At 69.2% G+C, this 56305-nt stretch carries 55 protein-coding genes and 1 riboswitch (1 of these 56 only partly in view); of the genes, 23 read left to right on the top strand and 32 right to left on the bottom strand.

Annotated features, from left to right (window positions below):
* Window positions 1-248: 248 nt before the first annotated feature.
* The 3 genes from QE397_RS21715 to QE397_RS21705 are packed head-to-tail and all read left to right on the top strand — an operon-like array spanning window position 249 to window position 2604.
* The gene (locus QE397_RS21715) at window positions 249-845 is read left to right on the top strand and encodes a peptide deformylase (RefSeq protein WP_027506240.1); all 597 of its coding nucleotides are present in this window, start codon (window positions 249-251) and stop codon (window positions 843-845) included.
* On the top strand, window positions 842-1759 hold the full coding sequence (locus QE397_RS21710) for a GNAT family N-acetyltransferase (RefSeq protein WP_307097291.1): 918 nt from the start codon (window positions 842-844) through the stop codon (window positions 1757-1759). The genes QE397_RS21715 and QE397_RS21710 overlap by 4 nt, the downstream gene beginning before the upstream one ends.
* Before the next feature lie 11 nt (window positions 1760-1770).
* Complete coding sequence (locus QE397_RS21705; protein ID WP_307097289.1) at window positions 1771-2604, top strand: exodeoxyribonuclease III; 834 nt, start codon at window positions 1771-1773, stop codon at window positions 2602-2604.
* Here the strand turns inward: QE397_RS21705 and QE397_RS21700 are convergent.
* Together QE397_RS21700 and QE397_RS21695 are read right to left on the bottom strand one after the other, a co-directional pair.
* Complete coding sequence (locus QE397_RS21700) at window positions 2511-2891, bottom strand: GNAT family N-acetyltransferase (RefSeq protein ID WP_051613451.1); 381 nt, start codon at window positions 2889-2891, stop codon at window positions 2511-2513. The two genes, QE397_RS21705 and QE397_RS21700, sit on opposite strands and share 94 nt — an antisense overlap.
* A gap of 87 nt (window positions 2892-2978) precedes the next feature.
* Window positions 2979-3305, bottom strand: a complete 327-nt coding sequence (locus QE397_RS21695; protein ID WP_056442260.1) for a GNAT family N-acetyltransferase — start codon at window positions 3303-3305, stop codon at window positions 2979-2981.
* A 210-nt stretch (window positions 3306-3515) separates the two neighbouring features.
* Between QE397_RS21695 and thiD the strand changes: the two genes are divergently transcribed.
* Entirely contained in the window at window positions 3516-4370 is an 855-nt protein-coding gene (gene thiD / locus QE397_RS21690) for a bifunctional hydroxymethylpyrimidine kinase/phosphomethylpyrimidine kinase (RefSeq protein ID WP_307097287.1), read from the top strand.
* Here thiD and QE397_RS21685 read toward each other — a convergent pair.
* The 7 genes from QE397_RS21685 to thiO form a co-directional block, all read right to left on the bottom strand.
* The gene (locus tag QE397_RS21685) at window positions 4332-5150 is read right to left on the bottom strand and encodes an adenylate/guanylate cyclase domain-containing protein (RefSeq protein ID WP_307097284.1); all 819 of its coding nucleotides are present in this window, start codon (window positions 5148-5150) and stop codon (window positions 4332-4334) included. The two genes, thiD and QE397_RS21685, sit on opposite strands and share 39 nt — an antisense overlap.
* A 42-nt stretch (window positions 5151-5192) precedes the next feature.
* Complete coding sequence (locus QE397_RS21680; RefSeq protein ID WP_307097282.1) at window positions 5193-6677, bottom strand: M28 family peptidase; 1485 nt, start codon at window positions 6675-6677, stop codon at window positions 5193-5195.
* A 25-nt stretch (window positions 6678-6702) separates the two neighbouring features.
* Window positions 6703-7497 (bottom strand): ABC transporter permease, encoded by a 795-nt coding sequence (locus tag QE397_RS21675; protein WP_307097280.1) that lies wholly within the window; start codon window positions 7495-7497, stop codon window positions 6703-6705.
* Window positions 7494-8483 (bottom strand): ABC transporter ATP-binding protein, encoded by a 990-nt coding sequence (locus tag QE397_RS21670; RefSeq protein ID WP_037186208.1) that lies wholly within the window; start codon window positions 8481-8483, stop codon window positions 7494-7496. Before QE397_RS21670 ends, QE397_RS21675 begins: the two co-directional genes overlap by 4 nt.
* 102 nt (window positions 8484-8585) lie before the next feature.
* Window positions 8586-9344 carry a thiazole synthase gene (locus QE397_RS21665; RefSeq protein WP_027506233.1) on the bottom strand — a complete coding sequence of 253 codons (759 nt, stop codon included), beginning with the start codon at window positions 9342-9344 and terminating at the stop codon, window positions 8586-8588.
* A complete protein-coding gene (gene thiS, locus QE397_RS21660) occupies window positions 9337-9543 on the bottom strand; it encodes a sulfur carrier protein ThiS (protein ID WP_307097276.1) in 207 nt (68 codons plus the stop codon). Before thiS ends, QE397_RS21665 begins: the two co-directional genes overlap by 8 nt.
* A gap of 9 nt (window positions 9544-9552) precedes the next feature.
* Window positions 9553-10647, bottom strand: coding sequence for a glycine oxidase ThiO (thiO, locus tag QE397_RS21655; protein ID WP_307097274.1), 1095 nt, complete (start codon window positions 10645-10647; stop codon window positions 9553-9555).
* Window positions 10640-10747, bottom strand: a riboswitch (TPP riboswitch). Its footprint overlaps the gene before it by 8 nt.
* A 105-nt stretch (window positions 10748-10852) precedes the next feature.
* Here thiO and thiE point away from each other — a divergent pair.
* The gene (gene thiE / locus QE397_RS21650; protein WP_056442251.1) at window positions 10853-11536 is read left to right on the top strand and encodes a thiamine phosphate synthase; all 684 of its coding nucleotides are present in this window, start codon (window positions 10853-10855) and stop codon (window positions 11534-11536) included.
* A gap of 3 nt (window positions 11537-11539) precedes the next feature.
* On the opposite strand, the gene QE397_RS21645 is transcribed toward thiE, so the two are convergent.
* A complete protein-coding gene (locus QE397_RS21645) occupies window positions 11540-12232 on the bottom strand; it encodes an NUDIX hydrolase (protein WP_056441389.1) in 693 nt (230 codons plus the stop codon).
* A 118-nt stretch (window positions 12233-12350) separates the two neighbouring features.
* Between QE397_RS21645 and QE397_RS21640 the strand changes: the two genes are divergently transcribed.
* Genes QE397_RS21640 through QE397_RS21630 form a run of 3 tightly spaced genes read left to right on the top strand, consistent with a single transcriptional unit; the run spans window position 12351 to window position 16956 of the window.
* Window positions 12351-13661: a hypothetical protein gene (locus QE397_RS21640; protein WP_051613449.1), complete on the top strand. Its 1311-nt coding sequence runs from the start codon at window positions 12351-12353 to the stop codon at window positions 13659-13661.
* Entirely contained in the window at window positions 13661-14632 is a 972-nt protein-coding gene (locus QE397_RS21635) for a glutamate ABC transporter substrate-binding protein (protein ID WP_307097272.1), read from the top strand. The genes QE397_RS21640 and QE397_RS21635 overlap by 1 nt, the downstream gene beginning before the upstream one ends.
* 2 nt (window positions 14633-14634) lie before the next feature.
* The gene (locus QE397_RS21630) at window positions 14635-16956 is read left to right on the top strand and encodes a serine/threonine-protein kinase (RefSeq protein WP_307097270.1); all 2322 of its coding nucleotides are present in this window, start codon (window positions 14635-14637) and stop codon (window positions 16954-16956) included.
* Here the strand turns inward: QE397_RS21630 and QE397_RS21625 are convergent, their stop codons facing one another.
* A complete protein-coding gene (locus QE397_RS21625; RefSeq protein ID WP_307097268.1) occupies window positions 16957-18144 on the bottom strand; it encodes an acetate kinase in 1188 nt (395 codons plus the stop codon).
* A complete protein-coding gene (gene pta / locus QE397_RS21620) occupies window positions 18141-20258 on the bottom strand; it encodes a phosphate acetyltransferase (RefSeq protein WP_307097266.1) in 2118 nt (705 codons plus the stop codon). Before pta ends, QE397_RS21625 begins: the two co-directional genes overlap by 4 nt.
* Window positions 20259-20417: 159 nt before the next feature.
* Here pta and QE397_RS21615 point away from each other — a divergent pair, with 159 nt between their 5' ends.
* Both QE397_RS21615 and QE397_RS21610 read left to right on the top strand, forming a co-directional pair.
* Entirely contained in the window at window positions 20418-21824 is a 1407-nt protein-coding gene (locus QE397_RS21615; RefSeq protein WP_307097683.1) for a DHA2 family efflux MFS transporter permease subunit, read from the top strand.
* Between the two features lie 37 nt (window positions 21825-21861).
* Window positions 21862-22287 carry a MarR family winged helix-turn-helix transcriptional regulator gene (locus tag QE397_RS21610; RefSeq protein WP_307097264.1) on the top strand — a complete coding sequence of 142 codons (426 nt, stop codon included), beginning with the start codon at window positions 21862-21864 and terminating at the stop codon, window positions 22285-22287.
* Here QE397_RS21610 and fgd read toward each other — a convergent pair.
* On the bottom strand, window positions 22247-23260 hold the full coding sequence (gene fgd / locus QE397_RS21605; RefSeq protein WP_307097262.1) for a glucose-6-phosphate dehydrogenase (coenzyme-F420): 1014 nt from the start codon (window positions 23258-23260) through the stop codon (window positions 22247-22249). The two genes, QE397_RS21610 and fgd, sit on opposite strands and share 41 nt — an antisense overlap.
* Before the next feature lie 160 nt (window positions 23261-23420).
* Here fgd and QE397_RS21600 point away from each other — a divergent pair, with 160 nt between their 5' ends.
* A complete protein-coding gene (locus QE397_RS21600; RefSeq protein WP_307097260.1) occupies window positions 23421-24530 on the top strand; it encodes an LLM class flavin-dependent oxidoreductase in 1110 nt (369 codons plus the stop codon).
* Window positions 24527-26347, top strand: coding sequence for an FAD/NAD(P)-binding domain-containing protein (locus QE397_RS21595; RefSeq protein ID WP_307097258.1), 1821 nt, complete (start codon window positions 24527-24529; stop codon window positions 26345-26347). Before QE397_RS21600 ends, QE397_RS21595 begins: the two co-directional genes overlap by 4 nt.
* On the opposite strand, the gene QE397_RS21590 is transcribed toward QE397_RS21595, so the two are convergent.
* Window positions 26329-27675, bottom strand: a complete 1347-nt coding sequence (locus tag QE397_RS21590; RefSeq protein ID WP_307097257.1) for an HNH endonuclease signature motif containing protein — start codon at window positions 27673-27675, stop codon at window positions 26329-26331. The genes QE397_RS21595 and QE397_RS21590 overlap by 19 nt on opposite strands.
* A gap of 80 nt (window positions 27676-27755) precedes the next feature.
* Here QE397_RS21590 and QE397_RS21585 point away from each other — a divergent pair, with 80 nt between their 5' ends.
* Both QE397_RS21585 and QE397_RS21580 read left to right on the top strand, forming a co-directional pair.
* Complete coding sequence (locus QE397_RS21585; protein ID WP_051613446.1) at window positions 27756-28415, top strand: DUF998 domain-containing protein; 660 nt, start codon at window positions 27756-27758, stop codon at window positions 28413-28415.
* Entirely contained in the window at window positions 28412-29182 is a 771-nt protein-coding gene (locus tag QE397_RS21580; RefSeq protein ID WP_307097255.1) for a 2-phosphosulfolactate phosphatase, read from the top strand. Before QE397_RS21585 ends, QE397_RS21580 begins: the two co-directional genes overlap by 4 nt.
* Here the strand turns inward: QE397_RS21580 and QE397_RS21575 are convergent.
* The 7 genes from QE397_RS21575 to QE397_RS21545 all read right to left on the bottom strand — a co-directional run bounded on the left by QE397_RS21575 (window position 29172) and on the right by QE397_RS21545 (window position 36286).
* A complete protein-coding gene (locus QE397_RS21575) occupies window positions 29172-30143 on the bottom strand; it encodes an isopenicillin N synthase family oxygenase (RefSeq protein WP_307097253.1) in 972 nt (323 codons plus the stop codon). The two genes, QE397_RS21580 and QE397_RS21575, sit on opposite strands and share 11 nt — an antisense overlap.
* Window positions 30140-30934: a DUF1684 domain-containing protein gene (locus QE397_RS21570; protein ID WP_307097252.1), complete on the bottom strand. Its 795-nt coding sequence runs from the start codon at window positions 30932-30934 to the stop codon at window positions 30140-30142. The genes QE397_RS21575 and QE397_RS21570 overlap by 4 nt, the downstream gene beginning before the upstream one ends.
* On the bottom strand, window positions 30931-32058 hold the full coding sequence (locus tag QE397_RS21565; protein ID WP_307097250.1) for an LLM class flavin-dependent oxidoreductase: 1128 nt from the start codon (window positions 32056-32058) through the stop codon (window positions 30931-30933). Before QE397_RS21565 ends, QE397_RS21570 begins: the two co-directional genes overlap by 4 nt.
* Window positions 32055-33365, bottom strand: a complete 1311-nt coding sequence (locus QE397_RS21560) for an LLM class flavin-dependent oxidoreductase (protein WP_307097248.1) — start codon at window positions 33363-33365, stop codon at window positions 32055-32057. Before QE397_RS21560 ends, QE397_RS21565 begins: the two co-directional genes overlap by 4 nt.
* Window positions 33362-34273: an LLM class flavin-dependent oxidoreductase gene (locus QE397_RS21555; RefSeq protein WP_307097246.1), complete on the bottom strand. Its 912-nt coding sequence runs from the start codon at window positions 34271-34273 to the stop codon at window positions 33362-33364. Before QE397_RS21555 ends, QE397_RS21560 begins: the two co-directional genes overlap by 4 nt.
* 97 nt (window positions 34274-34370) lie before the next feature.
* Window positions 34371-35570 (bottom strand): GNAT family N-acetyltransferase, encoded by a 1200-nt coding sequence (locus tag QE397_RS21550; protein ID WP_307097245.1) that lies wholly within the window; start codon window positions 35568-35570, stop codon window positions 34371-34373.
* Entirely contained in the window at window positions 35570-36286 is a 717-nt protein-coding gene (locus tag QE397_RS21545; RefSeq protein ID WP_235578869.1) for a GNAT family N-acetyltransferase, read from the bottom strand. The genes QE397_RS21550 and QE397_RS21545 overlap by 1 nt, the downstream gene beginning before the upstream one ends.
* Before the next feature lie 163 nt (window positions 36287-36449).
* Between QE397_RS21545 and QE397_RS21540 the strand changes: the two genes are divergently transcribed.
* On the top strand, window positions 36450-37211 hold the full coding sequence (locus QE397_RS21540) for an HAD-IIA family hydrolase (protein WP_037186095.1): 762 nt from the start codon (window positions 36450-36452) through the stop codon (window positions 37209-37211).
* The gene (locus QE397_RS21535; protein WP_285186878.1) at window positions 37208-38293 is read left to right on the top strand and encodes an isochorismate synthase MenF; all 1086 of its coding nucleotides are present in this window, start codon (window positions 37208-37210) and stop codon (window positions 38291-38293) included. Before QE397_RS21540 ends, QE397_RS21535 begins: the two co-directional genes overlap by 4 nt.
* A gap of 72 nt (window positions 38294-38365) precedes the next feature.
* Here QE397_RS21535 and QE397_RS21530 read toward each other — a convergent pair whose 3' ends face one another.
* Window positions 38366-39571 (bottom strand): O-succinylhomoserine sulfhydrylase, encoded by a 1206-nt coding sequence (locus tag QE397_RS21530; protein WP_027506211.1) that lies wholly within the window; start codon window positions 39569-39571, stop codon window positions 38366-38368.
* Window positions 39571-39981: a rhodanese-like domain-containing protein gene (locus tag QE397_RS21525; protein WP_222646315.1), complete on the bottom strand. Its 411-nt coding sequence runs from the start codon at window positions 39979-39981 to the stop codon at window positions 39571-39573. Before QE397_RS21525 ends, QE397_RS21530 begins: the two co-directional genes overlap by 1 nt.
* Window positions 39982-40063: 82 nt before the next feature.
* Here QE397_RS21525 and QE397_RS21520 point away from each other — a divergent pair, with 82 nt between their 5' ends.
* The gene (locus QE397_RS21520) at window positions 40064-41779 is read left to right on the top strand and encodes an MDR family MFS transporter (protein ID WP_307097242.1); all 1716 of its coding nucleotides are present in this window, start codon (window positions 40064-40066) and stop codon (window positions 41777-41779) included.
* 6 nt (window positions 41780-41785) lie between these two features.
* Here QE397_RS21520 and QE397_RS21515 read toward each other — a convergent pair whose 3' ends face one another.
* The gene (locus QE397_RS21515; protein ID WP_307097240.1) at window positions 41786-42187 is read right to left on the bottom strand and encodes a hypothetical protein; all 402 of its coding nucleotides are present in this window, start codon (window positions 42185-42187) and stop codon (window positions 41786-41788) included.
* Between the two features lie 27 nt (window positions 42188-42214).
* Complete coding sequence (locus QE397_RS21510) at window positions 42215-43294, bottom strand: alkene reductase (protein WP_268788549.1); 1080 nt, start codon at window positions 43292-43294, stop codon at window positions 42215-42217.
* Between the two features lie 267 nt (window positions 43295-43561).
* Here QE397_RS21510 and QE397_RS21505 point away from each other — a divergent pair, with 267 nt between their 5' ends.
* Window positions 43562-44941, top strand: a complete 1380-nt coding sequence (locus QE397_RS21505) for an FAD-dependent oxidoreductase (protein WP_027506208.1) — start codon at window positions 43562-43564, stop codon at window positions 44939-44941.
* A 54-nt stretch (window positions 44942-44995) separates the two neighbouring features.
* On the opposite strand, the gene QE397_RS21500 is transcribed toward QE397_RS21505, so the two are convergent.
* Window positions 44996-45865 (bottom strand): SMP-30/gluconolactonase/LRE family protein, encoded by an 870-nt coding sequence (locus QE397_RS21500; RefSeq protein ID WP_027506207.1) that lies wholly within the window; start codon window positions 45863-45865, stop codon window positions 44996-44998.
* Window positions 45866-45942: 77 nt separating this feature from the next.
* Here QE397_RS21500 and QE397_RS21495 point away from each other — a divergent pair, with 77 nt between their 5' ends.
* Window positions 45943-46677: an amidohydrolase family protein gene (locus QE397_RS21495; protein WP_222632134.1), complete on the top strand. Its 735-nt coding sequence runs from the start codon at window positions 45943-45945 to the stop codon at window positions 46675-46677.
* On the opposite strand, the gene QE397_RS21490 is transcribed toward QE397_RS21495, so the two are convergent.
* Together QE397_RS21490 and purT are read right to left on the bottom strand one after the other, a co-directional pair.
* Window positions 46674-47156, bottom strand: coding sequence for a DUF456 domain-containing protein (locus tag QE397_RS21490; RefSeq protein WP_307097235.1), 483 nt, complete (start codon window positions 47154-47156; stop codon window positions 46674-46676). The two genes, QE397_RS21495 and QE397_RS21490, sit on opposite strands and share 4 nt — an antisense overlap.
* The gene (gene purT / locus QE397_RS21485; protein ID WP_027506204.1) at window positions 47153-48382 is read right to left on the bottom strand and encodes a formate-dependent phosphoribosylglycinamide formyltransferase; all 1230 of its coding nucleotides are present in this window, start codon (window positions 48380-48382) and stop codon (window positions 47153-47155) included. Before purT ends, QE397_RS21490 begins: the two co-directional genes overlap by 4 nt.
* On the opposite strand from purT, the gene QE397_RS21480 reads away from it, so the two are divergent.
* The 4 genes from QE397_RS21480 (at window position 48381) to QE397_RS21465 (ending at window position 52668) form a co-directional block, all read left to right on the top strand.
* A complete protein-coding gene (locus QE397_RS21480) occupies window positions 48381-48953 on the top strand; it encodes a DinB family protein (RefSeq protein WP_200933792.1) in 573 nt (190 codons plus the stop codon). The genes purT and QE397_RS21480 overlap by 2 nt on opposite strands.
* 62 nt (window positions 48954-49015) lie before the next feature.
* Window positions 49016-50104 (top strand): CaiB/BaiF CoA-transferase family protein, encoded by a 1089-nt coding sequence (locus QE397_RS21475; RefSeq protein WP_027506202.1) that lies wholly within the window; start codon window positions 49016-49018, stop codon window positions 50102-50104.
* Complete coding sequence (locus QE397_RS21470; protein ID WP_307097232.1) at window positions 50105-50707, top strand: bifunctional 2-polyprenyl-6-hydroxyphenol methylase/3-demethylubiquinol 3-O-methyltransferase UbiG; 603 nt, start codon at window positions 50105-50107, stop codon at window positions 50705-50707.
* A 125-nt stretch (window positions 50708-50832) separates the two neighbouring features.
* On the top strand, window positions 50833-52668 hold the full coding sequence (locus tag QE397_RS21465) for an acyl-CoA dehydrogenase (RefSeq protein ID WP_027506200.1): 1836 nt from the start codon (window positions 50833-50835) through the stop codon (window positions 52666-52668).
* A 144-nt stretch (window positions 52669-52812) separates the two neighbouring features.
* On the opposite strand, the gene QE397_RS21460 is transcribed toward QE397_RS21465, so the two are convergent.
* The 4 genes from QE397_RS21460 to QE397_RS21445 all read right to left on the bottom strand — a co-directional run.
* Complete coding sequence (locus tag QE397_RS21460; RefSeq protein ID WP_307097229.1) at window positions 52813-53688, bottom strand: hypothetical protein; 876 nt, start codon at window positions 53686-53688, stop codon at window positions 52813-52815.
* Between the two features lie 212 nt (window positions 53689-53900).
* Entirely contained in the window at window positions 53901-54677 is a 777-nt protein-coding gene (locus QE397_RS21455; RefSeq protein WP_307097679.1) for a CoA ester lyase, read from the bottom strand.
* A 20-nt stretch (window positions 54678-54697) separates the two neighbouring features.
* On the bottom strand, window positions 54698-55177 hold the full coding sequence (locus tag QE397_RS21450) for a MaoC family dehydratase (RefSeq protein WP_373425269.1): 480 nt from the start codon (window positions 55175-55177) through the stop codon (window positions 54698-54700).
* A protein-coding gene (locus QE397_RS21445; RefSeq protein ID WP_027506197.1) for an acyl-CoA dehydrogenase family protein crosses the window boundary here: on the bottom strand, window positions 55174-56305 show its 3' portion. Its footprint extends 38 nt past the window's final position; the window shows 1132 of its 1170 coding nt (coding positions 39-1170); the start codon falls outside the window, past its right edge; it ends in the stop codon at window positions 55174-55176. The genes QE397_RS21450 and QE397_RS21445 overlap by 4 nt, the downstream gene beginning before the upstream one ends.

Raw genomic sequence — 56305 nt, 5'->3', positions numbered from 1 at the left:
CCTCGGCATCGCGTCTCGCGAGCTCTGCCGTCGACCTCGGGCTGTGCCGTGTGAACCCGGCCGTGACCGTGTTCTCGCGCGTCCCCCGGACCCGAAGAGGTCCGCGCACGGCGGTGAATCACATCCGTGTCGTTCGCCGCCAATCTAACCACGGACCGGGCTCCGGGATGCGGCGACACCGCGGCGCGTCTCGGCCCGGCCGACCGGACCAGAAATCGTCCACCGGGCGGGCAGTATCCTTCTGGACCATGGCAATTCTCCCCATCCGTATCGTCGGTGACCCGGTGCTGCACACCCCCACCCAGCAGGTCACGGCGTCGCCCGCGGAACTCGAGACGTTGATCGCGGACATGTACGACACGCTCGAGGCCGCCAAGGGTGTCGGACTGGCCGCCAACCAGGTGGGTGAACCGCTCCGACTGTTCATCTACGACTGCCCCGACCACAGCGAGGACGGCACGGTGACGCGCCGCCGCGGCGAGGTGATCAACCCGGTTCTCGAGACGTCGGAGATTCCCGAGACGATGCCCGATCCGGACGACGACGACGAGGGGTGCCTCTCGGTTCCCGGCGAGCAGCACCCGACGGGTCGGGCCGAGTGGGCGCGTGTCACCGGAACCGATGCGAAGGGTGAGCCCGTCGACATCGAGGGGCACGGTTTCTTCGCGCGCATGCTGCAGCACGAGGTGGGCCACCTCGACGGTTTCCTCTACGTCGACGTGCTGGTCGGACGCAACGCGCGGGCGGCGAAGAAGGCCATCAAGAAGAACGGGTGGGGCGTACCCGGGCTGAGCTGGATCCCCGGTACCGTCGCGGATCCGTTCGGCCACGACGACGACGAGTGACTCCGGACGCCCCGGTTCCGGGCTCGCGGGTGGTGCTGCGGTACCGCCTGCCGGACGGGTCGACCCCGCCGTTCACCGACGTGATCGGCGTCCTCGCGGCGTCCGGCACCGCGGTGACCGTGCAGCCGGAGTCCGGTGACCCGGTGACCGTGCCGGCCGAGCGCATCGTCGCGCTCAAGGCGTTGGCACCTCGGCCCGTCCGCAATTCGGAGATCCGCGGTCTCGAGAGTGCGGCGGCCGATGCGTGGCCGGGCCTCGAGCAGGAGTGGATCGGTGGATGGCTGCTCCGCGCCGGCGCCGGCGTGACCCGACGAGGCAATTCGGCGAGCCCCCTGCGTCCCGACGCGTCCGCCGTCGACCTGCCGGCCGTCGCCGCCTGGTACCGCGACCGGGACCTGCAACCCTCGCTGTCGTTGCCGGACCGACTTCTCCGGGCGCCGGCGGGATGGAGCCTGTCGGCCGAGGCACTGGTGCTGACGCTGCCGATCCCGTCGTCGACCGGGCCGTACACGGACACCGAGCGCATCGCCGCGCCCGACGACCGATGGCTGGCGCACCATCCCCGCTACCGGGATCGTCCGGACCTCCTCACCGCGGTCCACGACGGTGTCGTGATCTTTCTCCGACGAGGCGACACGTCGGTCGCCCGCGCTGCCGTCACCGCATCGCCGACCGGACGACGCTGGGTCGGCATCACCTCGGTGGCCACTCGACCCGACGAGCGTCGGCGCGGTCACGGGTCCGCGGTGTGTTCCGAAGCGATGCGGTGGGGAGCCGACCACGGCGCGACGCACGCCTACGTCCAGGTCGAGGTGGACAACGACGAGGCGCGATCGCTGTACGAGCGCCTCGGCTTCACGGAGCATCATCGCTACCGCTACGCGAGCCCGGAGGGTGTCACCGCCCCGGGCTAGGGTCGCTCACCGTGCGCCTGGCTACCTGGAACGTGAATTCCGTCCGCTCGCGAGTCGACCGCATCGTCGACTGGCTCGAGCGCTCCGACATCGACGTTCTCGCGATTCAAGAGACGAAGTGCAAGGACGAGCAGTTCCCGTACCAGCGCTTCACCGACATCGGGTACCAGGTCGCGCACGTGGGCACGAGTCAGTGGAACGGTGTCGCCATCGCGTCACGCGTCGGGCTCGACGACGTGCAGATCGGGTTCGAGAACCAGCCGGGGTTCAGCAAGGACCCGGAGGTCCCGCCCGCCGACGAGGCCCGGGCCATCGGCGCGACCTGCGGGGGCGTGCGCGTCTGGAGCCTGTACGTCCCCAACGGACGGTCCCTCGAGGACCCGCACTACCGCTACAAGCTGGACTGGCTCGCGACCCTGCGCGACGACGCCCGGTCGTGGCTCGCCGCCGATCCGCAGGCACGCATCGCGTTGGTCGGTGACTGGAACGTGGCCCCCACCGACGACGACGTCTGGGACCCGGCGCTGTTCGAGGGCCGCACGCACACCTCGGGACCGGAGCGCGACGCGTTCCGAGCCATCGTCGACGAAGGATTCGCGGACGTGGTGCGACCGTTCACCCCCGGCCCCGGTGTCTACACCTACTGGGACTACACGCAGCTGCGTTTCCCGCGCCGCGAAGGGCTCCGCATCGACTTCGTGCTGGCCTCACCCGCACTCGCGGCGCAGGTCACCGACGCCTCGATCGATCGTCAGGAGCGCAAGGGGAAGGGCGCCAGCGACCACGCGCCGGTCGTCGTCGAGCTGGGTGGGGACGCCGCGGTGACCGAGCCGGCCGGGGCCTGATCGGCCACCATGTCGAGGTACTCGATGTTCGCGCCGATGAATCGCCGCACGTAGGAACACTGGGGCCAGATCGACAGGTCACCGATACGCAGGATGTCGAGGGCGCCGCGCACGAGGACCGCTGCCCACCCGTGGTCGCCGAACTCCTCCTTGACGACGGTGTGCTGGAGCACGACCGTGTCGCTGTCGGGTGCGACCTCGTACGCGAGGATGCCGACGAGCGCATCGCCGACGGTCAGGACGAAGCGCGAGTTGCTCGGATCGTCCGACACGAGACTGGTGTCCATGACAACAGTTCATCACCGATGTTGTGACGGATGGTGTTCCTGTGACTGTTGATGCGCAATCGCGACGAAGTCGTCACGGTGTCGAGATCAGTCGGCGGTCACCATGTCGCGGTACTCGGGGTTCTCGGCGACGAAGCGCTGCACGTAGGTGCAGACCGGCTTCACCTTCCAGCCGTAGCCGCGAGCAGCGTCGAGGGAGTTGCGGACCATGATGGCGGCGAGGCCGCGATGCCCGAAGTCCTCGGTGATGACGGCGTGCATGAAGCTGACGACGGGCTGACGACGCGCACCGCGTCCGACGGAGTCGACGGGGAAGTACCCGACGATCCCGACGAGGTCACCGTTGAGCCGGAGCTCGAACCGGTTCTGGTGCGGGTTGTCTGTCACATCGGTGACGGGCGCATCCGACAGCATCATTCTTCTCCTGGCGGCCGTGGGGCTCACCCGGTTCCTGTGCGAACCCGGGCGCGGGGCGGGACACGAGCAGCCTCGTCGCCGCGGTCGTGTGCATCACATGGGTGCATGTGACGTAGACCACTATTGCACAGGATTCGCGTCTTCGCCGGGGAGCGGGTGAATATGTGGCGAACTCACGGGAAAAAGCGCTCGAGTACAGTTCGGCGTGTGACAACGCTGCCTCTGGCACCTTCCGGGACGACGCCACTGCGCGTCCTCACCATCGCCGGCACCGACTCCGGCGGCGGCGCCGGAATCCAGGCCGACTCGCGCACCATCGCTCTGTGCGGACTGCATGCCTGCGTCGCGGTCGCCGCCGTGACGGTGCAGAACACGGTGGGAGTCAGCGGTTTTCACGAGATCCCACCCGCCGTGGTGGCCGACCAGGTGCGAACGGTGGTGTCGGACATCGGCATCGGCGCGGCCAAGACCGGCATGCTGGCGTCCACCGCCATCATCGAGGCCGTCACCGACGTGTGCACCGAGGTCGGGATCGGCCGCGGTGGCTCGGTACCGCTCGTCGTGGACCCGGTCTCGGCGTCGATGCACGGCGATTCCCTCCTGCACGCCGATGCTCTGGATGCGCTGCGCACCAGACTCATTCCCCTCGCCACGATCATCACGCCCAACCTCGACGAGGTCCGACTGCTCACCGGCATCGACGTCGAGGACGAGGTGACGGCGCGACGGGCCGCCGAGGCACTGCACGCTCTCGGCGCCCAGTGGGCCGTCGTCAAGGGTGGGCACCTGCGGACCTCGTCGTCGAGCACCGATCTGCTCTTCGACGGTGAGCGGATGCTCGAGTTCACGAACCCTCGTATCGACACGGGCAACGATCACGGCGGCGGCGACACCCTCGCCGCAGCGCTGGCGTGCGCCCTCGCCCACGGTTACGCGGTGCCGGACGCGTTCGAGTTCGCGAAGGAGTGGGTCACGAAGTCGCTCGAGGCCGCGTACGACCTCGGCCACGGGCACGGCCCGGTCTCACCGCTCTGGCGACTGCATCAGTCGGCTGATGCGTAGATCCTCCGGAACACCGGTCAGCTTCGGCGAGAACAACCCGCGCCGGTAGGGCTTGGTGGCCAGCCCGACGGTGTCCAGTACCTCGGGTGACACCAGATCCAGCGCGGCGTTCGAGATCATGACGTTGCCGTCGGCACCGGTCTGCATGACGCGCGCGGCCACGGTGACGTCGACGCCGAGCCAGTCCGACCCGACGGCGCGCGGGCAGCCGGTGTGGATGCCGACGCGCATCCGCGGGGTGTAGCCGTTCACATCGACACGGGCCAGAGCGGCCTGTGCCTCGAAGACGGCCCGCACCGCGTTGTCTGCGCTGGGGAAGACGGCCATCAGCCCGTCTCCCAGGCGTTTGACGATGTGACCGCCGCGATCGAGCATGGGCCGCTCGACCGCACGGGCCACCTGCTTGAGCAGCACCAGCGTGGTGGCGTCACCGGCGGACAGCGACCACGTGGAGAAGCCGACGAGATCGGTGAAGACGATGGTGACCTCGCGTTCGCCCCGCCCGCGGCCCGCGCGTTCGAGCACCGCCTGCCACACCTGCAGCGCACCCAGCGAGAGTTCCTTCGAGGCGCCGGGAGCGTCGCCCTGCAGCCGGTCGGTGACCCGCGCGACCATGCGCGCGGCTCCGGGTCCGGCCGTCGAGAGCGGATCGCCGAACGACGGATCACCGGGCAGCACTCCGCGTACGCGGCGGACCAGTTCGACCACCCGCGGCGTCCGGTTGACGGTGCGGGCAGCGTCGGCGGCCCGACGGGCGGCGTCACCTGCGCTGATCTTCACCGCTCGACCTTATCTTGTCGTTACTCCGAGTGACAGTAAACGTCACTCGGCCTGACGGGCAGCGTCTCGATCGGCACCTACGGGGACGCCGTTCGGGCCCGTCACCGACTCGGCGTACGTGCCGATGCCGTAGGCGACGGCCTTCGAGTTGATGCCGAGAGCCTCCCGGTCGACGTTCTCGAGCGTGTCCTCGGCGGTGTGGTAATTCGGGTCGAAGGGCTCGTTCGCCGTCCCGCCCCAGCGCGCGGCCTGCTCCTCGGTCTTCACGTCGTCGGCGCCGCTGAAGACACCGCCCGAGGGGATGCCGACCTCGATGAAGGGGCCGTAGTCCGAGCGCCCGTCGAAGTCGGTGCCGTCGGCGTCCTGCGTCGTGAGCTGCTCCTCGAAGACTCGCTCGATCGCGTCCGAGCCGGTGGGGCCGGCGGGCTCGCCGACCTGATCCGAGTCGTCTCCGTCGTAGACGAGGTAGCCGGCGTTGTTCGACCCGACCATGTCGAAGTTCAGGTAGAGCGCGATCGCGGCCTTGTCCTCGTCGGACAGTCCCTCGACGTACTTCGTGGATCCGACCAGACCGAGTTCTTCCGCGCCCCAGAACCCGAACCGCACGGCGTTGGTCACGTCCGGCGAGCCACCCATCTGCAGAGCAGACTCGAGCACGGCGGCGGTACCGGTGCCGTTGTCGTTGATGCCCGGGCCCTCGGGGACCGAGTCGAGATGCGCTCCCGCCATGACGACGTTCTCGGTGGATCCCGTCGTGGTCTGCGCGAGAATGTTGCGGCTGGTCGTGGTCTCGGTCTCCGCGGCGAGCGTGATCTGCGCGGTGGTCGGGGCCGCGGCCAGAGCGGCACCGTCCTCACGGCTGACACCCACCGACGGGATGCGGGCATCCTCCTTCGCGCCGAGCGTGCCGGCGTCGAGCGGACCGTCCTCGTTGTTGGACACGATGATCGCGGCGGCGCCGCGCTCTGCGGCGATCTGCCCCTTCTGCGCGAAAGAGCACACCCCGCGCGGGACCAGGGCGACCGCGCCGGTCAGCGTGAGGCCGTCGTAGTCGGTGGACTCGCAGCCGGGTGAGTCGTCGGCAGGTGCTGCCACGATCGGACCGGAGACCCCACCGGCGGGCGTGGCCGGTGAGTACGTGAACGCGCTCACCGGCACGTCGCGGTCGGCAGCGCGCAGCGCCACCGAGTCGAGGGTGTAGCTGTCGAACGAGAACTCGGGCGTCTCGACGTCGAAGCCCGCGTCCCGCAGTGTGCCGGCCACGTAGTCGACGCTGGCGTCGTATCCGGCGGTGCCGGCGGCGCGATTCCCGTCGTGCGCGTCGGCGATGTCGGAGAGCTCCTGCAGGTGGCTCACCACCGCGTCGAGGGTGACGGCCTCGGACAGCGAGGAACCCGTGACCGGTGCGGCCACGGGTTCCTCGGATGGGGTGGCTTCCTCACCGGACGAGCCGGAGGAGCAGGACGACAGCGCGAGCACTCCCGCCGCACAGATCGCGATGGACAGGGTCGATCGTGTCGTCCGCATGAACGTCACCCTAACGAAAGAGCGGTCACGCGTCTCGCTTGTTCACCACCACCACTGCGGCGCCGAAGACGACGGCGACGAAGGCCGCGAAGTAGGCCAGGCTGCCCCACGGTCCCCAGTGGTACTCCACTCCGCCGGGCGAGCCGAGGAAGTTGTTCGCGTTCATGAACGGGAGGAAGGGCATGATGTCGCGCCCGATGCTGCCGAACAGGTTGAACAGCGACTCGATCAACAGCGGCCACAGGAGCAGCAGTGCGATCGCGGCGGCCGACTGTCGCAGCAGCGCACCGACTCCCACGGCGAGGACGACGCACAGGAAGGCGTAGATCGGGACACCGTAGATGGCACGCCACGCGTCCGAACCCTCGAGCACGAGTGCGGCGCCCGCATCGGGACCGGCCGCGGCCTTCGCGATGTAGAACGCGCCCAGCGTGAGCACCAGGGACAACACCGCACCGAAGACGCCGATGAGCAGTGCCTTCACGCCGAGTACCGAGGCGCGGCTGGGGATGGCCTGGAACGTGGTCCGGATGATGCCGAAGCGATACTCGCTGGTGATCGACAGCGCCGCGAGAATCATGAGCACGAGAACGCCGAACCCGCTGACGCCGGCGACGGCGTCCGCGAGGGTCGGCAGGTACGGCTCGAAGCCGGGGTCGTTTCCGGCGGCGATGTCGTTCTGCACGGTGGTGACCGTCGACTTGGCCGTGATGCCGATGACGGCACCGATGCCCAGCCCGAGCGCCACGATGATGACGGTGCACCACCACGGCGACTTCGTCGAGGTGAGTTTGATTCGTTCCGCTGCAAGCACACTCATCGCAGTGCCCCTCCCATTGAATCCGACCGGCCTCCGGCCTGCCCGCTCACGTCATTGTCGGTACCGGTACCGGCGCCGTGGTACTGCACGTCGTCACCGGTGAGTTTCATGAACGCGTCCTCGAGCGAACCGTGCTGGGACGCCAGCTCGTGCAGAACGATGTTGTGGCGCGCGGCGATCTCGCCGATCGCCTCCGTGGTGGACTCGGCCACCACGAGGGTCGGATGCACCTGATCGAGGCTGCTGGGCTCCTTGACCGTCAGACCTGCCGACGTGAGCGCGCTGCGCAGGGCGTCGAGCTGGGGGCTGCGGACGCGGACCGACGCCTCCGAGGCGCGGTCGACGAACTCCTGCACGGACGAGTCCGAGATGAGCCGACCGCGGCCGATGACGATCAGTTGTTCTGCGGTGAGCGCCATCTCGGAGAGCAGGTGCGAGGACACCAGCACGGTCCGCCCCTCGGCGGCGAGTCGCTGCATGAACTTGCGGATCCAGACGATGCCCTCGGGATCGAGTCCGTTGACCGGCTCGTCGAACATCAGGACCTTCGGGTCACCGAGCAACGCACCGGCCAGACCGAGTCGCTGCGACATGCCGAGGGAGAATCCGCCGGCCTTCTGCTTGGCCACCTCGGACAGACCGACGAGGCGGAGCACTTCGTCGACGCGGGACGAGGCGATGCCGTTGGAGGCCGCCATCCACTGCAGGTGAGCACGCGCGGATCTGTTGGGATGCACCCACTTCGCGTCGAGCAGAGCGCCGACGGTACGAATGGGATTCTTCAGCTCACGGTAGGGCCGACCCTCGATGAGTGCCGTGCCGGACGTGGGCTGATCGAGCCCGAGGATCATCCGCATCGTGGTGGACTTGCCGGCACCGTTGGGGCCGAGGAAGCCCGTCACGATACCCGGGCGCACCGTGAAGGAGAGATCGTCCACGGCTTTCTTCGCGCCGAACTGTTTGGTCAAACCTGTCACTTCGATCATGTGCATCAGGATGCCCGAGCTGGACCACCGACCACATCGCTCCCGGGTCTCGACCCGGGTCATCCGAAGGGATGACGCGACCCTGAGCCGCCCCCGGGGTGGTCAGTCGACGTCGGGCGAGGACGCCTGCGCCCAGAACCGTTTCGGGATCCGGCCCGCCAGCGCCGCCGATCGTCCGCCGCGCACCGCATCGGCCATGGCGGAGGCCATCATTCGCGGATCACGAGCGCGTGTCACCGCGGTGGCGAGCAGCACCGCCGAGCACCCCAGCTCCATGGCGAGTGCCGCGTCGCTCGCCGTACCGATGCCGGCGTCGAGCACCACGGGAACCCCTGCGGCCGAGGTGATCATCTCGATGTTGTGCGGATTCGCGATGCCCAGCCCCGTCCCGATGGGCGATCCGAGCGGCATGACCGCGGCGCACCCCACGTCCTCGAGGCGACGCGCGAGCACCGGATCGTCGGTGGTGTAGGGCAACACGACGAAATCGTCGTCGACGAGTTGCTCCGCGGCGCGCACCAGCTCGATGGCGTCGGGCAGGAGGGTCCGCTCGTCCGCGATCACCTCGAGCTTGATCCAGTCGGTCTCCAGCGCCTCTCGTGCCAACTGCGCGGTGAGCACGGCCTCGGCGGCGCCGCGACATCCCGCAGTGTTGGGCAGCAGGGCGATGCCGAGGCGCGTGAGGAGATCGAGCACCCCGGTGCCGCCCGAGGCGTCGACGCGGCGCAGAGCGACGGTGGTGAGTTCCGTCCCCGATGCGACGAGGGCCTCCTCCAGCACCGCGAGGTTGGCCGCGCCCCCGGTCCCCATGATCAGGCGAGAGGTGAAGGTACGGTCGGCGATGGTCAGCTGATCAGCCACCCTGCACCGCCGTCAGCACCTCGATGGTCCAGCCGCGGCCCACGTCCTCGCCCCACCGCGAGCGCGGCAGCACGATTCCGTCCACCGCCACGGCGATGCCCTTCTCGGGAAGACCCAGCTGGGTCAGCATGTCCTGCACCGTCGTGCCGGGCTCGAAGTCGTGATCCGCACCGTTGACGGTGACACCCACTGCGGTCATGTTCGTCTCCTACCGTGCCCGAGTCCGCGTGAGACTCGAAAACCGTTCGGGGAGAGCGCATGCCGCTTCCGTCAACGGCTCGCCCTCCAGTTCTGCCACCACGGCGTCCGCCGTGACGGGCGCGAGCAGCACCCCGTTGCGACCGTGGCCGGCGGCGACGATCACGCGGTCGTCCCACCGCCCGACCACGGGGATGTTGTCGGGGCTCCCCGGCCGCAGGCCCGCCGCCGTCTCCGCCAACTCGTAGTCACCGACGGCCGGGAACACGGCCTCGGCGTCCGCCAGGAGGTCGCGGACGCCGGCGACGGTCACGGCGGTGTCGTCACCGTGCTCGTACTGCGTCGCACCGACCACCAGACCGTCGCCACGGGGGACCAGGTACACCGCGCGACCGTTGACGCTCGCGCGGACGGTACGCGTCGGCGCACTCGCCGAGCCGGGGCGCGCACGCAGGCGCAGGATCTCGCCCTTCACCGGCCGCACCGGGACGTCCGGCAGCAGACGGGACGTCGACCACCCCGCAGCGACCACCACACGATCGGTGGTGAGCGCGTCGAGGTCGGTGACGGGAGCACGCTCGATCCGCACTCCCCGGTCGCGGACCGCGGACTCCAACGCGAGGACCAACGCCCGGTTGTCCACTGACAACTCCCCCGGCGCCGACAGGCCCAGACGAACGCGCGGCGAGAGTGACGGCTCCAGAGTGCGCACCTCGCTGCGCGAGAGGATCTCGAGATCGTGGCCCTGCGCACCCACCCAGTCGGCGACAGTGCGCAGGTCCGCAGCGTCGGCCGAGTCGAACGCGACGGTCAACGATCCACTCGACACGACGACGCCCCGACCCTCCAGGTCCGCGCGCAGCACCGGATCGTGCCACCGCCGCAGCGACGCGGAACCGAGTGCCAGGAGTGCGTGTTCGCCGGGCCAGCCCTCGGACAGCGGCGCGAGCATGCCGCCCGCCACCCAGCTGGCGGCGCCGTCGCCGACAGCGCGTGCACCGAACGTCGGGTCGTGCAGGGAGACGGACCATCCCGCCGCCGCGGCGGCGCGGGCGCAGAAGAGGCCGATCACCCCGCCGCCCACGACGGAGACGGATCGCTGCATGAAACTCACTTCCTCCGCCGGCATGACCCGGGTCAGGTGGTTACGGTCTGGGCGGCCTCGCCCACTCTCAGCCCCGTCCGGGACTCCCGTGTTCGTTCCCCTTCACCCTAACCGGCTGATGACCCGACCGGCCTCCGGCCTTCCCGCCATCACCCGACCGGCCTCCGGCCTTCCCGCAGTACTGGGTGGTACTACATTCACACTCGTGACGACTTCGAGGACCACCGCCCGCGAGCGGCTCGCCACCGCCCGTCTGTACCTCTGCACCGACGCCCGCCGAGACACCGGCGACCTGGCCAAGTTCGTGGACGCGGCGCTGTCCGGGGGCGTCGACATCGTGCAGCTCCGCGACAAGGGGTCGGCGGGCGAGAAGAAGTACGGCGCCATCGAGGCGAAGGACGAGCTCGCCGCTCTCGCGGTCATCTCCGCCGCGTGCCGCCGTCACGGCGCGCTGATGGCCGTCAACGATCGTGCCGATCTGGCGCTCGCCTCGGGCGCCGACGTGCTGCACCTCGGCCAGAACGATCTGCCGGTTCACTACGCGCGCCGCATCGTGGGCCCGGACGTCGTCATCGGGCGCTCCACGCAGAACCGGGCACAGGCCACGCTCGCCGACATCGAGGACGGCGTCGACTACTTCGCCACGGGACCGGTGTGGGCGACTCCCACCAAGCCGAACCGTTCGGCCGCGGGCCTGGACGTCGTGCGTGAGGTCGCCGAATCGCATCCCACCCGGCCGTGGTTCGTCATCGGCGGGGTCGAGGAGAACAACGTCGCGCAGGCGCTCGAGGCGGGCGCGTCCCGCATCGCGGTGGTGCGGGCGATCACGCAGGCTCGCGACCCCGAGGCGGCGGCCCGTCGACTGCTCGATCTGCTGCCGTCGGTCTGACCGTCAGAGTCCGTCCGGCGACAGGACGGTGACGTCGGCGGGAACCGCCGAGCGCACTGCGTCGTCGGCCGTCACGACGACGACGCGCAGGTCGGTGTCGTTCCGGACGGCGGCGAGCGCCGCGTCCACGTTCTCGGCCCGCACGGTGTCGACGATCCACCCGAAGCTGCCGACGGCGAGTCGTACGGTGCGCGCCGGGAGGTCGTCGGGGGCGTCGGCGGCCAGGACGGCGCGGACGGGCACGGTGCGCAGCGACGGCCAACTCTCGGCGAAGGCGGGGTGCAGCGGCAGCGAGTCCACCTCGTGCTCGGCGACCCAGCGCAGTTCGGTGCTCTCACCGTTGGGAACCGTGTCGAGTTCGCGCTCCGCGTCGGCGATCACAGTGGTGTAGGACCACCCCGAGTCCTCGACCTTCGTGACGTGCTCGTCCCGCACGGTCAGCAGGTCGTCGGTGATGCCCGCCTCCTCGCCGGCCTCGCGTACGGCCGCGTGGACGGCGCTCTCGTGACTGTCCCTGGCACCACCGGGCAGCGCCCACGTCCCGCCCTGATGACTCCAGGCCGCACGGTGCTGCAGCAACACCACGGAGCCCGCCGACCCGGTCGGAGCCCGCAACAGCAGACCGGCCGCGCCGTGTCGTCCCCAGTGCCGGCTCCCGTCGCTGCTGAAGACCCAGCCGTCCCCGTCACCGCGCATGGTTCACCGTCCGCATTCCCCCACCTTATTGCTCCTCGCGTTGCCTGTGCTCGGACCACGGTGGGCCTATGCTCGAATCCGGACATGAGGGCGACCGATCGCGCAGGAAGGGGTCGAGGTGTCACAGCAGACGAGTGCGCTGACTCTGCGCGCGCCCGTCGACACCCGCTCCGAACGGTCGGAGTTCCTCCGTTCCACTCCCGTCCGGCTGTTGGCGGTGGGTCTACTGGTGGTCGCGACGCTCGTGACCACCGCTCTCGTGACGACGCTGTCGGTGTCGGACCGCCAGCGCACCCTCGAACTTCTGCTCGCGCGCACCGAGCCGCTGTCCGATGCGGCGCAGAACCTGTACGTGCAGCTGTCGGTCGCGGACGCGACGGCGGCGACGGCCTTCCTCTCGGGCGGTCTGGAACCCGGTGACGTCCGTGGTCGGTACACGGACTCGCTCGGAGCGGCGGCGGGCGAGGTGGTCCGCGCGTCCACCGGACTCGCGAGCGACGACGCGACGTCGCGGCAACTGCTGGCGACGATCTCCACGAACCTGCCGCTGTACGCCGGCATCATCGAGACCGCGCGGACGAACAACCGCGTCGGCAATCCGGTGGGTTCCGCGTATCTGGCCGAGGCGTCGACCCTCATGCAGAACACGATCCTGCCGTGGGCCGAGGAACTGCACGCGGAGAAGTCCGGTGACGTGTCGGATGCGCAGCGCCAGTTCGCGACACCACCCTGGTCGGCGTTCGTCGTGCTGGGCATCACCGTGCTCGTGCTCGTCGGCGCGCAGATGTTCCTGAGCCGGAAGACCAAGCGCACCGTCAACGTCGGTTTCGCGGGTGCCACGGTGGGCGTCGTACTGCTGCTCGGCTGGATGCTCGTCGCCGGGCTCATCTCCTCGACCGCCACCGACCGCGCTCTGGTGCGCGGCGCGGAGCCCCTGGACCTGCTCACCACCAGCCGGATCCTCGCCCAGCAGGCACGCGCCGACGAGACCATCGGCATGACGCGGCGCGGCGGCTTCGCGGACTACGAGAAGTCGTACTCCGACGCGGTGTCCGGCCTCGCCGACACCCTCGGCACACTCGCGCACGACGACGACACGCACAGTCCCCGGATGGACGACGCCCGTGCGCTGGTGTCGCTCTGGACCAGCTCGCACGACCGGATGAACGCGTCGCTGGACGTCGGCGACTTCGACACGGCGGTCACCATCGCCACCGGAACGGCTGCCGGCGACTCCAGCGACGTGTTCGGTCGGCTCGACTCGGCTCTCGTCGAGGAGATCGAGGCGTCCCGCGCGTCCCTGCGAGACGACGTCCAGCGTGCGTCGGGCGTGCTGGCCGGCCTCACCGTGGGCACCGGCATCGTGTGCGGCCTGGCCGTGCTCGCCGTCGTGGGCGGTATGTGGTCGCGTATCCGGGAGTACCTGTGATGCGCCGCGCGGCCGTGATCGCCGCCGCGCTCCTCCTCGTCCTGACCGGCTGCGCGGACACCACGCCGGTGCCGGAGGCGCCGGACCGCGCCACCGTCGCCGAACCTCTGCCCGACGGGGCCACCGGCGTCACCCCGGGCGCACCGATGCCAGCGGCAGAGGACTGCGGCGACCCCCGTGCGAGCCTGCGGCCCAACTATGCGGCACCCGACGGCGCACCCGTGCCCGCTCCGAACGTCGACGCGATCCGCGCCCGCGGGCGCCTCGTCGTCGGGCTGGACACCGGCAGCAACCTGTTCAGCTTCCGCGATCCCGTGAGCGGTGAGATCGTCGGCTTCGACGTCGACATCGCCCGCGAGGTCGCCCGCGATCTGTTCGGGGACCCGGACCGGCTGGAGTACCGCATTCTCGCGTCCGCCGAGCGGATCGACGCCCTGGCCGAGGGCGAGGTCGACATCGTCGTCAAGACCATGACCATCACGTGTGCCCGGCGCGAACGGGTGACCTTCTCCACCGTGTACTACCAGGCGGATCAACGGGTCCTGGCCGTCAAGGGCTCGGGCATCACGGGTGTCGGTGACCTCGGCGGTCGGCGCGTGTGCGCCGCGGCGGGCACCACGTCGTTGCTGCGCATCCAGCGTCTGCAGCCCAGTGCCCAGATCGTCAGCGTGCCCAGCTGGGCGGACTGTCTCGTGGTGCTGCAGCAGGGCGGTGTCGACGCCGTCAGCACCGACGACGCGATCCTCGCCGGACTCGCCGCCCAGGATCCGTACCTGGAGATCGTCGGGTTCTCCATCGCCGCGGAGCCGTACGGGATCGGCGTGACGCTGGGTCACGACGACCTCGTGCGCGTCGTCAACAGGACGCTCGAACGCATTCGCGGCGACGGCACCTGGAACCGCATCTACACCCAGTGGTTGTCCGTCCTCGGCCCGTCTCCCGGCGCGCCCTTTCCCGTCTACAACGGCTGATCATGAGTACCGAACCCGATCTCGAGGCGACCCGGGCCTCGTTGCGCGACGAGGATCCCGACGCCACCCGCGCCGCCCTGCGCGAGCAGGACTCCGACGCGACGAGGGCCTCGGTGCGCCCCGAGGAGGACGATGCGACGCGGGCCGCGCTGCGCGAGGACACCACGGGGCGCACCTCCCGGCCGAGCCGCCGCGTACGAACCGGAAAGCGTCGTCGCCTCGGTGGTGGGCTGGTGGAACTGCCGCGCATTCCCGAGGTCGATCCCGCGACCGCTGTCATGTCGGACCCCCGCGTCCCGGAGAGCAAGCGGTTCTGCTGGAAGTGCAACGCCCCCGTCGGGCGGAGCGTCGACGGCCGGCCCGCCCATCCGTCGGGTGACTGCGACAGGTGCGGAACGCATTTCGACTTCTCCCCGCTGCTCGAACCCGGTGAGATGGTGGCCGGGCAGTACGAGGTGCAGGGGTGTATCGCGCACGGCGGACTCGGGTGGATCTACCTCGCCATCGATCGCAACGTCAGCGATCGCTGGGTCGTGCTCAAGGGCCTGCTGCACTTCGGCAACGCCGAGGCACACGCGGTGGCGATGGCGGAACGCCAGTTCCTCGCCGAGGTGACCCACCCCGGCATCGTCAAGATCTACAACTTCGTGGAGCACCCCCGCCCCCTCGCACCCGGCACGCAGGAGGCGCCGTCGTCGACGGGGTACATCGTCATGGAGTACGTCGGCGGTCGCACGCTGCGCCAGATCATGACCGACAACCCGGCGCGCACGAAACTGCCTGTGCAGGAGGCCATCGCCTACCTCCTCGAGGTGATGCCCGCGCTGGCCTACCTGCACTCCATCGGTCTGGCGTACAACGATCTGAAACCCGAGAACGTCATGGTGACGCAGGACCAGATCAAGCTGATCGACCTGGGCGCGGTGAGCCAGCTCGAGGACTACGGGTACCTCTACGGCACGGCCGGGTACCAGGCACCGGAGATCGTGCGGACCGGACCCACGGTGGCGTCCGACATCTTCACCGTGGGGCGCACTCTCGCGGTCCTGACCCTCGAGATCGCCTCGGAGCACGGACGGTACGTGGACGGCATCCCGGAGGACGCGCCCGTCCTGCAGGAGTACCAGTTCTTCGCCCGGCTGCTCCGACGCGCGACGGCCGCCGACCCGCTCACCCGGTTCCGCAGCGCCGACGAGGCGGCGAGTCAGCTCAGTGGTGTTCTGCGCGAGATCCTCTCGCAGCAGACGGGTGACAGCCACCCGTCGCTCTCGTCGGTGTTCAGCCCGCAGCGCACCACCTTCGGCACCGACGAGCAGGTCGCCGTCACCGACGTGTACATCGACGGACGGCACCGCGTGGCCAGGCTGGATCCGCGCGACGTGGTGGCCGCGCTTCCGGTCCCCCTGATCGACACGTCGGACCCGAGTGCGCAGCTCATAGCCGCGGCCGTGCACAGCGAACCGCACCAGACGCTCGACTCGCTGCGCCTTGCCCGCGAGAACGGCCTCGATCGCACCGTGGGCGACGACTCCGTCGGGTCCGTGGAAGCGGTGCTGACCGAGGCCCGCGCGTATCTCGATCTGGGCGAGGGAGATTCGGCCGCGGAGGTGATGCGCAGGCTGGACGACGTGACGGGCAACTGGCGTGTCGACTGGCACCGCGGCACCATCGCGCTGCTGTGCCGTAACTTCGTCGACGCCGCCGACAAGTTCGACTCGGTGCTCTCCGCGATGCCCGGCGAGGTCGCACCCAAGCTCGCGCTCGCGGCGACGGCGGAACTGTTGGCGCAGCAGACCTCCGACGACGGCCACGACACGTGGTGCGCCCTGGCCGAGACGATGTACACCACGGTGTGGCGGACCGATCGCACCATCGTCAGCGCCGCGTTCGGTCTCGCCCGCAGGCTCGCGGAACGGGGTGCGCTGCTCGACGCCATCATGACTCTCGATCTGGTGCCCGCCACGTCACGGCACTACTCGATGGCACGGATGACCGGCGTACTCACACTGCTCTCCGGCTCCGCGGCCGACATGGACGAGGGTGCGCTCTACGAGGCGGCGCGGCGCGTCGAGGCGCTGCCGGCGCGCGAACCCCGTGCGCTGCAACTGCGGACGGTCGTCCTGGGCACCGCGCTCGAATGGATGGAATCCGGGCACACGCCCGAGTCCACGGTGCCGCTGCTCGGCGTGCCCTTCACGCGGGACGGCCTCCGGACGGGCGCCGAGACCGCCCTGCGATCCCTCGCCCGGACCGCGCGGACCCGGTCGCACCGCTTCGCCCTGGTGGACCTGGCCAACGCGGTGCGGCCCAAGTCCCTCTTCTGATCAGCCGATCAGGGCCACCGCGGCGCGGGCGATGGCCAACTCCTCGTTGGTGGGCACCACGAGGACCGTCACCGGGGAATCGTCCGTCGAGATGACCCGGATTCCCTTGCCGCGCTCGGCATTGCGCTCCTCGTCCAGTTCGATCCCGTACATCTCGAGGTCCGCCAGGGCCGCTGCACGCACCTCGGCCGAATTCTCGCCCACGCCGGCGGTGAACGTGACGACGTCCACGTGGCCCAGCTCGATCATGTACGCGCCGAGGTAGCGCCGCAGGCGATGGACGTACACGTCGAAGGCCAGGGCCGCGGCCTCGTCACCGTCGTCGATGAGGCGCCGGAGCTCACGGAAGTCGGTGACACCACTCAGTCCCTTGATACCGGAGCGGCGGTTGAGCAGTTCGTCGATGGCATCGACGTCCATGTCGGCACTGCGCCGCAGGTGCATCACGATACCGGGATCGATGTCGCCGCTGCGGGTTCCCATCACGAGCCCCTCGAGCGGGGTGAGGCCCATGGACGTGTCCACCGCGACGCCGCCGCGCACGGCCGATGCCGAGGCGCCGTTGCCGAGGTGCAGCACGATCTGGTTCACGTCCGACGGCGACCGTCCCAGATGCTCTGCCACGCGGCCACTCACGTACTCGTGGGACGTGCCGTGCATCCCGTACCGCTTGATGTCGTGTTCGGCGGCGGTGGCCGCATCGATGGCGTACGTCGAGGCGGCGGCGGGGAGGGCGTGAAAGAACGCCGTGTCGAACACGGCGACCTGCGGCACGTCGGGCAGCTCCCGGCGCGCCACCTCGATCCCGCGCAGGTTGGCCGGATTGTGCAGGGGCGCCAGCGCACTGAGCTCGTCTATGGTGGTCACGACCGAGTCGTCGATGAGGGTGGGCTCGCTGAAGACGGTGCCGCCGTGCACCACTCGATGCCCCACTGCCGTGATGCCCGCCTCCGCCAGGGGCAGTCCCGCGTCGGCCATCATCTCGAACGCCAGCCGGAGGCCCGTGACATGATCGGGGATGTCGGTCGTCTTCTCCGTCGTGTCGTCGCCGCGGGTGACGGCCACGCGCCCGTCGGCGTCCCCGATGCGCTCGACGATACCCTGCAGGACACTGTGTCCCGAGTCGGGGTCCACCACCTGGAACTTCACCGACGACGATCCCGAGTTGACGACCAGCACCGTGCTCACTTCGCGACCTCGAGACCGTCGGTACCGGACTGGGCCTGGATGGCGGTGATCGCCACCGTGTTCACGATGTCCTGCACCAGGGCTCCTCGACTGAGATCGTTGACGGGCTTGCGCAGTCCCTGCAGGACCGGTCCCACGGCCACGGCGTTGGCGCTGCGCTGCACCGCCTTGTACGTGTTGTTGCCGGTGTTGAGGTCGGGGAAGACGAACACGGTCGCCCGGCCCGCCACCTCGGAGTCGGGCAGTTTGGACTTCGCCACCGACGGGTCGATGGCCGCGTCGTACTGGATCGGTCCCTCCACCAGCAGATCCGGCGCCCTGTCGCGGACGAGGTCGGTCGCCGTCCGGACCTTGTCCACGTCGGCACCCGATCCGGAATCGCCGGTGGAGTAGCTCAGCATCGCCACCCGCGGCTCGATGCCGAACATCGACGCGGTGGCCGCGGACGAGACGGCGATGTCGGCGAGCTGTTCCGACGTGGGGTCGGGAACCACGGCGCAGTCGCCGTAGGCGAGCACCTTGTCCGCGAGACACATCAGGAAGATGCTCGAGACCGTCGAGACCCCGTCCATGGTCTTGATGATCTCGAAGGACGGCTTGATCGTGTGCGCCGTGGTGTGCGCGGCGCCCGAGACCATGCCGTCGGCAATGCCCTTGTGCACCATCATGGTTCCGAAGTACGAGATGTCGGACATGATCTCGCGGGCCTTGTCCTCGGTCATGCCCTTGTGCTTGCGCAGCTCGACGTACTCCGCGACGAAGTCGTCCGTGTACTCCGAGTTCGTCGGATCCAGCACGGTGGCCTCGGACAGGTCCACCCCCAGTTCCCCGGCCCTGCGCGTGATCGCCGCCTCGTCACCGAGGATGGTCAGGTCCGCGACCTGCCGTTGCAGCAGTCGTCCGGCCGCGCGCAGGATCCGGTCGTCCGACCCCTCGGGCAACACGATGTGCTTGCGGTCGGCGCGGGCCCGGTCGATGAGCTGGTACTCGAACATCTGCGGCGTCACCACCGACGGCATCGCGACGTCGAGGCGGCCCAGGATCTCGGCGGCGTCGACGTGGCGTTCCATGAGCGCCAGCGCCGTGTCGACCTTGCGTTGCGATCCGACGGCCACCCGCCCGCGAGTGGACGCGGCCACACTCGCGGTGTCGAAGGTTCCGAGTTCGGTGGTGAGGATCGGTAGTCGGGGCTGCAGACCCTCGATGAGCTTGGCGATCATGGGATGCGGTGTCAGTCCGCCGTTCATGACGATGCCGGCGAGCGACGGAAACCCCTCGGCCTCGTGGGCGTTGACGAGCGCGAGCACGACGTCGGAGCGGTCGGCCGGAGCGATGACGACGACTCCCTCGGTGAGTCGCTCGAGAATGTGCTCGGCCGTCATGCCGCCGACCATCACGCGCAGGGCCTCCCGTTGCAGCAGTTCGGCATCGCCGCTGTAGAGCTCGCCCTTCATCGCGTGCAGCAGTTCGTCCATGGTCGGTGCGACCAGCAGCGGTACCTCGGGCAGAGCCCACGCCGGCACGTCCTCGGTCGAGAGCTGCGCGATGACGTCGTCCAACGCGTCGGGATCGCACCGGTTGGCGACGATGCCGGCCAGATGGGCGCGGTGCGTCGACAGTTCCGATCGACACACGTCGGCGAGGTGGGCGATCTCCTCGGGCGTGCGTTCGGAGCCACGCAGCGCGAGGAGCACCGGGGCGCCCAGGTTCACGGCGACGCGCGCGTTGAATCCCAGCTCGCTGGGACTGGCGATGTCGGTGTAGTCGCTGCCCACGATCACCACGGCATCGCACTGGGACGCGACGTCGTGGTAGCGGCGCACGATCTCGGCGAGCGCGGCGTCGGGATCCGCGTGCACCTCGTCGTAGGTGACGCCGAGCGACTGCTCGTACGTGGTGTCCGCGGTGGTGTGGTCGATCATGAGCTCGAGGATGTAGTCGGTCTCGGACGACGACCGAGCGATCGGCCGGAACACACCGACCCGAGCCGTCGAGGCACCGAGCATGCGCAGCAGCCCCAACGCGATGGTCGACTTGCCGGTGTCCCCCTCGGGCGACGCGATGTAGATGCTGGAGACGGGCGAACTGGGCGTGTCTGCGGGCGCGGCGACCATGGTCTCAGCCTAATGGGCGCGCCGCCGCGGTCGTCCGAGACGATGTCCCGCGGTCGGGCTGTGATCCCGGGAACAACTCCGCACTTTCTTAGCCTACGCAAGCATAATACTTGTGTGCCCACAACTGTCGCGTCAGACGGTCTCGACCAGCGTCACAAGATGATCGTGCTGGCCACGTGCTGCCTCAGCCTGCTCATCGTCTCGATGGACGCCACCATCGTGAACGTCGCGCTGCCCGCCATCCGCACCGAACTCGGCGCATCCGTGTCCCAGCTCCAGTGGACCATCGACGTCTACACACTGGTGCTCGCCAGTCTGCTGCTGCTGTCCGGCACCACCGCCGACCGTGTGGGGCGGCGCCGTGTCTTCCAGATCGGACTCGTCAGCTTCGCCGTCGGCTCGCTGCTCTGCAGCCTCGCCCCCACCGCCCCGGTCCTCATCCTCGCGCGCATGATCCAGGCGATCGGTGGGTCGATGCTCAACCCCGTCGCCATGTCGATCATCACGCAGGTCTTCACCGGGAAGGCCGAGCGTGCCCGGGCGATCGGTATGTGGGGCGCCGTGGTCGGCATCTCCATGGCCCTCGGTCCCATGCTCGGCGGACTGTTGATCGAGATCTCCGGGTGGCGGTCCGTCTTCTGGATCAACATCCCGGTCTGTCTCGCAGCGTTCGTTCTGGCCGCCGTGTTCGTCCCCGAGTCGCGGTCGCCCGTCGTGCGCGCGTTCGATCCGGTCGGTCAGCTGCTCGGTGTCGTCATGCTGGCCTCCCTGGTGTTCGGCCTCATCGAGGGTCCCTCGCTCGGATGGTCGTCGCCCATCACCCTCGCGGTGTTCGCCCTGTCCCTGGCCTCGTTCGTCGCGTTCGTCCGCTACGAGAACAGGCGCGTCGATCCGTTCATCGATCTGCGCTTCTTCCGCAGCATCCCGTTCTCGTCGGCGACGATCGTGGCCGTGTGTGCCTTCGGCGGATACGGAGCGTTCCTGTTCCTCATGTCGCTGTACCTGCAGGAGGTGCGCGGCTTCAGCGCGATCGGCACGGGAGCGTCCTTCCTGCCGCTCGCACTCGCCACGCTGATCTGCTCGCCGCTGTCCGGGCGGATGGTGGCGCGGTGGGGTGCCCGCCCCTCGATGACCATCGCCGGTGTGGTCATCGCCGTCGCGGGCCTGACCCTCACCCGCCTCTCCGCCACCACCCCCGTCAGCGCACTGCTGGTCATGTTCGCGATCTTCGGGGTCGGCTTCGGGCTGGTCAACGCCCCCATCACCAACGCGGCCGTCGGCGGGATGCCCCGCGATCGCGCGGGTGCGGCGTCGGCGGTCGCGTCGACCAGCCGCCAGATCGGTGTCAGCATCGGCGTCGCGCTGTGCGGGAGCCTCACCACCGCGGGCGCCGCGGCCGGCATCGACGCGGGGTTTGCCGCCTCCACACACACGGTCTGGTGGGCTCTGTCCGCCATCGGTCTGATCGTCGCGGGCCTCGGGCTGGTCAGCGCGAGCAGGCGGGCCACGCGGACCGCGGACGACGTGGCCGCACTGTTCCGCACACCGGAGCCGGCCCGTGCCTGACCGCCGGAGCCGACCGATAGACGAGGCCTGGGCCGCGATGACCTCGCTGGTCTTCGAGAACCGCGACACCTGGCGCCGACGGGTGGCGGCCGAGGTCGACATGCCGTTCAGCCGGGTGCGGGTGCTACGGCGCCTGGTCGACGGACCGCTGACGATGAGCGCGGTGGCCACCGCAGCGGCGATGGACGCACCGGCGACCACGGTGTGCGTCAACGAACTCGAGTCTCGCGGCTACGTCCGCCGCACCGTCGACGACAGCGATCGTCGCAGCAAGCGCGTCACGATCACCGACGACGGCCGCGCCCTGATGGACCGCGTGCACACGATCACCGACCCGGTACCCGACTCGCTCGCCGACCTCGGCGACGAGGACGCCGCGGTGCTGCACCGGATCCTGTCGGGCGCGGTGTCCTCCGGCGTCGTCAGCCCAGACGGCGCAGACGGGGCTCCAGATCGGACTTGAACAGCTCCAGGAACCGACGCTGATCGTGACCCGGCGCGTGGAAGACCAGGTGGTTCAGGCCTGCATCGACGTACGGCTTGACCTTCTCGACGGCCTCGTCGGGATCGGAGGCGACGATCCACCGCTTCGCCACCTGCTCGATCGGCAGCTCGTCCGCGGCCTTCTCCATCTCGATCGGATCGTCGATGGAGTGCTTCTGCTCCGGCGTCAGTGACAGCGGCGCCCAGAAGCGCGTGTTCTCCAGCGCCGCATCGGCATCGGTGTCGTACGAGATCTTGATCTCGATCATGTGGTCGATGTCGCCCACGGACCGGTTCATCTTCTCCGCACCTTCCGCCACCGCGGGGATCAACTTGTCGGTGTAGAGCTCCATACCCTTGCCGGACGTACAGATGAAACCGTCGCCGCTGCGTCCGGCGTAGCGCGCGACCACGGGACCGCCGGCCGCCACGTACACCGGGACCCCACCCTCGGGAACGTCGTAGATCGAGGCGCCCTTGGTCTTGTAGTACTCGCCCTCGAAGTCGACGCGATCGCCCAGCCACAGCTCGCGCATCAGCGACACAGCCTCGCGCAGACGCGCGAACCGCTCCTTGAACTCCGGCCACTCACCGTCGAATCCGGTGGCGATCTCGTTCAGAGCCTCACCCGTACCCACTCCGAGCATGATCCGGTTCGGGTACAGGCACGCCATCGTCGCGAACGCCTGGGCGATCACGGCCGGGTTGTAGCGGAACGTCGGAGTCATCACCGACGTACCCAGTTGCAGGGTCTTCGTGCGCTCGCCGACGGCCGTCATCCACGCGAGCGAGAACGGGGCGTGGCCGCCCTCGTGGCGCCAGGGCTGGAAGTGGTCGCTCACGGTCGCCGAATCCATGCCCGACGACTCCGCGAGAACGGCGATCTCGACGAGCTCACGTGGACCGAACTGCTCGGCCGACGCCTTGTATCCCAGCTTCAGTTCCTGTGCCACGCCGAACTCCCTCGTCTACCGCCGAACCCCGGTCACCGTCATGTCTATCAGTCGGGGCCTCCGATCCGCCCGAGGCCTTCGAATCGCAGTGCGCGCAACCCTGTCACCGAGGCGGGCGGCCCGGCACCGTGGGAGGTTGCACGAGCGCGAGGAGGCTGTGGTGCGCTTTCAGGTCCTGGACATCGTCTTCAATCCGCCCCACCCCGTCACCGGGGAGGTGGTACCCGCTGCCGAGCGGCTCGACCGAGTGGTCGACCTCGCCGTGCTCGCGGACCAGCTGGGAATCGACTCCTTCGCGGTCGGCGAGCGTCACGCCGGGGACGTCCTGTCGTCGAGCCCCACGGTGATCCTCGGCGCGCTGGCACAGGCCACGAACCGGATTCTGCTGTCGACCGGCGTCACGGTGCTCTCGGTACTCGACCCCGTGCGTCTCGCGGAGGACCTCGCGACCGTCGACCAGCTGAGCCACGGGCGGCTCGAGATCGTCGTCGGCAAGGGCAACGAGGCGTGGCAGTACCCATTGTTCGGGAAGGACATCGCGCGCCAGTACGAGTACCTGACCGAGAACTACGAGTTGTTCCGTCGACTGATCCGCGAGGAGGACGTCACGTGGTCCGGGCAGCACCGGACTCCGCTCGAGAACGCCACCACTCTGCCGCGGCCGTTCGCCGGTCCCTTCCGCGTCTGGCACGGGTCGGCGACGTCGACACACGCCGTCGACCTCGCGGCCCGGTGGGGTGACCCCCTCGTCACGGCCAACGCATTCCAGCCGCGGGAGAACTACGCCGTCCTCGTCGACCGCTACCGGGAGAAGTACGCCGGGGCCGGGCACGATCCCCGGTTCGCCTTCGTCGGGTCCGGCTCGGGAGGGCTGTTCCTCGCGGAGACGACCGATCAGGCCGTCGAGCAGTACCGCCCGCTCTACGAGGGTGCGGTGGCACAGGCCGACCAGCGTCGGCACGATCCCGGGGCGGTGGGCAAGGTGACGAGCTTCCGCTCGATCGAGGAGGCCGTGGATCGCGGTCCCGCGCTCGTCGGGTCGTCGGAGCGCGTCGCCGAGAAGATCGTGGACTACCACCACGCATACGGGCATGTCCTGCAGTCGGTGTCGATCAACCACCTGCTCGAACCGGAGCACCAGAAGGACATCCTCCGCCAGTTCGCCGAGGAGGTGGTGCCGCGAGTGCGCAAGGAACTTCCCGAACCACTGCTGTGGGGCGAGGACGATTCCCGGCGCGCTGCGGGCTTCACGGCGGGACCGTACTCGTGAGCATCGCGTTCGTGGGCGGAGGACCCCGCGCGACCGGCATCCTCGAGCGGATCGTCGGCCGGGCCGACGAGCTGACCGAACCGATCGACGTCCATGTCGTCGACCCCCACCCGCCGGGTGCAGGGCGGATCTGGCGACGGAACCAGGACCCCCTGCTCTGGATGAACTCCGTCGCGGCGGACGTGGCCATGCTGCCCGACGGGTCGGGCGGTCCCACCCTCGCGGAGTGGGTGACGGCGAACCGGGACACCCTCGTCACGGATCCGGCTCTGCGGGAGGAGATTCTCCGTTTCACCCCGTCGTCGTTCGCGTCCCGGTCGCTGCAGTCCCACTATCTCGCTCACGTCTTCGAGAGCGCGGTGAAGGCGCGGCCGGATCGTGTTCGAGTGCACGTGCACCGGGCCTGCGTCGTCGACATCGAGGATCGGGGTGCCCACCAGCGCCTGATCCTCGACGACGGCATCGTGCTCGAGGTGACCGATGTCGTTCTGGCGCAGGGCCAACCCGACACTCTGCCGCCGGCGGACGTCCAGGCATTCACCGCCCATGCCGAGACCCACGGTCTCCGGTACATCGGGCCGGGATACACAGCCGACCTCGATCCGGCGCTGGTCCCCGAGGCCGAACCCGTCCTGATCTCGGGCCTCGGTCTCGCCTTCGTGGACTGGATGGTGCTGCTCGCGGAGTCACGCGGCGGCACCTTCTCGCGCTCCGGTGGCGGCACCCTGGTGTACACGGCCTCCGGCCGGGAACCCCTGGTGTACGCCGGATCTCGACGCGGGGTTCCGTACCACGCCAAGATCTCGTACTCCATCGCCGATGCGGCACCGCCTCTCCCGAGGTTCTTCGTACCCGAGGCTTTTCCCGGAACGGAGACGCTCGACTTCCGTACGGCGGTCTGGCCTCTCGCGGTCACGGAACTTGCGTGGGCGCACTATCACGAGCTGTTCCGCTCCCACCCCGACCGTGTCCGCGGGCCGTTCATCGAACTCGAGGCCGCCCTGGGCCGTGACGGCGCCCGTGCAGTCGGTGAACTGGTCGAACGAATGGTCCCCGATCCCGAGGACCACTTCGACATCGACACGCTCGACCGACCGCTGCGGCACGCCCGATTCGACTCAGCGGCCGATGCCGCAGAGCAGGTGCACCGCTACATCGAGGCAGACCTGGCACGACGGCGCGACCCCCGCTTCAGCGCGGACGCCGCCGTGTTCTCGGCCCTGCTGTCGGTGTATCGGACTGTGGGAGAGCTCGTTCGGACAGAGCGACTGCGCCCGGACGACGTCGCGTCGCAGGTGGAGGGACAGCTGCATTCCTTCTTCAGCTTCCTCGCGAGCGGTCCCCCGCCCGAGCGCCTGGAGCAGCTGCTCGCACTCGGCCGCGCCGGAGTCATTCGCTACCTCGGCCCCGAGGTGCGGTTCGAGGCGGACGGTGACGGCTTCCGGGCGACCTCGCACGTGCACCACGACGTGGTGCGAGCGCGGACGCTCATCGAAGCCCGACTGCCCAGCGCGTCCATCTCGCGCAGCGCCGACGCCCTGCTGCGATCGCTGCACGAGCGCGGTGAGGTCCGCGAGGTGAGTGCGTCTCCGACGAGTCCGGCCAAACTGGCCGTCGACGGCTCGTCCCGCGTGATCGACGCATCGGGCACGGCGCACCCCCATCGGTACGCGGTGGGAATGTGGGTGGCGGGCCACGCCTGGTCCGGCGCCTTCGCCCGGCCCGGCATCGACGCCGGCTTCTTCCGGCACAACGACGCGATCGCCGCGGATCTCGTGGCCGGCCACCGTGCTGTGTCTCACCCGGCTCGACGCTGAACGAGCAGCTCGTACAGCTGCGTCTCCACCATCGTGGTGGGAAGCGGCAACGGTACTGCCGGCGGAGCCGAGTCGTAGGTGTGGCCCGTCGGCGTCCGGAATCTGACGATGTGGCCGCCGTCGACGTGCTCGACGACCCGCTGGGCCTCCCACCCCTCCGCGTCCTTCGCGTAATTGCAGGCGGCGCACAGTCCCATGCCGTTCTCCGCCGTCGTCGGGCCACCGAACCTGAAGGGGTGTATGTGGTCGTGGTGTCGGATCGGCGCATCGCACCACGGTGTGCGGCACGTCCGGTCGCGGACGTCGATGTAGTGACCGAGTCCCGCCGGGAACACACGCGCCGTCGAGTCCATCGCCGTGAGCTGTCCCGTCGACGGGACGGCGTAGAGCCGCCGCAGGGTCGCACCGACACTCCCGCCGTCGATGCGGTCGGCCACCGCACGGCGGGCCACTTCGGCGGGAACCATGCCGTAGCCGGGAACGTGCGCGGCCTCGTCACCGCCGGCGAGCAACGACTCGTCGGACATGACCAGCTGCACCGCCACCGGGGGACCCGCCGCTGCATCTCCCCCGGTCACGCGCTCGAACAACAGGTCCGCCATCACCTGATCACGCGTTCGACCCTCGGCACGGCCGGCTGCGACGAGCGCGTCCGCGTCTCGGCGCAACGTGGCGTACACGCACACCGCCTTGTCCATCGGCAGCAGCGCCGTCGCGTATCCCATGAAATCCGGAGCCGGACGCACGCTCACGCGGCGCTGCGCAGCCGCACGCGCGTTCCTCCGCACCACGGCCGCGGCATCGAGCTCGACCGCCGCGGCCACCGCGAGCGCGACCACCTGCTTGTCGCCCTTCCCTTCCAACGTCGAGGCGTCGGCGCACAACCGGCGATCGACCTCCCGCCGGTCCGCCACGGTGAGGTGCGCCGTCTCCCGCACCAGCAGCATCGCGCGGTACTCGCTCAGGCGGCCTTCGCGCATCGACTGCAGGGTGTACGGCATCTCGTGCACCAGTGCCCGTGCGAGTCCGAGGTATGTGCCACCACGCCGGTGTGACTCGCGACGTGCCAGACCCACCTGTGACGCGATCCCGAGATCCCACTGCTTCCTCGGCAGCCCGCGATCACGCCTATCGGCTCGAACGCTCGCCGCCACCCCGGCGGTCACTACCGCCTGCGTCGCCGCGCCCACGCACTTCAGGGCTTCGATGGCCGTCACGGCATCGATTCCTTCCCGCGCCGACCCGCCGTCCTCCACCAGCCCCAAACGCGCTGTGAACAGCCGTATCTCGTCCACCGACGGTGGGTGCAGCTCTACCGTGTCGTTCATCGATCTCCCCCCGGATCCTCGATTCCTGCAGAAGGTAACTCGAGGGTCCGACACCCTCCGCGCGCCGTAGAGTCGAGCCCATGAGCCCGCTCCGCGCCTGGTCCGACCCGCTCGCCGAGCACATCGTCGGCACGTATTTCGCGTTGCGCGCGGCGATGGCGATCATGGCCGTCGGGTTGCCTCTCCTGCTCGTCGCCTGGTCGCTGCTCGATCCCGACCTTCCCGTGCTCGGATCGATGAGCGAGTACTACTACAGCCCGGCCCGCGACGTGTTCGTCGGAGTGCTCTCCGGGACCGGTATCGCGTTGATCTGCTACCGCGGTCACGGGCCGCTCGAGAACAGACTGCTGAACGCGGCCGGCGCCTTCCTCGTCGTCGTCGCGCTCGTGCCCACGGATCCACCGGGGCAGAGCGACTTCGGCCTGCGTATGACGGTCCACGCCGTCGCCGCCGTGGCCTTCTTCGTCAGCTTCGCGGTGTCGGTCTGGCGGTGCGCGGACGACACCCTGGATCCGTCCCGGGACTCCGAACGGCGAATCCGCCGTTACCGCAGGGCCTATCGAGTCGTGGCGGTCGTGGTCGTCGTCGCTCCGGCGTCGGCGCTCGCCCTGGTGCTCGTCCTCCGCCAGGGCGCGCTCGCGGTACTGGTGGTGGAAGCGGTCGCAGTGATCACCTTCGGCGCGTACTGGACACTGAAGTCCTACGAGCTGCGGGGCACCGAGTTGGCCGAGCAGCCGTGAACCTCGAGCACCGTCAGCGGCGACATCGCACCCGGGTGGACTGGGGCCTGCGCGGAGCCGAGGCGATCGCGTCGGACGCCGACATCGCCGTGATCGTGGACGTCCTGTCGTTCACCACCACGGTGAGTGTCGCTCTCGACCGAGGGATCGGCGTCGTCCCGCACGCGGGCGCCGACACCGAGGAGGTCGCCCGACGTCACGACGCGTCCGTGGCGTTCCGCCGCTCGCAAGCGGCTCCGGGCCGCATCACATTGTCCCCCGGATCGATCCGGTCCGCGCGCGACGTGCCCGCCCGGCTCGTTCTTCCGTCACCCAACGGATCGACCATCGCCGAGGCGCTGGCGACGACACCCGTCCTGGCAGCGGCGTCCCTGCGCACGGCGACGGCGATCGCGCACTGGATCGCGCGCACCGCGGGACCGGACGACTCCGTGGCGATCATCGCTGCGGGCGAGAGATGGCCGGACGGATCGCTACGCCCCGCGATCGAGGACTTCTGGGGAGCGGGTGCAGTCGTCGCGGCACTCGCGGCCGTCGGGCGTCTTCTCGACCCGTCTCCCGAGGCCGACGCGGCGCAGGCAGCCTGGACGGCGGTGGCCGATGATCCGTCGACGGCACTGCGTGACTGCAGTTCCGGTCGCGAGCTGATCGCCCTCGGATTCGACGGCGATGTCGCGGTGGCAGCGGAGGTCGGGGAGAGCGCCGGCGTTCCGATTCTCCGTCAGGGGATCTTCGTCGATGCTGCGAGCGGCGGCCTCAGCGCCTGATCCCGTGGTGCTTCTCGACCACGTCCGGGTGTGCACGGGTACGCGATTTCCACGCGTTCTCGCCGTAGGTCCGGAAGAGGGGGTTGTCCGGATCAGTGTCGACGCCCCGGGACCGCGCCGCCAACTCGGGTGGAAGGTCGATGAGCGGCACGCGCGCATCCAATGCGGGGCTGAGGAAGTAGGGAATCGAGATGCGGTCGGACCCGGGCGTCGGCGCGAGCACGCGGTGCCGTGTGGCCCTGAGGTAGCCACCCGTCGCCACCTCGAGCAATTCGCCGACGTTGACGATGAACGCTCCCGGCACGGGCGGGACGTCGATCCAGTCGCCGTTGCGTAACTCCACCTGCAGACCCTGCGACTCCGGCTCCACGAGCAGCAGTGTCAACACACCGGAATCCTTGTGCGCGCCCACACCTTGCGGATTCTCGGCACTTCCCGGATAGCGGACCACCTTGATCAGCGTGGCGGGGAGGTCCGCGAACGCGGCATCGAAGATGCTTTCCGACGCCCCGAGTGATACTGCCCAGTGCCGGAGGAGCCGCAGCCCGACCTCCGACAGTGCCCGATCCCAGGTCTCGAAGGCGGCGCGGAGTTCGGGCAGGGCCGACGGCCACTGGTTGGGGCCCTGCAGGTTCCAGTACCCTTCGGCGCCGGCGATCGCGTCGCGCTCGGGCCCGATGTCGATCTGCTCTCGCCAATCGACGGCGCCGTTGGTCAGCTCGCCGCCGAGCCGACTGTAGCCGCGGAACTGGGGCGAGTTCAGTTGACTGATCTCGTCCTTGGCGTCCGCCGGCAGCGCGAAGAAAGTGCGCGCCAGCGACAGGACCGTCGACACGAGCTCGGGGTCGACACCATGACCGGTCAGGTGGAAGAAGCCGTGGTCGTGGGTGGCCTCGCGCAATGCCGAACGAAACCCGTCGACATCCGCGGTCGACATGTCGAGAACGGGCAGCGCTGTCACCTGATCGGAAGCTTCTCGCCGGCCTCCACCGCGACGGTCAGCCGGTTCTCGGAAGGCGCCACCGGGCACGTCGCGTAGTCGGTGAGGGCGCACGGCAGGTTGGACGCGCGGTTGAAGTCCAGTGTCACCAGGCCGTCGGCGTCCGCATCGCCGACCGCGAGGGACCGGCACGCGGGGTAGGTGCTCACGCCGCTGGTCTCGTCGGTGAAGAGGATGTGGAAGCCGCCCGCCTTCCCTCGGAATGCGACGAACTGTTGCGGTGCGTTCCCGAGCGTGAAGTCGATGACGCCCAGCCCGGCGTGGTGGTGCTCCAGACCCTCGACGACGGCCGCGGTGGTGACCGTGCGCTCGGAGTCGTACGGCGTGAACGTGCCACTCACGCGCCACTTCTCGTCGGGTGCGAAGGTGGGGATCCCGCCGAACGACGCCAAGGTGGGGGCCGCGGGGTCGTGCACGCGCAGGGCCACCGAGCCGGTGCGGCGAATCACCTCGACGCGCCGCTCACCGGCGGCCACGAGGAGGCCGGGAGCCCCCTCGACAGGGTGCAGAGCGACAGTCCCGTCCACGACCACCCCGTCGACCGACAACCCGTCGCCCGTGCTCGCGGTGACGTGCAGAGCGTCGTCGTCGGCGCGCCACACACCGGGCAGATCCCCCACGGCCGCGTCGGTCTCGGTCAACCAGTACAGACCTGTGAGCGCTACCCAGCCCAACGGATCGCGGAAGTACTCCTCGCGATCGGAATGCCACGCAGCCCAGTCCTGCTCGAACGTGGTGACGGATGTTGTCATGATGCGTACTCCTTCTCGGACGGTGACGATGCGATTCTGCCGAGGACACCGGCGCCGACGTGACGTGCCTCCTCGAGATGGGGGTACCCCGACAAAATGATCTCGTCGACACCTGCCTCGCGATACTCCTCGATACGGGCCACCACCTCGTCGTGGCTGCCGACCAGCGCGGTGCCGGCGCCGCCGCGGACGAGACCGATGCCCGCCCAAAGGTTGGGGCCCACCACCAGGTTCCGACGATCACCGCCGTGCAACGCCAGCATGCGTCGCTGGCCTTCCGATCCCACGGCGCCCAGTTGTGCCTGTCGGGTCCGGACGGTCGCGTCGTCGACATCGGCGATCAGGTCCTCGGCTCGAGCCCACGCATCTTTCGCGCGCTCGCGGGTGATCACGTGCATCCGCAGTCCGAAACGCAGGGTGCGGCCGCGGGCAGCCGCCCGCTCCCGCACGTGGGAGATCTTCTCGGCCACCGCCTCGGGAGACTCGCCCCACGTGAGAAAGACGTCGGCATGCTCGGCGGCGACATCCAGTGCGGCGTCCGATGATCCGCCGAGATAGACGTCGGGAAGCGGCACCGGAGGATGCCCGCCGAAACCGCCGCCGTTCGGTCGGTCCACAGCGTAGTGGTCGCCGGACGGCCGCACCGGCCGGCCGTCGGAGACGGCGCGCGCGATGCCGAGGAACTCACCCGCCCGCGCGTAGCGGCCCTCCTTCGCCAGACGGTCGCCGTAGGACAGCTGCTCGACGTCGTCGCCCCCGACCACCACGTTGAGGAGCACTCGGCCACCGGACAGTCGATGGAATGTACTGACCATCTGCGCCGACGTCACGGGCGAGACCTGGCCCGGCCGGAACGCCACCAGGAACTTCAGACGAGTGGTCGCCGGGATCAGCGCCGCGGTGACCAACCACGCGTCCTCGCAGTGTCCGCCCGTCGGAGTGAGCACTGCCTCGAAACCGAGTTCCTCGACGGTCACGGCCAATTCGGTCAGGTAGTCGAGTGTCGCGTCCCGATGTCCCGCACCCGCTGCCGAGGCGCCCCCACCGCCGATGGCGACCCCGTGCGAGCGCGCACCGAGCCTCTCGTCGTCACCCCCGGTGGGGAGGAACCAGTGGAATCTCACTCGCCGATGCTGGGTCGACGTAGTCCGAGGTGCTCCCGCAAGGTCGACCCCCCGTAGGCGGCTGGGTACGAACCACGTTCCTGCAGTTCGGGAACCAGCTTGTCGACGATGTCGTCGAGCCCGCTCGGCACGAGGTACGGCGTGATGTTGAAGCCGTCGCTCGCCCCTCCGCGGACCCACCGGGTGAGCTCGTCCGCGACCTGGCTCGGCGTACCCGCGAATCCGGTACGCGCCGACGTCTCGATGACGACCTGCCGCAGCGACAGGTTCTTCGCCTCGGCGAGCGACCGCCATTCCCGCACGCGTGCATCCACGTCGATGCCGTTGAACGCCGAGCCACGAGCACCGACGACGCCACTGACGATCGGATCCTCGGTGGGGAGTGGTCCGTCGGGATCACGATCGGACAGATCGCGCCCCCACACCTGGCCGGCGATCGACAGCGTCGTCGGGCCGGTGAACTGACCCTCCTTGACCCAGCGCACCTTCTCGTCCACGTCCCGCTCGTGGTCCGCGAGGACGATCTGCGTGCCGGGCAGGATCTTGATGTCGTCGTCCGGTCGTCCACGGGCCACGAGTCGCGCGCGGATGTCGTTCGCGAAGTCGAGTGCGTCGTCGAAGTGGGTGCCGTGCGCGGAGAAGATCACGTCGGCGTGCTGGGCGGCGAAGTCGCGACCGGTGCTGGAATCTCCCGCCTGGAAGATCACCGGGTGGTCCTGCGGACTGCGGGGAATCGGTGCAGCAGAGGCGATGTCGAACTGCGAGGACTGGATGCGCACGGAGTCGGGCGTGCCTCCTGCGTTCCACAGGGCTCTGGCGACGTCGAGGAACTCTCCGGCGCGCACGTAGCGGTCCGCGTGGTCGAGGTAGCCGCCGCGTCGGAAGTTCTCGCCCGTCCACGCGTTGTCGGTCGTCACGACGTTCCAGCCGGCGCGACCACCGGACAGCACGTCCAGTCCCGACAGTCGACGCGCGAGGTCCACCGGTTCGTTGTAGGTGGTGTTCTGGGTGGCCACCAGTCCGATGTTCGTGGTGATGCCGGCGAGCGCCGCCAACTGTGTGATGGCGTCGGGACGACCGGCGATGTCCAGGTCGAGGATCTTGCCGCCCTGCTCGCGTAGCCGCAGCCCTTCACCGAGGAAGAACGCGTCGAACAGTCCGCGCTCGGCGGTCGTGATCAAACGACGGAACGTCTCGAAGTCGATCTGCGAGCCACTGGCCGGGTCCGACCAGATCGTCGTGTGGTTGACGCCCTGGAAGAAGACACCCAGGTGGACGGTGGCGTCGGGACGGAAGAGAGCGGTCATCGCGCAGCCTCGAATCGGTTGACGGGGCGGGCCAGGCCCAGAGTGGAACGCAGCGTCGTGGCCGGGACCGGCCGAAGGGCCAGGTCCCGCTCGAACAGCTGAGGAAGGACGTAGCGTGCGGCGACGCGGAGATCGTCGTCGATCAGGTCAGGACGCAACCTGATCCCGCCGATCGCGTCGTCGAGGGCAGCAATGCGCTCGACGAGAGCCGCTGCAGCCGCCGGGCTTCCGGGGGCCTCGACGTCGAGAACGACGTGCACCCCGGACACCGCGCGCGCGTCCGCCTCGTTCTCCACGAGGACGACGTCGAGCAGATCTGTGTCGATCTCGCCGAATCGGCCGAACACCACCACCTGACCCTGCGGCGGCCGAGGCACGATCGCGGGGCCCTTCACCGAGTACTTCTCTCCGACGAAGTCGACGTAGTGCAGCTTCTGCTGGTCCAGGAACCGCCCCGTCGGAAAGTCGCGGATCACCGCGTCGTCCTCCCACGAGTCCCACAGCCCGCGCGCCACCGTCACCGAATCACGCTGCTCGCGCGCCAGATCGACGTCGGTCGAAACGACCTCACGGCCCCATGCTGCGGCGACGTCGGGTGTCAGCGACCGGGCCGCCACCCATCCCGCCCGGCCGCGGGACGCGTGGTCCAACGACGCGAGCTGCGACGACAGATGGAACGGCTCCGCGTAGGTGGTGCTGGCGGTGGCGACGAGGCCCACCGTGCTGGTGGTCGCGGCGACGAAGGCCGCGCGCGTGACGGCGTCGACGCCACCCGTCGCCAGATCGCCGTCGTCGAACGTGACGTAGCCGAATCCTGCGTTCTCGGCCGCGGTCACCGTGGCGGCCACGGCTCGTCCGTCGGCCGAACCGACCCCGACGTCGAAGCCGAGTGTCACCGTCCTGGTCATCGTGCGCTCCCTCGTATCGCCCCCGGACACCCGAGGTTAAGAGGGATCCGCACCCGGCACACGGGTTGAAATCGCAGAGATCGGAGGGGAATGTGCGTCAGAAACCGACGCCGGCGAAGGGCGCCGACGCGGTCCGGAACAGCTCGTCGGCAGCCGATGCCTCACCCTCCGCGAGACCGGCGGTGACCAGAGCCGCCCACGACGTCCCGCCGAGCAGCACCGACGCCAGATCTCGGACGTGCACCGTCAGATCCGGCGCCGCGTCGACCACCCGCACGCCGTCCGGTGCGACGGCGTAGGTCCCGGCGTTCTCCGGCAGGTCCGGGTCCTGCACGGCGATGGTCACAGCGTCCCCGGGCCCGTACGTGCGCGCGGACAGTGCCGCGGACACGTCGAGGATGCGCAGCCAGGTCTCGTCCTCGGTGCGATCGAGCCGTACGGATCGGCGATCGTGCATCAGCAGTGGCAGCACGGTGTCGACGGGCAGTGCGGGAAACGTGATGCGGTCGACGAGGTCGAGTCGCAGGAGGAAGCGGACCAGGTCGGCGAACACCGCGTCGTCGGGCGCATGGAGGTCCTCGACGACCACCCGACGGTCGTTCCCGGACCACCACGTCCGCGGGTCGCGCGGGCGGTACCGAACGTATCCGTCGTCCACCCCGCCGGTGGAGTGCACCGCGTTCCACACCGGATCGGTGTCGGTCCTCCCACGCAGCCTCGACGCGTTCCACCAGACGGGCAGTCGGGTGATGGTGCCCGGTCGACTCGACGGGTGCGACGCGACGATGCCGGCCTGCACGTCGAACACGTCCCCGTCGTCGACGAGGCGGACGGTGCCACTGGACACGGCCTCCTCCCGCACCGACGCACGCGCGGTGACGACCTCGGCGGACACGGACGAGGTGGCGACGCCGTAGCCGTAGCGGCCGTAGATGACAGCTTCCGACGCACGGAGCGAGGCGACGACGTCCCCGGCATCGCGCGCGTCCCGCAGCTGGCGTCGCAGCAGAGCGGACACCACGCCGCGGCGGGTGTGGGTCGGCAACACCCCGACGTGGGTGACGGCCAGGTGGGGAACCCGAGCACCGCCCGGCAGCGTCAGGGTTCCGCGGGCCGAATCGGTGGTCCCGACGAGTCGATCGCCGTCGAAGGCGCCGTAGGTCCGACCGGGCTCGCGCAGACTCGCGATCTCGTCCTCGGTGACCTGCAGCGTGGGCAGTCCCACCATCGCGGCACGGAAGACGCGCTGCGATTCCAGCAGGTCGGACCGCGACTCGAGAATGCGGATGTCGACCATCAGGCGACCTCGGCGATCGTCAGGGTGGTCTGTCGGCGGAGCACGAATCCGAGGGTGTCGTAGAGCGCGACGGCGCGGGTGTTGGTCACACTCGTGTGCAGGAACGGCACCTCGCCCCGCTCCCGGATGCCGTACCCGACAGCGCGGATGAGGCGGGTGGCCAGGCCCTGCCCTCGGTACTCGGGGTCGGTGCACACGGCGCTGATCTCGGTCCAGCCGTCCGGATGCATGCGCTCCCCGGCCATGGCGACGAGCCGCGACCCGTCCCGGACGCCCAGGTACGTGCCCATCTCGACGGTCCGCGAGCGGAACGGTCCCGGCCGGGTGCGGTGCACGAGATCGAGCATCTCCGGCACGTCGTCGGCGGTGAGCACCTGCGCGGCCGGTTCCGGCTCCACCACCAGCGCGGATCCGTCGAACTGCAACAGCCCGATCCGGTCGAGAACGCGCCACCCGGCGGGCGGGGTGATGCCGTCGCCCCGCAGTGCAGCCTGCTCACCCACCGGGAGCAGGGCGCCGAGATCCGCCCAGTCCTCCGCCGTCATGTCCTCGGGGTGACCGAAGAACCCGGCCACCTCGGGGTGGTAACGCGCGATCCGGCCCCGCCATTCGGCGAACCGGGAGTGGGCGCCGACGAGGGACGATCGGATGGGATCGTCCAGCGGATGCGCGTCGGGGAGGGTCGGGATCACCGGAACTCGGTCGTCGCACTGCACCAGGCCACTGTAAGGGTCGGCTCCGACGCCGCGGCGCGTTGTACTCGCGACGATTCCGGAGGGGCAGAATGGTGTCGTGAGCCCCGACAGAGTGAGTCCTGACGACGCCGTGCGACCTGACGATGCTCCGTCCACGACGGGGACACCCCCGTGGACGTACCTGATGGACATGGACGGTGTCCTGGTGCACGAGGAGCACCTCGTCCCCGGAGCGGACCGCTTCCTGAAGGAACTTCAGGACACGAACACCCCGTTCATCGTCCTGACGAACAACTCGATCCGCACCCGTCGCGACCTGCAGGCACGCCTGCGACGGACCGGCCTCGAGATCCCCGAGGAGTCGATCTGGACGTCGGCACTCGCCACCGCCACCTTCCTGGGGAACCAGCGGCCGAACGGTACCGCCTACGTGGTCGGGGAGTCCGGCCTGACGACGGCCCTGCACGACATCGGCTACATCATCACGGACATCGATCCCGACTACGTGGTGCTCGGCGAGACCCGCACGTACTCCTTCGAGGCCATCACCACCGCCATTCGGCTGGTCGAACGCGGAGCCCGTTTCATCGCCACCAATCCCGACGCCACCGGCCCGTCACGCGAGGGATCGCTGCCCGCCACCGGATCCGTCGCCGCGCTCATCACGCGCGCGACCGGACGTGAGCCGTACTACGTGGGCAAGCCGAACGCGCTGATGATGCGGTCCGCTCTGCGGGCCATCGGCGCGCACTCGGAGAACACGCTGATGATCGGTGACCGCATGGACACCGACATCGTGTCCGGGCTCGAAGCCGGTCTCCAGACCATCCTCGTGCTCACCGGTATCTCGACCCCCGCCAGCGTCGAGATGTTCCCGTTCCGCCCCACCCGTGTCATCGAGTCGGTCGCCGACCTCATCGGGCACACCGCGAACCCGTTCGGATGAGATTCGTCTACTCCCGGCCCGACCGCAGCGTCGAGGCGACGGGCACCCGGCAGGCGTTCGATCACATCGACGACGCGCGCGAGGCTCTCGAGGACGGGTCGGCGCGGGTTCTCGTGGGGGCCATCGGGTTCGATGCGTCCACGCGGTGTGCACTCGTCGAACCGTCGACGTTCGACCGGCGCGACGAGCCGCGGACACCGGAGCAGAGCACCCTGCCCGGAGCTGTGATCGCCTCCCAGAACCCGCCACCCGACAAACACGTCGCGCGGGTGCAGCGTGCCCTGACGGTGCTGAACCATCCCGGATCCGCACTACGCAAAGTGGTTCTCGCGCGGTCGATCACGCTGGTGTTCGATGCCCCGCTGTCCCCGACGGCGTTCGCGGACACGCTCATCGAGGCGAATCCGATGCACAACGGTTTCGCCGTCGATCTCACCGCGGCGGGTGGTCCGTACTTCGGCCGCCATCTGGTGGGCTCGAGCCCGGAACTCCTCGTGCGGCGCACCGGAACCCAGGTGATCTGCCGACCGTTCGCCGGAACTGCTGCACGACAACAGGATCCGGTGGCGGACGAGCAGGCGGGCGCCGACCTGCTCGCCAGCGCCAAGAACCTGGCCGAGCACCGCTTCGTCGTCGACGCCATCGCCGAGGCCCTGGCGCCACTGTGCTCGGAGGTGTCCGTCCCCGACGGGCCGACGCTGACCAGCACGCCGGCCGTGTGGCATCTGGCGACCCCGATCACCGCGACACTGGCCGACCCCGCCACCACGGCACTGGATCTCGCGCTCGCACTGCACCCGACACCCGCGGTCGCGGGCAGCCCCACCGACCTGGCGCTCCAGACCATCGATCTGCTGGAGTCCGGACGCAACCGCGACTTCTACGCCGGCATGGTGGGGTGGTGCGACGCGTCGGGCGACGGTGAGTGGATGGTGGCCATCCGCTGCCTGGACATCGCCGCCGACGGCCTCAGCGGGGTCGCGACCGCGGGTGGCGGCATCGTCGCCGCCTCGGACGCGAGCGCCGAGCTGGAGGAGACGACAGCGAAGTTCGCGACGGTGCTCAGGCCCTTCGGCCTCTGACGTCGATCCGGTGCGCCGAGCCGCGGATACCGCGGCTCAGCGCACCGAAGCCGGCCGTTGATGCACTCGGCTCTACCGGGCGAGCGCTCCCGCCAGATCGCCGAGCAGGTCCTCGAGGTCCTCCAGGCCCACGGAGATGCGCACGACTCCGTCCGTGATGCCCACGGCTGCACGGCCTTCCGGACCCATGGCCCGGTGGGTGGTGGTGGCGGGGTGCGTCGTCATCGACTTCGCGTCGCCGAGGTTGTTGGAGATGTCGATGATGCGCAGCTTGTTCAGGAACTCGAAGGCGCGCGCCTTGCCGCCCTCGAGCTCGAACGTGACGACGGTACCGCCGCCGCTCATCTGCGAGACCGCGAGATCGTGCTGGGGGTGCGACGGCAGGTACGGGTACTTCACCCATCCGATACCCGGCTGCGCCTCGAGGAACTCCGCGACGGCCAGCGCCGAGGCGTTCATGTGCCGCACGCGGAGCGGCATCGTCTCGAGACCCTTCAGCAGAGTCCAGGCGTTGAACGGGCTCAGCGCGGGACCGGTGTGGCGCATGAGCGTCTGCACAGGACCGTCGATGTACTCCTTCGATCCCAGGATGGCGCCCCCGAGCACGCGCCCCTGTCCGTCGATGTGCTTGGTCCCCGAGTACACCACCACGTCGGCACCGAGGTCGAAGCTGCGCTGCAGCACGGGCGTCGCGAAGACGTTGTCCAGCACGACCTTCGCGCCGGCCGCATGCGCCATCTCGGTCACGCGCCGGACGTCGACGAGCGACTGCATCGGGTTGGACGGCGTCTCGAAGAACACCGCGGTGGTGGGTACGGCGAGCGCCTGTTCCCACTGGTCGAGGTCGTCGCCGTCGACGAACACGGTCTCGACTCCCCAGCGCGGCAGGATCTCGTTGCACACCACGAAGCACGAGCCGAACAGGCTCCGCGCCGCGACGAGTCGATCACCGGCCTTCAGCAGGGCGCCGAGCCCGGTGAAGACCGCGGACATCCCGCTGGAGGTGCCGAAGGCCGCCTCAGCGCCGTCGAGCAACCGCAGCCGCTCCTCGAACATCGTGACGGTGGGGTTGCCGTAGCGCGAGTAGACGAAATGGTCGATGTCGCCGGTGAACGCCTGCTCGGCGGCCTCGGCGCTCTCGTACACGAAACCTGAACTGAGATAGAGGGCCTCGGCGTTCTCCTCGAACCCCGAGCGGTTCAGACCGCCGCGGACACCGAGAGTTCCCTGCCCGACCCCGTCGGGCAGGGGTTTGGAGAACCCGCCGCCGGTGGGGATCACTTCTGCCGCCAGGGCAGTCCGACGGCGCGCCACCCGGCGCTGCCGCGGTGACCCTCGGCGTCGGTCGCGCCCTCGAAGCCGTCGAGCACGTTGTAGGCGGGTCCGAGCCCCGCAGCGGTCGCGGCCTCGGCGGCACCGATGGACCGCTGCCCGGAGCGACACAGGAAGACCACGGGTCCTCGTTCGACCCCGGCGGCACGGACCTCGTCGACGAAGTTCTCGTTCCTCGCGCCGTCCGGGTAGCCGACCCACTCGACGAAGGCCGTCGGCTTGTCCAGCGACGAGATGTCCGGGACACCCACGTAGCTCCACTCGGCGTGGGTGCGGACGTCGACGAGCGAGGCTTCCGGATCGGTGCTGAGAAGTTCCCAGGCCTGCTCTGGCGTGATGTCTCCTGCGTAGCTCACGAGGCCAGTTTCTCACATGGTCGGCTCGGCCCGATATGTCCGATAGTCGCAGCGTACGGCCTCGAGGGGGCAAGATGAGCCGATGACGGACGACACACTGCGCCCTGCGACGGGCGCCGGCTCACCACAGCCGGACACGAGCGGCGACACGGGGCAGTTCACCCATCGCCAGATCATGACGATCATCTCCGGTCTGATGCTCGGCATGTTCCTGGCCGCGCTCGACCAGACGATCGTCTCGACGTCCATCCGCACCATCGCGGACGACCTGCAGGGCTTCTCCGTTCAGGCGTGGGTCACCAGGGCGTACCTGATCACGGCCACCATCTCCACGCCGCTGTACGGGAAGCTCTCGGACATCTACGGGCGCAAACAGTTCTTCCTGACCGCGATCACGATCTTCGTCATCGGATCGGCGCTCTGCGGCTTCGCCACGTCGATGTACCAACTCGCGGCCTTCCGCGCGTTCCAGGGCCTCGGTGCCGGCGGCCTGTTCTCGCTCGCACTGACCATCGTCGGCGACATCGTCCCGCCGCGGGAGCGGGCCAAGTACCAGGGCTACTTCCTCGCCGTGTTCGGCACGTCCAGCGTGCTCGGTCCGGTCATCGGCGGCGTGTTGTCGGGCCAGTCCGAGATCCTGAACATCACCGGCTGGCGCTGGGTGTTCTTCGTCAACGTGCCCATCGGCATCGTCGCTCTGTTCGTCGTCGCCAAGGTGCTGAATCTGCCGCGTCGACACGGCAGCGCGGTCGTCGACTGGGGCGGCGCCGCGGCGCTGGCCGTCGGACTGGTGCCGCTGCTGATCATCGCCGAGCAGGGACGCACGTGGGGATGGGGCTCCGGGCGGGCCATGATCTGCTACGCCATCGGCGTCCTCGGCGTCGCGGCCTTCATCGCCATCGAGATCAGGATGAAGACGAACGCACTCATCCCGATGCGCTTCTTCCGCAACTCGACGTTCAGCGTCGGACTCGTGCTCTCGGTCATCACCGGTGCTGCGATGTTCGGCGGCATCACGCTGCTCCCCCAGTACCTGCAGGTGGTCAAGGGCTCGTCGCCGACGCTCGCCGGGTTCCAGATGCTCCCGCTGGTGCTGGGCATCATGGTCGCGTCGATCTTCTCCGGCCAGATGATCTCCCGCACGGGCCACTACCGTCCGTATCCCATCATCGGCACGACTCTCATGACGGTCTGCATGTTCGCGTTCTCGTTCATCGAGTACGACACACCGCTGTGGATGATCATGATCGCGATGTTCGGTTTCGGGTTCGGCCTGGGCAATCTGATGCAGCCGCTGACCCTCGCGATCCAGAACGCACTGCCGCCGCAGGACATGGGCGTCTCCACCTCGTCGGCCACGTTCTTCCGGCAGATCGGCGGCACCATCGGCGTCGCGGTGTTCCTGTCCCTGCTCTTCTCGCGCGTGACCGACGCCATCGCGTCGGCTCTGCGTTCCGCCGCGCAGACTCCCGAGTTCCGCGAGGCGGTGGGTCAGGCCGCGACCAGCACCGATCCCGCGGTGTCCGGCCTCGCGCAGGGGCTCGTGCAGGGCAACGGGTCGGCCGCCGGGGGCATCCTGGACGACACGTCCTTCATCCAGAAGCTGCCCGACGCGGTGGCGGCGCCGTTCCAGATCGGATTCTCCGACGCGATGGACTCGGTCTTCGTCGTGGCCGGGTTCGTGCTGGCGCTGGCCTTCGTGATCAACCTGTTCTACAAGGAGGTCCCGTTGCGCACCCAGGGCGGCCTCGCAGCTCAGGCGTCGGAACGCACGGCGAGCAAGGACGCAGCCGAGTAGGACACGTCAGGGACTGCAGAGCAGCCAGTCGTCACCGGACCGCACCGCGTTCCAGGTGAGGCTCTGCTCGCTGCCGTCGAGGCTGACGCGCACGTCGGCCTCGGCGGCGTCACCCTTGACCCGCACTTCCTCGATGTTCTCGAGATCCACCTCGGTGCCCGCGTCCGCCAACGGTGCGTCGGTGATCCCGGGGCACTGCAGTGCGGTGACGGCGGCGGTGTCGCCGGACTTCACGGCCTCGACGTAGGCGGCGACGGCGGTCCCGACACGCTGGTTGTCGCTGACGTTCTCGTCGGGCGATCCGGTCAGCGACAGGATCGCGATGATCACCGCCACGACGACCACCACCGCAGCGGCCGCGATGAAGGGCGCTGCGGTGGTGGGTCTCGGATCCTCTTCGGAGCTCATGCTCCGATCATGTCAGCTCGGTACAGGTCAGCCCTCGAGCGACGGGTAATCGGTGTAGCCCTCGGCGCCGCCGCCGTAGAAGGTGCTCTCGTCGGGGGTGTTGAGCTCGGTGTCGTGGGTCCACCGGGTCACCAGGTCGGGGTTGGCGATGAACGGCCGACCCACCGTGACGGCGTCGGCGATCTCGTCGGACACCAGCTTCTCGGCCTCGTCGCGAGTGGTCATCGCGGCGAAGCCGGTGTTGAGCACGAACGGGCCGCTCCAGGCCGAACGCAGCTTGCCCAGGAACGGATCCTCGGCGTCGACGAGCACGTGCAGGTACGCCAGGCCGAGGCCGTCGATCTGCGACAGCAGCGCCTCGTAGGCACCCGTCGTGTCGTCCTCGGTGATGCCACTCGCGGTGCCTCCGGGCGAGATGCGGATGCCGACCCGGCCCGCGCCGATGGCGGCGGAGACGGCGCGCACGACCTCCACGACGAGGCGCGCACGGTTCTCGGGGCTGCCGCCGTAGGAGTCGGTGCGGTGGTTCGCGCCGTCCGCCAGGAACTGGTGGAGCAGGTAGCCGTTGGCGGCGTGCAGCTCGACACCGTCGAGACCGGCCTCGATCGCACGGGTCGAGGCGTCGACGAACACGTCGACCACGCGAGCGATCTCGTCCGCGGCGATCTCGCGCGGCGCGGGGATCTCCTTCGACCCACCCTTGGTGAACATCTCGATACCGGGCGCGATGGCGGACGGTGCGATGGCCTCAAGGCCCGAGTTGTCGGGGTGGGACACCCGACCCGCGTGCATCAGCTGGACGACGATCTTGCCGCCCTCACCGTGCACCGCGTCCGCGATCTTCGCCCAGCCGGCCTGCTGCTCGTCGGTGTGCAGGCCCGGGGTGTTGGTGTAGCCCTTGCCGACGGCGGAAGGCTGCGTTCCCTCGGACACGATGAGGCCGGCACCCGCACGTTGGCGGTAGTACTCGACGACGAGGTCACCGGGCACACCGTCGTCACCACTGCGGCTGCGCGTGAGCGGCGCCATGAAGACACGGTTGCGGGCGTGGATGTCGCCGAGTTCGAGCGGCTGGAGCAGGGGTGATTCGGGACTGAGTTCGGTCACGTCGATCGGCCTTTCGAAGGTGCTGACTGTCGAGCTGTCCTCTGACTCAAGCCCGAGGGGTCCGCGATCCATGCCCGACTGTGGGCCGCATCACTCGGGGGAATCCCGATGTTCACCCAGTTCTCTGTGCACACGTCACGGCCACCTGGCGCACCGGAGGCGCCGCCTCGTCACTTATGCTGGGGTGTCCGCCTCCCTGCGGCCACGACGCCTGCTCCGAGCTCGATGGGCGGCCGGCCGACGACGATGTTAGGTAGATCCACGCTGATGACTGACCAGACCCGCCCGCTCCGAGTGGCCATCGTGGGTGCAGGCCCGGCCGGCATCTACGCCGCCGACGCGTTGATGAAGTCGGACCACAACGTCTCCGGCCCCGGCGTGAGCATCGACCTCTTCGAGCGCATGCCCGCTCCGTTCGGTCTGATCCGCTACGGCGTCGCACCGGATCACCCGCGCATCAAGGGCATCATCACCGCGCTGCACAAGGTGCTCGACAAGCCGCAGGTCCGCCTGCTCGGCAACATCGACTACGGCACCGACATCGACCTCGAGACGATGCGCCGCTTCTACGACGCCGTCATCTTCTCCACCGGCGCCAACGCGGACCGCGCGCTGAACATCCCCGGCATCGACCTCGACGGCAGCTACGGCGCCGCCGACTTCGTCTCCTGGTACGACGGTCACCCCGACGTGCCACGCACCTGGCCCCTCGACGCCGAGAAGGTCGCCGTCCTCGGCGTCGGCAACGTCGCGCTCGACGTGGCCCGCGTACTGGCCAAGACGGGTGACGAGCTGCTGCCCACCGAGATCCCCGCGAACGTCTACGAGGGCCTGAAGGCCAACAAGGCCGTCGAGGTGCACGTGTTCGGCCGCCGCGGCCCCGCCCAGGCCAAGTTCACGCCGCTCGAGCTCCGCGAGCTGGACCACTCCCCCAACATCGAGGTCATCGTCGCTCCCGAGGACATCGACTACGACGAGGGCTCGGAGAAGGCCCGCCGCGAGTCCAAGCAGGTCGACATGGTCGCGAACACGCTGCAGGACTGGGCGATTCGCGATGCCGGCGACCGCCCGCACAAGCTGTTCCTGCACTTCTTCGAGTCGCCGCACGAGGTGCTCGGCCAGGACGGCAAGGTCGTCGGACTGCGCACCGAGCGCACCGAACTCGACGGCACCGGCAACGTCAAGGGCACCGGCAACTACACCGATTGGGACGTCCAGGCCGTCTACCGCGCGGTGGGCTACCTGTCGCAGAACATCGCCGACCTCCCCTTCGACGACCTCGCGGGCACCATCCCCAACGAGGCCGGCCGCGTGAAGAACAACGACGGCACCCCCGTCGACGCCACGTACGTCACCGGCTGGATCAAGCGCGGACCCGTCGGCCTCATCGGCCACACCAAGGGTGACGCCAACGAGACCGTCGCGAACCTCCTCGCCGACGCCCCGTCGTTCGCGGGTGCCACCGACCCGTCCGAGGACGCCGTCGTCGCGTTCCTCGAGGACAAGAAGGTCCCGTTCACCACGTGGGACGGCTGGTACCGCCTCGACGCGCACGAGCGCAGCCTCGGCGAGCCGCAGGGCCGCGAGCGCGTCAAGGTCGTCGAGCGCGAGGACATGCTGCGCGCCAGCGAGCCCGACAAGGCCTGACCCCAGCAGCTGAAGCACCGAAGCCCCGAGGATGTCCTCGGGGCTTCGTGCGTGTCAGATCCGGACGGACAGCAGCCGTCCCTCGCGCTCGTCCTTGCGGGCGTGCTCGTTGAAATCGGGTGCGGCGCAGACGAACAGGGTGCGGCCGTCGTCGCCGCCGAACCCGCACGCGAACACCCCGGTGTCGAAGGTCAACTCGTCGACCACTCCCTCGCCCTCGCGAATCTGCACGATGCGCTGCCCCAGTGCGTCGGCCGCCCACAGCGTGCCGTCCTGCGCGAGAGCGCAACCGTCGGGCGCCACCACCACCTGGCCGATGCCCTCGGCCATGTCCGTCGACTCGGGCATCGGACCGAGCACAGCCCAGTCGCGGCGCGGTCCGAGGACACCGTCGTCGCCGATAGCGAAGGCGCTGATCCGGTTGCCGAGCGTCTCGTCGACGAGGAGATCGCCGCCTGCGGTGACGGCCATGCCGTTCGGGAAGTGCAGATCGGTGGCGTCCTCGTGCACACTGCCGTCGGGCTCGACACGCAGCAGGGAGGCCGTCTCGATGGGCGCCATGTTCATGAGATCGAATCCGAAGTTGCCGACGTAGGCGCGCCCGTCCGCATCCACGTGCATGTCGTTGGCGTTGCCGGTCGCGTGCGCGGACAGGTCAGCGTGCACCACGAGGTCGCCGTTCTCCTCGCGCCGCAGAACGGTCTGATCTCGCATCGAGACGACCAGGAGCCGACCGTCGGGAAGCCACCCGAGCCCGGACGGCTGGTGCGGCACCTCGGCCTCCACCCGGACGTCGCTGCCGTCCTCGTTCGCCGACAGCACCTGGTGGGTGTAGAAGTCGGAGACCCAGACACGGCCCTCCCGCCACCGTGGGCACTCGAAGTAGGTGTAGCCCTCCAGGACCACGGTCGGCTCTGCCTTCATGTGTAGCTCCTCGCACGACGAGACGGATGATCGAATGTGACGTACGCCTCATCCCATCATGAGGCATCCTGGCAGACGTGTTCGACAGCCACGTCCACATCATCGATCCGCGGTTCCCTCTCGTGTCGAACGGCGGATACGAACCCCCCGTGTTCACTGCCGACGACTATCGCGAGGAGACCGACGGGCTGGGGGTCGTGGGCGGCGCCGTCATCGCCGGGTCGTTCCAGGGCAGCGACCAGAGCTTTCTGCTCGCGGCGCTGACCGAACTCGGTGACGGATGGGTGGGCGTGACCCACCTGCCGTGGGACGCCGAGGACGAGGACATCATCGCGCTCGACGACGCGGGCGTCCGAGCGCTCAGATTCAATCTGCGGCGCGGCGACACCGACGTGTCGACCCTCACCGAGCAGGCCGTCCGCGCGCACGAGATCGCCGGATGGCACGCCGAGTTCTACGCGGACGCCGGATTGTTGCTGTCCCTGGAGCCGGTCCTGTCCAAACTGCCGGCCATCAGCATCGACTACCTCGGCATGGCCGAGGACGCCATGCCGTACCTCCTCGATCTCGTCGACAGGGGAGCACGGGTCAAGGCGGCGGGCTTCGGCCGCATCGGCCACGACCCGGTGGAGGCGATGAGCAGGATCCATGCCGTCAACCCCGAGGCACTGATGTTCGGGACCGACCTGCCTGGCACCCGCTCCCCGCGACGCTTCGTCCCCTCCGACATCGATCTGGTGACCGAGGCAGTGGGCGGCGATCTCCAGAAGGTGCTGTTCAGGAACGCGAGAGCCTGGTACCGGGAGCGTTAGAGCACGATGACGGCGCCGAGCCACACGCCGGCCGCGAGCAGACCACCGAACAGCTCGACGAGGATCGACAGGCCGACGGCCTTGGTCGCGTGCACGGTCGACTGCCAGGCCGAACCCGACGTGCGCGCCCGTGGCAGCTCCGCCAGGTACACACCGAGGGGGAACCCGAGGAAGAGTCCGACGACCGGGACGACGAAGAATCCGACGATGCCGACGACGCCGCCCGCGACGATGGAACGAGTGGGCACTCCGGCCGTCTTCAGTCGTCTGCCCGGCCACAGGTACTTGACGACGCCCGATGCCACCAGCAGCGCCGTCGCGATGCCGAACACCGTCCACGCCGATGCGGTGCCGACGACGAAGGCCCAGACGCCGATCGCGGCGAAGATCAGGACCACACCGGGGAGCACCGGGACGACGATCCCGATCAGGCCGATCAGGACGACCAGTCCGACGAGAACCTCGGCGCCGGCGGTCACCGTGCCGAGACCGGACGCACGCGGCTCGCGGCGTCGCGTGCACGCTCCCGCGCGGTCTCGACGTCCGGACCGGTCGACACGGCGACACCCATCCGACGCTTCGCGAAGCTCTCCGGCTTGCCGAACAGGCGGATGTCGGTCTCCGGGACGCGGAGCGCCTGCTCGACGCCCTCGAAGGCGATGCCCACCTCGTCGAGACCGCCGTAGATCACCGCGGACGCGCCGGGTGTCAGCAGCGTGGTGTCCACCGGGAGCCCGAGGATGGCGCGCGCGTGCAGCTCGAACTCGGACAGCCGCTGGGTGCCGAGCGTGACCAGGCCCGTGTCGTGCGGTCGTGGGCTGACCTCGGAGAAGTACACGTCGTCGCCCTTGACGAAGAGCTCGACGCCGAAGATGCCGCGGCCGCCGAGTGCCGCGGTGACCGTGCGGGCGACCTCGCGTGCAGCGTGCAGAGCGGCCGCCGACATGGGCTGGGGCTGCCACGACTCGATGTAGTCGCCGGACTTCTGGAGGTGGCCGATGGGCTCGCAGAAGGAGGTCTCGTCGGCGCCGTTCTCGTCGACCGCGCGGACGGTGAGCTGGGTGATCTCGTAGTCGAAGTCGACGAAGCCCTCGACGATGACCCGGCCCAGCGCGACTCGTCCCCCGGCCTGAGCGTGGTCCCAGGCCCGCTGGACGTCGTCGTCGCTCGTCACGACCGACTGCCCCTTGCCCGACGACGACATCACCGGCTTGATCACCGCCGGGAAGCCCGTGTGCTCGAGCGCCGCGCGAACCTCGTCCACACTGTCGGCGAACGCGTACGGCGACGTGGGCAACCCCAGCTCCTCGGCCGCGAGCCTGCGGATGCCCTCGCGGTTCATCGTCAGCTGCGTCGCGCGCGCCGTCGGCACGACGGTGGTGACCCCGCGGTCCTCGACCACGGAGAGCGCCTCGGTGGCGATGGCCTCGATCTCCGGCACGACGAAGTGCGGCGCCTCGGACTCGATGACGGCGAGCAGGGCGTCCGGATCGCTCATGTCCACCGTGTGGGCGCGGTGCGCGACCTGATGGCCGGGGGCGTCCGCGTACCGGTCGACGGCGATCACCTCGACGCCCAGGCGCTGGAACGCGATGATCACTTCCTTGCCGAGCTCACCGGAGCCCAGCAGCATCACCTTGGTGGCCGACGGAGAAAGCGGAGTACCGATGCGGGAGGACGTCACTCTTGGAATGCTATCGGGCATGGCGGAGACCGAGGACCTGCTCACCTACCTCCAGCGAGGACGGGACGCGGTGGTGTGGAAACTCGACGGCGCGTCGGAGTACGACATCCGTCGGCCCCTCACGTCGACCGGTACCAACCTGCTGGGAATCGTGAAACACCTGGCCATGACCGAGGCGGGGTACCTCGGGTCCACGTTCGGGCGACCGTTCCCCGAACCGATCCCGTGGTCCGACCCGACACTCGAACTCAATGCCGACATGTGGGCCACACCCGACCAGTCCCGCGATTCTCTCGTCGACCTCTACCGCCGGGTGAACGCCCATGCCGACGAGACGGTGCGCACCCTCGGACCGAGAGCGGAGGGGACGGTGCCGTGGTGGACGGCGAAGAACCCCGTGACCGTCGAGTACATCCTGGTGCACCTGATCGCGGAGACACACCGCCATGCCGGCCACGCCGACATCGTGCGCGAACTCGCCGACGGCAGCGCCGGACTGGCTCCCGGCAACTCCAACCTGGCGGACGGTGACGCCGACTGGTGGGGTGACTACCGGTCGCGGGTGGACGACGCCGCGTCGGAGTTCCTCTGAGTCTCCCGACCCGCACAGTCCGGTCCTGTCGTCGGGCAGGTTCCGGTGGATAGGGTCGCGCCATGACTACTGCAGGTGGACCTCTCGCCGGAATCAAGGTCGTGGAACTCGCGGGCATCGGCCCCGGACCGCACACCGCGACGCTGCTGGCCGACCTCGGCGCCGACGTCGTGCGCGTCCAGCGTGCGGGCGCGTTGCCGGCCGAGGGATCACCGGGCGACCCCCTGCTCCGCAACCGCCGCATCGTCGAGGCGAACCTGAAGGATCCGGCCGAGCTGGAGCGGGTGCTCGACCTGATCTCCCGCGCCGACGTCCTCATCGAGGGCTTCCGTCCGGGGGTCACCGAGCGCATGGGTCTGGGACCCGACGTCGTCGCCGAGCGCAACCCCGGTCTGGTCTACGGACGCATGACGGGGTGGGGCCAGGAGGGTCCGTGGTCGCAGGTCGCGGGACACGACATCAACTACATCTCGGTCACCGGAGTGCTGCACGCGATCGGACGCGAGGGTGAGCGCCCGGTACCCCCGATGAACATGGTCGGCGACTTCGGCGGTGGATCGATGTTCCTCGTCATGGGCATTCTCGCGGCGCTGGTCGAACGCGGTCGGTCCGGGAAGGGCCAGGTGATCGACGCGGCCATGGTCGACGGCACCGTCGCGTTGTCGCACATGATCTGGGGGTGGCGCGGGATCGGCATGTGGTCCGACGAGCGCGGCACGAACCTGCTGGACACCGGTGCCCCGTTCTACGACACGTACGAGACGTCCGACGGCAAGCACGTCGCCGTCGGTGCGCTGGAACCCCAGTTCTACGCCGCGATGCTGCAGGGACTCGGGCTCGATCCGTCAGCCTTGCCCCACCAGCTCGACCGTGAGCAGTGGCCGACGCTGCGGTCGACCTTCACGGAGGTGTTCGCCTCCCGCACGCGCGACGAGTGGGCCGCCGTCTTCGACGGCACGGACGCCTGCGTCACCCCCGTGCTGACCTTCGACGAGGCCACGCGCCACCGCCACATGGCCGAACGCGGCAGCCTCATCGACATCGACGCGGTCACCCAGCACGCCCCGGCGCCGCGTTTCGGGCGTACCGCCACGTCCACGCCGGCGGGTCCGGCCCGCTCGTCCGTCGACCCCGACTCGGTCTGGACCTGAGTGGACGCCGCGGCCTGGGACGCCAAGTACGAACGCGCCGAACTCATCTGGGGCGCACCGCCGAACGACATGGTCGTCGAGTTCTGCACCTCCCTGCCGCGCGGCCGGGCGCTCGATCTCGCGTGCGGCGAGGGGCGCAACGCCCTCTGGCTCGCCACGCGCGGATGGAGTGTCGACGCCGTCGACTTCAGCAGCGTGGCGCTGACCAAGGCGGTCCGCATCGCCGCCACGGCCACCGCGTCGATCCGCGCGCGTGTGCGGTGGGTCCACGCGGACGTGACCACACTCACACCGGAGCGGAATTATGATCTCGTTGTCATCGCCTACCTGCATTTATCGCGGACCGAGCGTGAAAACGTCCTCGCGACTGCCGTCCAGGCGTTGAAACATGAGGGAATCCTCGTGATCGTGGGTCACCATTCTGCCAATCTGAAGAATGGCGTCGGCGGTCCTCAGGATCCCGAGATCCTGTACAGCCCAGACGATCTGGTCGCGGACATCGGCGACAGGATGCGCATTCTCGTCGCCGAGGACAGGGTGCGGCACGTAGGTGATTCCGCAGCGATCGACGCCCTTGTGGTGGGACGAGTTACCGACGAGTAGACCCCTATTGGCAGTGTTCCCGATCCGGCGTAACATAGCCGTATGTTACTGGCGAGTAGGTAGCGCCGGGCCACACAGGCGGTACCGAGGCCGGACCGCACCACTGAGACGGAGAACGCATCACCATGGGTCATTACAAGAGTAATCTTCGCGATCTCGAGTTCAACCTGTTCGAGCTGTTCGCCCTGGACAAGACGCTCGAGTCCGGACAGTTCGGCGATCTCGACGTCGACACCGTGCGTGACATGCTCTCCGAGGTCCGCCGCCTCGCCGAGGGCCCGCTCGCGGAGTCCTTCGCCGACGCCGACCGCAACCCGCCGACCTTCGACCCCGAGACGCACACCGTCACCCTCCCGGAGTCGTTCAAGAAGTCGTACCGCGCGCTGCAGGAAGCCGGCTGGGACCACCTGGGCCTCGACGAGGAACTCGGCGGCATGCCGGTACCGCGCCAGGTGTTCTGGGCCGTCGCCGAGATGATCCTCGGATCGAACCCCGCCGCCTTCATGTACTCCGCCGGCCCGGGCTTCGCGCAGATCCTCTCCGACAACGGCAACGAGCAGCAGAAGAAGTGGGCCGTACTCGCCTCCGAGCGCAACTGGGGCGCCACCATGGTCCTCACCGAGCCCGACGCGGGTTCGGACGTGGGCGCCGGCCGCACCAAGGCCGTCGAGCAGGCCGACGGCAGCTGGCACATCGAGGGCGTCAAGCGCTTCATCACCTCGGCCGACTCGGACGATCTCTTCGAGAACATCTTCCACCTCGTGCTCGCTCGCCCCGAGGGCGCCAAGCCGGGCACCAAGGGACTGTCGCTGTTCTTCGTCCCGAAGTTCCACTTCGACAGCGAGACCGGCGAACTCGGCGAGCGCAACGGCGTGTTCGTCACCAACGTCGAGCACAAGATGGGCCTCAAGGTCTCGGCCACCTGTGAGCTGACCCTCGGAGGACACGGCGTCCCGGCCAAGGGCTGGCTCGTCGGCGACGTCCACAACGGCATCGCGCAGATGTTCGACGTCATCGAGCACGCTCGAATGATGGTGGGCACCAAGGCCATCTCGACGCTGTCCACCGGGTACCTCACCGCGCTCGACTACGCCAAGCAGCGCATTCAGGGTGCTGACCTGACGCAGATGACCGACAAGGCCGCGCCCCGCGTCTCCATCACGCATCACCCCGACGTCCGTCGCTCGCTGATGACGCAGAAGGCGTACGCCGAGGGCCTGCGCGCGGTGTTCCTCTACACGGCCGCTCACCAGGACGAGGTTGCCGCACTGCACGTCTCGGGCGCCGACAAGGACACCGCGTTCCGCGTCAACGACCTGCTGCTCCCCATCGTCAAGGGTGTGGGTTCCGAGGTCGCGTACGAGCAGCTGGCGCAGAGCCTCCAGACGCTCGGTGGCTCCGGCTTCCTGCAGGACTACCCCATCGAGCAGTACATCCGCGATGCCAAGATCGACTCGCTGTACGAGGGCACCACGGCCATCCAGGCGCAGGACTTCTTCTTCCGCAAGATCGCCCGGGACCGCGGCGTCGCACTGGCCCACGTCGCCGGCCAGATCAAGACGTGGATCGACAGCGAGGCGGGCAACGGTCGCCTCAAGAGCGAGCGTGCCTTGCTCAACACCGCCCTCGAGGACGTGCAGGGCATGGTCGCCACGCTCACGCAGCACCTCATGGGTGCCCAGGAGCAGCCGACCGAGCTGTACAAGGTCGGCCTCGGATCCGTCCGCCTGCTCATGAGCGTCGGCGACCTGATGATCGGCTGGCTGCTGCTGCGTCAGTCCGAGATCGCCATCGCCGCACTCGACAACGGCGCCGGCGAGAAGGACAAGGCGTTCTACGAGGGCAAGATCGGCGCAGCGTCGTTCTTCGCCAAGAACATCCTGCCCCGCCTGACCTCCACCCGTCAGATCCTGTCCGACCTGGACAACGACGTCATGGAGCTCGACGAAGCGGCGTTCTGATCCCCTGAATCCCCACTGCGGCCCGGCTGGTATTCCAGCCGGGCCGCTGTGCCGTGTGGTGCCTGTTCCCGCACCCATGCTCGTACGCCGCACGCGTGTTGCTCGGCGAGGTCCCGTGCGGGCCACGAGCAAGGGTGCGGGAACTCAGAGGAGGGCGCGCAACCGGGCGATGAGCGCCTCGGGCCGTGCGAGATCCGCCCACGTCCAGCGCACGACGCGGAAGCCGAGCGCGCGCAATGCATCCTCGCGCCGCTTCTCCTGGAACACGGCGTCCCCTGCGTCCTGCCCGGGTCGGAGAAAGCGACCGTACTTCACGCGACCGTCGAACTCGCCGATCACATCGCCCCACAGGAAATCGACGCGCCACACCCCGATTCCCGCCTGAAGCACTGGTGGCGGGAGCCCGACGCGATGGAACAGCACGCGGCTGCGCGACTCACCGACACTCCCCGAGAGCGGGTCGAGGAATGCCGCGACCCGCCTCGCGCCCGCGATGCCGTGCCGACGACTGGCCACGGCGAGTTCGTCCACCAGGGAGTCGCCCTCGATTCCCGCAGCGTCGCCCATGACCACGGCCTGCTCGAAGGGGACGGTCCGCGCCACGTCCACCACGGTCCGAGCCGGCGACGTCACCGTGAACCCGTTCACCACGTGCACGGCGGAGCCCGGCAGCGGCGCGCAGTGCACCAACGTGTCGGCGCGCCGCCGTCCGCCGTTCCGCCGATCGCGCGTCACGTGCACCCTGGTCAGATCGACCGCCCACAGCGGCCACCCATGCATCAGCGCCGCCGTCTGGTGGCTCATGACCGCGCCACTCGACAGCGCGGGCATCACCGCCTCGAGCAGGACGCGGTGCTTCTCGAGGCGGTCCAACCCGTCGAGACGAGTCGCGTCCAGATACGCCCCGTGACCCAGCCGGGTGATGTCGCCCCTCGTGTAGAGCCGTCGCAGCTCGTTGTCGGTGTACCCGTCCTGGAGAGCGTTCTGCCGCAGCACCAGCCGTGATGCATCGAGATCCATCGGTCGAGCATGAGCGGGTCCCCGCCCCGGCGATACCCGCTCGGCCGGCATCCTGTGGACAGCGCGCGGTCCGTCCACAGGCCAGTTCACCCGTTCCCGCACCGATGCTTGCGCGACGCACGCGTGTTGCTCGGCGAGGTCGGGTGCGGGACGCGAGGAAGGGTGCGGGAACGCCGGATCCAGCCCCCGGGTACCACCGCGACACCGACTCGCTAGCCGAGTCCCCGCAGGATGCGGTCGGCGTGCCGGATCACCGGCGCGTCGACCATCCTGCCGTCGACGGTGAACACTCCGCGCTCGGTGGCGGCGGCAGCCACGACCCGACGGGCCCAGTCCACCTGATCGGCTGTGGGGGTGTAACACTCGCGGATCACGGCGGCCTGCGTCGGGTGCAGCGCCACCTTGGCGTCGAACCCCACCGCGACGGCGTCCTCCGACTCGGCGCGCAGTCCGTCGAGATCGGCGATGTCCAGATACACCGAGTCCAGAGCCTGGCGCCCGAAGGCCTTGGCCGCCAGCAGAGCGGTCGAGCGTGCGTGCACGGCCACGTCGCGATACGACCCGTCGCCGCGACGCGAGGACGCTCCGCCGAGCGCGGCCACCAGGTCCTCCGCGCCCCACATCATGCCCTCGCACCCGTCGGCTGCGCAGATCTCCGCAGCGTGCAGGATCCCGAGTGGGGTCTCGACGAGGGCGACCACCAATCGTGGGGCCAGTGCCGAGACGTCCTGCGCCGATTCACACTTGGGCACCATCACGCGGTGGTAGACCGTCTCGGACAGGGCTGCCAGATCAGCCTCGAAGTACGGCGTCGATCGCGCGTTGACGCGGATCACGGTGCGGTCCGGATCGAGTGGGGTGTCGACGACGGCCTGCCGCGCCGCTTCCTTGTCACCGGGGGCCACCGCGTCCTCGAGGTCCAGGATCACCACGTCTGCTGCCGCGGCGGCCTTCCGGTAGCGCTCGGGCCTGTCGGCCGGGCAGAACATCCAGACCGGGCCGAGCCCCGTCACGACGCGGGAGCCATCCGGACGAGGGTCTTCCGCACGGCGCGCGCGACGACGTCGCCGTGCTGGTTGCGGCCCGTGTGCTCGAACGTCACGACACCTTCTCCGGGTCTCGACGCCGACTCTCGCTTGTCCGCGATCACCGTCTCGCCGTAGAGGGTGTCACCGTGCAGCATCGGCTTCGGGAAGCTGATCTCCGAGAACCCGAGGTTCGCGACGATGGTGCCCTGCGTCAGCTGGGCGACGGAGAGCCCGACCAGCGTGGAGAGCGTCCACATCGAGTTCACGAGCCGCTCCCCGAACGCGGTGTCCACGCTGTACGCGGCGTCGAGATGCAGCGCCTGCGTGTTCATCGTGAGGGTGGTGAACAGGACGTTGTCCGCCTCGGTGACGGTGCGCCCGGGCCGGTGATCGTAGACGGTGCCTACCGTCATCTCGTCGAACCACAGGCCGCGCTGGACGATGCGCTCCGGTTCGGTCACAGCCCCACCTGGCGCGCGATGAGCATCAGCTGCACCTCCGTGGTGCCCTCACCGATCTCGAGGATCTTGCTGTCGCGGTAGTGCCGCGCGACCGTGTACTCGTTCATGAACCCGTAGCCGCCGTGCACCTGCGTGGCGTCGCGCGCGTTGTCCATCGCGGCCTCCGACGAGATCAGCTTGGCGATGGCCGCTTCCTTCTTGAAGGGCTTGCCCGCCGACATGAGCGCTGCAGCGTCGTAGTAGGCGGTCCGGGCGGCGTAGGCGCGCGCCTCCATGCGGGCGATCTTGAAGGCGATGGCCTGGTTCCGGCCGATGGCGGTACCGAACGCCTCGCGCTCCTTCGCGTACTTCACACTCTCGTCGACGCACCCCTGCGCCACACCGACGGCGAGCGCAGCGATGGCGATACGGCCCTCGTCGAGGATCTGCAGGAACCCGGCGTAACCACGGCCCTCGTCGCCGAGCAGATTCTCCAGCGGCACACGAACATCGGTGAACGACAGGGGGTGAGTGTCCGAGGCGTTCCACCCGACCTTGTCGTACGCGGGACCGGCCTCGAAGCCGGGGGTGTCCGTCGGCACGATGATCGAGGAGATCTGCTTGCGCCCGGAGGCATCGGTTCCGGTCACGGCGGTCACCGTCACCAGCTCGGTGATGTCGGTGCCGGAGTTCGTGATGAACTGCTTCGACCCGTTGATCACCCAGTGATCACCGTCGCGCACCGCGGTGGTGCGCGTACCGCCGGCGTCGCTGCCGGCACCGGGCTCGGTGAGGCCGAACGCGCCGAGCGCCCGGCCCGACGTCAGCTTGGGGAGCCACTCCTTCTTCTGCGCGTCCGTACCGAAGCGGTACACGGGCATCGCGCCCAGGGAGACACCGGCTTCGAGCGTGATCGCGACGCTCTGATCCACCTTGCCCAGCTCCTCGAGGGCGAGGCACAGCGCGAAGTAGTCGCCGCCCATGCCGCCGTACTCCTCGGGGAACGGCAGTCCGAACAGTCCCATGTCCGCCATGCCGCGGACCACCTCGTAGGGAAACGTGTGGTCGCGATCGTGCTGCGCGGCGACGGGCGCCACCACGGTGCGAGCGAAGTCGCGCACCGAGGCGATCAGCTGCTGGTGCTCGTCG

It is taken from the genome of Rhodococcus sp. SORGH_AS_0301, from assembly GCF_030818285.1.
In the GTDB taxonomy this organism is placed as follows: Bacteria; Actinomycetota; Actinomycetes; order Mycobacteriales; family Mycobacteriaceae; genus Rhodococcoides.
Note: the sequence above shows the minus strand (reverse complement) of the source record. Positions and strands in the feature narration are given on the sequence as shown.

Bases quoted from the DNA above. Each gene is read 5' to 3' on its own strand.
- QE397_RS21455 (WP_307097679.1), bottom strand. From the start codon at position 54,677: ATGTTCTGCCCGGCCGACAGGCCCGAGCGCTACCGGAAGGCCGCCGCG.
- QE397_RS21610 (WP_307097264.1), top strand. From the start codon at position 21,862: ATGACCTCGCTGGTCTTCGAGAACCGCGACACCTGGCGCCGACGGGTG.
- QE397_RS21535 (WP_285186878.1), top strand. From the start codon at position 37,208: ATGAGATTCGTCTACTCCCGGCCCGACCGCAGCGTCGAGGCGACGGGC.
- QE397_RS21475 (WP_027506202.1), top strand. From the start codon at position 49,016: ATGACTACTGCAGGTGGACCTCTCGCCGGAATCAAGGTCGTGGAACTC.
- QE397_RS21555 (WP_307097246.1), bottom strand. From the start codon at position 34,273: ATGACCAGGACGGTGACACTCGGCTTCGACGTCGGGGTCGGTTCGGCC.
- QE397_RS21550 (WP_307097245.1), bottom strand. From the start codon at position 35,570: ATGGTCGACATCCGCATTCTCGAGTCGCGGTCCGACCTGCTGGAATCG.
- purT (WP_027506204.1), bottom strand. From the start codon at position 48,382: ATGCCCGATAGCATTCCAAGAGTGACGTCCTCCCGCATCGGTACTCCG.
- QE397_RS21715 (WP_027506240.1), top strand. From the start codon at position 249: ATGGCAATTCTCCCCATCCGTATCGTCGGTGACCCGGTGCTGCACACC.
- thiO (WP_307097274.1), bottom strand. From the start codon at position 10,647: ATGCAGCGATCCGTCTCCGTCGTGGGCGGCGGGGTGATCGGCCTCTTC.
- QE397_RS21560 (WP_307097248.1), bottom strand. From the start codon at position 33,365: ATGACCGCTCTCTTCCGTCCCGACGCCACCGTCCACCTGGGTGTCTTC.
- QE397_RS21480 (WP_200933792.1), top strand. From the start codon at position 48,381: ATGGCGGAGACCGAGGACCTGCTCACCTACCTCCAGCGAGGACGGGAC.
- QE397_RS21520 (WP_307097242.1), top strand. From the start codon at position 40,064: ATGACGGACGACACACTGCGCCCTGCGACGGGCGCCGGCTCACCACAG.
- QE397_RS21465 (WP_027506200.1), top strand. From the start codon at position 50,833: ATGGGTCATTACAAGAGTAATCTTCGCGATCTCGAGTTCAACCTGTTC.
- QE397_RS21680 (WP_307097282.1), bottom strand. From the start codon at position 6,677: ATGCGGACGACACGATCGACCCTGTCCATCGCGATCTGTGCGGCGGGA.
- QE397_RS21695 (WP_056442260.1), bottom strand. From the start codon at position 3,305: ATGCTGTCGGATGCGCCCGTCACCGATGTGACAGACAACCCGCACCAG.
- QE397_RS21590 (WP_307097257.1), bottom strand. From the start codon at position 27,675: ATGAACGACACGGTAGAGCTGCACCCACCGTCGGTGGACGAGATACGG.
- QE397_RS21585 (WP_051613446.1), top strand. From the start codon at position 27,756: ATGAGCCCGCTCCGCGCCTGGTCCGACCCGCTCGCCGAGCACATCGTC.
- QE397_RS21645 (WP_056441389.1), bottom strand. From the start codon at position 12,232: ATGCGCGGTGACGGGGACGGCTGGGTCTTCAGCAGCGACGGGAGCCGG.
- QE397_RS21505 (WP_027506208.1), top strand. From the start codon at position 43,562: ATGACTGACCAGACCCGCCCGCTCCGAGTGGCCATCGTGGGTGCAGGC.
- QE397_RS21630 (WP_307097270.1), top strand. From the start codon at position 14,635: ATGAGTACCGAACCCGATCTCGAGGCGACCCGGGCCTCGTTGCGCGAC.
- QE397_RS21500 (WP_027506207.1), bottom strand. From the start codon at position 45,865: ATGAAGGCAGAGCCGACCGTGGTCCTGGAGGGCTACACCTACTTCGAG.
- QE397_RS21540 (WP_037186095.1), top strand. From the start codon at position 36,450: ATGGACATGGACGGTGTCCTGGTGCACGAGGAGCACCTCGTCCCCGGA.
- QE397_RS21675 (WP_307097280.1), bottom strand. From the start codon at position 7,497: ATGAGTGTGCTTGCAGCGGAACGAATCAAACTCACCTCGACGAAGTCG.
- QE397_RS21515 (WP_307097240.1), bottom strand. From the start codon at position 42,187: ATGAGCTCCGAAGAGGATCCGAGACCCACCACCGCAGCGCCCTTCATC.
- thiS (WP_307097276.1), bottom strand. From the start codon at position 9,543: ATGACCGCAGTGGGTGTCACCGTCAACGGTGCGGATCACGACTTCGAG.
- QE397_RS21670 (WP_037186208.1), bottom strand. From the start codon at position 8,483: ATGATCGAAGTGACAGGTTTGACCAAACAGTTCGGCGCGAAGAAAGCC.
- QE397_RS21460 (WP_307097229.1), bottom strand. From the start codon at position 53,688: ATGGATCTCGATGCATCACGGCTGGTGCTGCGGCAGAACGCTCTCCAG.
- QE397_RS21635 (WP_307097272.1), top strand. From the start codon at position 13,661: ATGCGCCGCGCGGCCGTGATCGCCGCCGCGCTCCTCCTCGTCCTGACC.
- QE397_RS21615 (WP_307097683.1), top strand. From the start codon at position 20,418: ATGATCGTGCTGGCCACGTGCTGCCTCAGCCTGCTCATCGTCTCGATG.
- pta (WP_307097266.1), bottom strand. From the start codon at position 20,258: ATGGTCGCCGCGCCCGCAGACACGCCCAGTTCGCCCGTCTCCAGCATC.
- QE397_RS21700 (WP_051613451.1), bottom strand. From the start codon at position 2,891: ATGGACACCAGTCTCGTGTCGGACGATCCGAGCAACTCGCGCTTCGTC.
- QE397_RS21570 (WP_307097252.1), bottom strand. From the start codon at position 30,934: ATGACAACATCCGTCACCACGTTCGAGCAGGACTGGGCTGCGTGGCAT.